Genomic DNA, 57,671 nt, shown 5'->3' with positions numbered 1-57,671 from the left:
GCTGATCAGAATTATTCACGATACCATTCGGCAAGTCAGCCGTGTTAAAGCCTGCTGCGTCATTACCGGCAATATCCTGAATGGCATCGAGATCATTTCCAGCGCTTGGGTCGGTATAGACTACATTGACGCTCTGGCCTGCGCTAATTACCGGATCAGTGATCAGGATTAGGATATTTCCATCTGCAATAGTATCGATCACATTGATCGCAGTTTGATTTGGTGCTGTACCGACTGTCACCACTAGGCTCGTTGCAGGTGGCAGGTTGTCTGCGTCCAAGGCTTCATTAAAACTGAGTTCAATATTGCCGTTTTCATTGACTTCAGCACTGAGTAGTGTAGGGGCGGTAGTGTCTGGATTTTTTACCCCTCCCACTGCATCAGAATCGAGACCGTCTAATACATTGCCTTCCGAGTCTTTGATACCTTGATCATTATTTGGCGTACTATCTTGATAATCAATAGTAACGTCTTGGCCATCCTGAATCGCTGGCTCAGTGACCAATGTAATCTTATCGCCCTCTACGATGATATTAGTGACTGGAATTTCTTCGCCATCCACGATTACAGTAAAATCCTCAGGACGTGGATTTGAACCATTTACATTCTCATTAAAGCTTAATTCAAGCTGACCATTTTCATTAACAATGATGCCGGTTAATTTAGGTGGGGTATTGTCTCGACTTCCGGAATCGGAATCACCACCAGAAGAACCTCCTGAACCTGCAGCAGCGGCAATGGCTCCAATCGCTAGAGCGCCGCCCAGCCAAGGTAGAATTCCGGCAGCCATATTTGTGCTTTCGACAGTGCCTTCTGTGAGGGGATGATAAAGGATAGTGTCCAGCATTTCGCCATTTTGATCAGTAAACTCTGCCCAATATAATTTTCCTTCATTCTCAAAAACAATTCGATTAGCATCCACCGGATAGTCGAAATAGTTTTCAATAATGATGCTTTCGCCATTTTTGAGCTGAATAACTGCAGAATTTCCTTGACGAGTAATAGTCACCACTTCATCAATATCTGCATTTACCTGAATGACTGAATTTTGTGTGAGTTTCACAATATTATTATCAATATTCTGAAGGACTTCTCCATTTTGCGCGGATAGTATTTTAATCGTAGCCATATCGACTCTCCCACCTTTTTATAATGTATTTATTTCTGGAAATTAACCAAATTTAAATAACATTAAAATTGAGAATTGAGAATCGCGAAAAAATCGCTTTTAAAGCGTTTTAAATTTTTGATAAATCATTAATTAAAAACTTAGAAATTATAATTTAATGAATTTAAAAGAATTAATTTATAATTCCTTAAGTGTAATAAGGGATTTTATGAGACTTAAAACGCAATAAAATTATTATAATGTGTTAAATATCACATAATAAACTGTGTTATAGATATGTAAGCTTGGATTCAATTTATTACACAAATCAACAAATGTTAAATTATTTTAACTAAAGGAAACATTAAGGGGTTAAGAGAAAGATCTATTTATTTTATATGGATGTTTAATTGGATTAATAAATGCTAATAAAAGCTTAAATAATTTAATTTCTTATATATTAAGGTCTTAAGTTCATGAGAAAATTTAGAAATTATTCTTTTAACAGATGCTATTTAAAATAATGGCACATTTGTGTGAACCGTGAATCTAGACTAAAAATTATGGAGCATAATTATTCGAATTTATTAATATAAGCCTTAGATTTTAATGTTAAAAAAATCTATTTTTTTAATCCCAAGAATAAATAGCAGGATTTAAATTTTTATCCCCTATACACATAATTTGCTAAAGAGCTGGCTCAGCAATTCTTGTCCTGATTTCATTTTATACGTCATATACATCCGCGATTAACGGATCAGAATTTGTTGTCGATGGAGGAGCCATTTCTATAGTTTAACTCATCGCTTTTAGCTTTGAATAATTCCTTAGATTACGTTCTTTTTAATCTCTTAAATTCTCTGACCAAGTTAAACAGAGATTCATTTCAAGTCGAAAGTCAGATTGGATACATTTTTTGCTTCCGACCAATCAACCAATCAACCAATCAACCAATCAACCAATCAAAATCTAAGTTGCAGCATGAATTCTATTTATTTCACTCCATCATAAAGCGATCAGATTGACGCTTTATTTCTACAGGTTTTGCTAAGCGATATATGACACTTAGACTGGAACTTAGCGCATAGATTATTGCCAGAGTATGAGGTTGCCTTTAAATGCTGATCTAAGTTAGCTACAGAGGTTTGAAAACACGTTATAATTTTACAGTGATTTTTTTATTGTCAGATTTATGCCATTTACGATTGCCTCACCAGTTAGTTTCGAAGAAGACATCAAGAAAAGTCGCTTTCAAGCCATTGCAGTGCCGGTGGAAAATGAACAGGCGGTCAAGGATTTTCTGGAAACCCATAAAGATCTCACCACAACGCATCAATGTTGGGCATGGAAAATTGGACATAATATCCGCTTTAATGACGATGGTGAACCCTCTGGAACTGCGGGAAGACCGATTTTGGCAACCATTGAAGGCAATGAGTTGACCAATATTCTGGTGTTGGTGAATCGCTGGTATGGTGGAATTAAACTCGGAACAGGTGGCCTGGTTCGCGCTTATGGTGGTTGTGCCGGACAATGTCTATTAATGGCTGAAAAAATTGAACTGATTGAAAAGAAAAAGGTCAGTTTTGCCTGCCAGTTTAATGAATGGTCGATCTTTCAATATGAACTCAATCAGCAGCAAATCGAATTTAAACAAGACTATACCGCGACCGGCGTACAAGTCGAAGCTTTACTGCAAATTCATCAAATAGAACCCTTGTCCTTGAAAATTCAGGATGTGACTCGCGGTCGTGAACAACTCAAAATTGTAGAAGAACCACAGAATGACTGAACAAGATCCACTGTTAAAATATCGTGAACAGCACAAGCATCGTCTGAACTATATGCCGTGGTTATATTGGTCATTAAAACCGAAAAACCGGGCTTGGGCTGAAGCATGGCAAAAAGAATATCAAGCCTATTTAATGCAAATGGAAACGGTCGAAATAGGTGAAAACTGTTTTATTTCACCGCTGGCGCATATTTTTGCCGAGCCGGGGCGGAAAATTGTGATTGGGGATAATACCTTTATTGCAGCAGATTGTACTTTGCATGGACCCTTGGAAATTGGCAATGAAGTTGCAATTAACCATCATTGCATTCTAGATGGCGGGCGTATGGGGATCAAGCTGCATGATCAGGTCCGTATCGCTGCATATTGTCATTTGTATGCCTTTGACCATGGCATGGAGTTAGAGCAGCCAATTTATCAGCAACCTGTCCGTTCGAAGGGAATCGAGATTGGTCAGGATGTCTGGTTGGGTGCACATGTGGGCGTGAAAGATGGCATAAGCATTGGATCGCATGCTGTGGTTGGAATGAATAGCATGGTCACAAAAGATGTAGAAAAAGCGGCTATCGTTGCGGGCAATCCTGCAAAATTTATCCGTTATCGCGATCAAAAAGTTCAATAAAATTAGGATGAATTGCCGAGTAAGTTTAATTACATAAAAGCATGCACAGTCTGGAATAGATATGCTAAGTTAAAAATAACAAATAGACTTAAAGCCTTTAATGGCGAAAAGCGAGGCGAAAATGAAACGTGTAATCGCTTGTATTGATTCTTCTCCGTGTGTCAATGCAGTTGCAGAAGCTGCCGCATGGGTTGCAAAGCAGACACAACGTGAATTGGTGTTATTACAGGTTTTAGATTATTACCCTGCCAGTTATCACTTAGGGGAAATAAGTGGGGTAATTGGTTTTGAAAGTAATGCAATGTTACTCAAAGAACTGGCTGAACTTGAACAAAAACAAAGTGAACTAGCGCTCAATTATAGCAATAACTTGCTCAATCATATTAGTGAAATGATTCAGCAAAAGTACGGTTTAACTGCTTCGCATCTACAAGAAAAAGGCGATTTTTTAGAGCAAAGTTTTAATGTGCTTAGAGATGACGACATTACCATTATTGGTCGAGTCGGGGAGCGTTCTGCAGAACGGAATAAACCCATCGGCAGTAATGTTGAAAACTTTATTCGCGGCGCTAACTGTACCATTATGACGGTGGGTGAAAACTTCAAGCCACCCACACGATTTATTTTTGCTTATGAATATTCGCCAACATGCGTCAATTTGATGAAGCGAATTGCACAAAGTGATTTATTAAGACTTTTACAGTGTCATGTGCTTTATGTGGGGGATCATCCAGAAATATTGAATGAACCTGCACAATATTTACGCGAAGCAGGACTCGATGTGGTCATGGAATATCGTTATGGAGATGTTTCTGAAAATATACTTGAATATCAGAGTGAACATGGGATACAACTGATTGTACTGGGCGCATTTAGCCACAGTAAAATTCACCAGTTCTTTTTGGGCAGTGTTGCAACGACTATTTTCCGAAATTCAACGGTACCGTTGTTGGTGGTCAAATAAGCACAAGCGTGGCTTGGAGCGGTTGATTAAAGATTAGTCATAGTTATCCGCATAACTTGTGGATAACTATATGGATAGTGTATGTAAATTACTAATAAATAAATAAAAAAACAGTACGATTGTTTTTTGATCTTTGTGTCAAATTATTTCACTATAGCCAATGCAAAGCCATCATGGCCTTTGCTGCCTACAGTTTGTAACGCTGTACACGACAAGATTCGAGGATGGTTCTGTAAAGCGACAAACATTTCTCGGATACCTTCAATACTCGGTTTATGATTTTCAGGATTGATGATTTCGCCTCCACGAATGACATTATCCAGCACAATAATGGTTCCCGAATGAGACAAGTCCAAGCTTAATTCTAGATATTCCGGGTAACTCTGTTTATCGGCATCAATAAAGATAAAATCAAAAGCCTCGAAATCCGCAGGCAAGGCCTTTAATACATCAGCTGCACGTCCCACTTTCAGGTCAATGGTTTGCGGCAACTTGGCATTGTCAATATTTTCCTGGCCCAACGCTGCGTGTGTATCACGACCTTCAATCGTTAAAATATAACCATCTTCAGGAAGCGCACGTGCCAGCCACATGGTGCTATAGGCAGCAAAAGTACCCAATTCTAGCACACGCTTGCATTTGTTCATCTGAATGAGCATTTGCAGCAGCATGCCCTGATTGGGAGCTACTGCAAGGTGATCTGGAAAACCTCTTTCTTCAGTATTTTTTAATGTCTGTAGAAGAATAGGGTCTTCTGGAATTAAATGTGAATCGATGTAAGCATCAATCTCTGTCCACATTTGTTGCATAGTTTCGTCACCTTTTTTACGATGCAAGCATTTTAAACCTTTCCATTCAGAGTGCAATTTATCGTTTAAATTTATTGAAAATAAGACAATAAAAAAGAGATCATCAAGATCTCTTTTTATCTGAACTAACTTCGAGTCATTGTATCTAGATTAGTAATTACACATAGAGGAATGACGTGATAAGTCAGGTCCCCAAGTACGATAGCCTTGAGTATCAATATGGATTTGACCTGAAGCATATAATCCAAGTCCCATATTCAGGCTTTGACCATGTTGTGCCCAGAATTGGCATAATTTAAATTTGGTATTTTCGATAAAAGCATAATCTTCAGGTTGAGGATATGCAGGTCCAATACGGAAATCGATTGCCGAATTAAATAAGTGACGTGATGAATTTGCCCCGCCAGCACACTGGTTAAGGGGTAAATCACGATAAACCGAAGTGACTTCGAAATCGGTAAGCACTTTGGCTGCAACCAAATATTTAAATACACGCAAGGTCGAAACTTGATTGTTCCACAATTCACGGTTTGGAATCATATATTGTGAACGAGAACATTTTTGCCAATCCCGTGCCGTACGCATGAGTTCAAAACTTGGAATAATATTGCCTACGCCATTTTGTTCAAGAAACACTTCATATTCGCGCACGCGTCGTAAATTATCGCCTATGGCAGCCCAAGCGCTATAAGCATAAGGAACTGTTTTAGGTGGGATTGGGCGTTCAATAATGATGCGTTCTTGGGGAATGAAGATCCGTTTTCCGTCGGGAGTCGTGGTGGTACGTCCTTGTTTCTGAGGAGATGTGGTACATCCAATCATGACAAGTGGGATTAAACCGAACCCGATTAATCCCTTGAGAAAATGCTTCATTATAGAAATCAAATATTTATAAATACGTGCGTTATTTTAATATAATTTTGTGGATAAAATTTGGAAAAATTGCAATCAAATGTTTTTTTAAGTATAAAAAAAGATCAGCATTTGCTGATCTTTTTTCGAAGTTTGAGGACAGGATTACTTTTCCAAGTATTGTAACTTGTCAGCTTTACCATTCCATTCTTCACGGTCAGCAGGTTGATCCCCAATCTGGGTGATGTTCGGCCATTTTTGTGAAAGTTCAGTATTGAGTTCAATAAAGACTTCTTGACCTTCTGGCAACTCATCTTCCGAGAAAATAGCATTTGCAGGACATTCAGGTTCGCAAAGTGCGCAGTCAATACATTCATCAGGATTGATGACGAGGAAATTTGGACCTTCGTAGAAACAATCCACTGGACAAACTTCTACGCAGTCTTGGTATTTACATTTAATACAATTTTCAGTGACAACAAAGGTCATGGCGACAGCTACCTAAAAAATATGGTTCTAATTACTCTTGCTGTATTCTAGGCAAAAACGCATGTAACTAACAATTGCTTTTATTGATATTTGTTATATATAGGGCTGTTAATTTTGATAAAAACTGAACATCTGCTTAAATAGGGTATCTAAATGAAAAAGACTCCTATTTAGGAGTCTTTGACTTATTTGCAATGATTTTAAATTAAGCTTCTAGGGCATCTTTCAAAGCATAGATTTGTTGCAGGGCTTCACGTGGTGAAAGACTGTCGACATCTAAAGCCCTCAACAGATTCAGCGCTGGCACATCTTTTTCCACTTCAACAACCCGTTCAGTCACTTCAATAGACGGCTCATCTGCTACACTAAATAAATCGTTTTGTACTGCTTTATTGAGTTGCTGATGTTGCTGTTTCTCCAAAATCTTTAAACGATTTTGGGCTTCTTTAATCACACTGGCAGGAATACCGGCTAATTTAGCCACTTGAAGACCATGACTTTGACTTGCAGGGCCATACTGGACTTTGTGCAACAGAATTAAATTACCGTTCAATTCCTTGGCTGTGACATGGTAGTTATCAATGCCAGGCTCTTTGCCCAGTTCAGTGAGTTCAAAATAATGAGTCGCAAATAAGCACAGGCATTTAATACGTTTACTCAGGTCAATCACACAGGCCCACGCCAAAGATAAGCCATCGTAGGTACTGGTACCACGACCGACTTCATCCATCAGCACCAAAGACTGGTTGGTGGCATGATGCAGAATTTGTGAAGTTTCGGTCATTTCTACCATAAAGGTCGATTTGCCAGTCGATAAATCATCTGCTGAACCAATACGGGTAAAGACCCGATCAATTGGACCTAGTACTGCGGATTTGGCAGGGACATAGCATCCACAATAAGCCAATAAACTAATCAGTGCGGTTTGACGCATAAAAGTGGATTTACCACCCATGTTTGGCCCCGTCACAATGGCCATACGGTGATTAAAATCTAAAGTCGTATCATTTGGGGTAAAGGCAGTTTTACTTAAGGCTTCAACCACAGGGTGGCGACCGGCGATAATTTTCACCCCAATTTCAGGGCTAAATTCTGGACGTGACCAGTTGCGTAAACGTGCCTGATGGGCAAAATTGGCCAGCATATCAATTTGTGCAATCGCGCTGCTCATCATTTGTAAATTGCCGATATCTTGGCGTAATTCATCTAGCAGCATTTCAAACAGCATTTTTTCACGCGCCAGCGCACGAGATTCACTGGATAACACTTTATCTTCAAAAGACTTGAGTTCTGGCGTGATATAGCGCTCTGCATTTTTTAAGGTCTGGCGACGAATGTAATGATCCGGTGCCTGATCTGCTTGCGCGCGGGTCAGTTCAATGTAGTAGCCACTGACACGGTTATAGCCAATTTTAAGGGTGGAAACCCCTGTATTTTCACGCTCTTGAGTTTCTAGGTCAATGAGGAACTGACCTGCATGATCACGAATTTTACGCAGTTCATCCAGTTCGCTGTCAAAACCTTCGGCAATGACATTGCCATCCCGCAGTAATACCGGTGGATGTTCAACAATGGCGGACATCAGGCGTTGGTATAATCCCTTAAAATCACCTAATTCCTGATCCAATTGCTGAATTAAGCCAGATTGCTGGGCTTGGGTAATCGGCTGGATGGCATGGCGTAATAAAGGAATTTGCGCACAGGCTTGACGCAACTGTACCAAATCACGCGGACGTGCACTGCCTAAAGCGATACGGCTCAGCACACGTTCAATATCACTGATGTCTTTCAGTACCAAGCGAATAGGTGATTCATGATAACCATTCAGCATCGCTGCCGTTGCATCTAGGCGAGCATCGAGTAATTTGGTATCACGCAGCGGCTGCATTAAGGTACGGCTGAGTAAACGCCCACCCATAGCCGTTTGACAGTCGTTGATCAGTTGAAACAGCGATGTGCCATGATCAAACAAGGGTTCAACCAATTCTAAATTACGACGCGTAACGGGATCGAGTGCAATAAAGTCACTGCTTTGTTCCAGTTGAATGGAACGGATATGCGGTAAAGCGGTTTTTTGGGTTTCTTTGGCATAGTGAATCAGTGCGGCTGCAGAGGCTTTTGCCAATGGCAAATGATCAATACCGAAACCGGATAGTGTCGATACGGCTAACTGATCACATAAGGTTTTTTGCGCATTATTGACATTGAAATCGACATTTGGACGCTTGGTAACCGGGCACTCAAGTTGCTTTTTAATTTGTTCAATAATATTGGGATCTACAATATCTTCATCCACCAGAATTTCGCTTGGCATTAAGCGAGACAGCTCAATCGCGAGCTGTTCGTGTTGGAAGTCTTGTTGTTGAACCTTAAAAATGCCTGCGCTTAAATCTAACAGTGCAATACCAATCTGATTTTGTTGAATGCAAAGCGCGACCAGATTGGAAGATTGATGACTATTCAGTAGCGCATCATCCGTCAGTGTACCAGGCGTAATAATTCGGACCACACCACGTTCCATGGGTGCTTTACCGCGAGTGCCTGCGCTCTCGCCTTCACCGAGCTGCTCACAGATGACCACGGTTTCGCCTTTCTTGACCAGACGCGCCAGATAACCTTCAGCTGCGTGATAAGGTACGCCCGCCATAGGGATCGGTTCGCCATTGGCTTTGCCGCGATGGGTTAAAGTAATCCCGAGTAATTTTGCAGCTTTATGCGCATCATCAAAAAACAGTTCATAAAAGTCACCCATACGGTAAAACATGAGTGAGTGAGGATGCTGCATCTTGACGCTCATGTACTGCTGCATCATTGGCGTTAAAGTGGAAAGATCAGCCATGATTTCCGGGTAACTCATTGAGGTAAAATCCTTAAATATTTGTATAAATCTAGATCGCTAAAAACTTGGCTGTCTCACCAATTTCAATGTTTTGCATGAAGATAAGTCAATTGATGACTAAGACATTCTGCTTATATTTTTTTGATTTTCTGGCAAGTCGTGCCTATCAAAAAACTTAACTTCATTCGAGTAGCTTATCTTATCAAATTTGCATGAGCAGAGAAAAATGCTTTGCAATAAATACGTAAAAATGAGCAAACAGTTTTTTATTTTTTATGAGAATGTTCAGGATGGGTGAATAGCGCTGTAATTTAGGATCAATATGCTAAATTTGATATATTTTAATGATGTCTAATCATAGCCAAGAATAGCCTAAGCAAATAAATTAAAACCAAATTTAATGGCAGTTCAGTCGATCATGCTGTATGCACATGACCGACTGAAATTGCTTAAGCCTTAAGGTTTATGTAAACCTAATTGGGTCAAATGCAGGCGTAAGATTCGACGCAATTCTAAAATGGCTTCAGGTGTTTCCTGAATCGAATGTCCACCTTTGATGATTTTTTCAGAAACAGCACCGTTTAAATGGGCACTTTTATAGGTAACGACATCGTCGCTAATGATATTCAGATCATCACTATCCGTGATATTGCCCATAATAGAATGGAAGGCGAGACCTTTACGCGGGTTAATATTTTTGGTGAGTTCCATAAATTTTGATTGATGGCTCAAGTCGCTTGGACCATTTTGAATCAGGCCATGATCAATCTGGGTTAATAGATCTTTAACGTCCAGATCCTGATTTTGTATGCTGTCACCGATGGCAGACAGGAATGCACCCGGTATACGAATAATTTTACGCGCTGCCTTGGTAAACCAGCGATCCGCATAATCCGTTCCTGTATGCGGAGATGCGAGAAATATCGCACGATTAAAATTGGGAATATCCTTCATGACCAAGCGCTGTGAGACGATCGGTAATTTCTGGTATTTATTTAACTGGCGGTTGTTCATCATGGCTAGGGCTTTTTTTGTCACATCTGCATCGCTCACCAAAAGCCGGGCAATAATGCCTCCCATACTGTGTCCAACCAGTACGGCATCTTTTTTGGCTGGCACTTTGGCATCTACCTTTGCAAAAGCCTGGGTGAGCAGGGCATAAATCTGGAAGCGACTTTCAATAATCGGCATATTGGTTGAATAGAATACTTGCCAGACCTGGAAATTTTCACGCAGTACTGCGTCACCCATAATGTCATTGGTCAGCCGGATCCATGCTTCTGGACTACTGGCCAAACCATGCACCAATACAATGACTTTTTTATTCGGGTTATAAGGTTCAAGCATATATAAATGCGGCATGGTGAGATGATCATCACGATCAATCAGGGTTAAATATGCTGCTTTCCCCAGATTATTCTGTGCCAGCCACAACCCATACGGGGTCGAGAAGTTAGCCGCAAGCGGATAGGTTTTTCCTGCCAGATCAACTTTCTCATACTTGTATGGATCAAAAGCCTCCAATTCAAACTCGGCCTTATTTAAAATATCCTCAATATTGGTTGCAGATTTCGGTTGGGCGGTAATGGTGGCTGCCAGATAACGCGCTTGATGGATATTCGGATTGACGCCATCTTTGTAGCTAAAATTTATCGGGTCGATAATGTATTTATTTTTACCTTCACCAATCTCGTCCTTCACTTGCGGTAAAACGACGACAAATTCTGAACCGAAACCGTCACGTCGGTTAATGGAACGCAACCCTGAAAAGTTCAGGTTATAACTTGAGAGTAGCTGCTCGATTTTCTGTTCTTTCAGTTGCGGATAATGATCAAAGTTAATGCTGTAGATGCTGTCACCGACTTTAATCCGTTTTTCGACTTGGGTGGGTTTGTGGCGTAGGCCATAAGCTGAAACCAGTTTGGCCAAGGCTAAATTGTAAAAGTCACGTATTTGAACCTGTCTGTTATCAAAAATACGGTCTTGTGGTGCGCGTTTTGTTTTAAACATGTAGGCATAACTGTATCGGATGCTCTTATCCAACATATAAAGTTGTTGGTCTAAACATTTATCATAATTGACTTGCTGGAGCTGTTTTTTTTCTTCTGACTTGGTGCTGGTTAATATACCAATTTTGCAATCACTTGAGTTTTCAAAATTTAAAGCTTTGGCCAAGTAGACTTCACTTGCTGTAGATAATAATTGTTCATCTTGAATTTGGGGAATTTGTTGTAGTTCTCGAATGCACTCTTCAGGTTGATCCGAGCAAATGTTCGCTTCACGCCCCGTCATCGAGAGCACATTTAAGCTCGCTTCACTTAATTTATTGCGCGTTAAAATACTTTCTCGTTCATTGGCGATGGTGACGTTGATGCCCTGACTTTTTACACTGACCACCTGACAGCCAGTGAGGAGATAACTACTGAATAGCGCTGCAAATAAAACTTTGTAGATCTGTTTTGGCATAATAATAGTCTGCAGTATGTATTTATTTGAATTTGATTCATCATACGATAATTCTTCTAATTATCAATCCATACACATAAAAATAGACCGTACTGGACGGCCTATTTTTACTTTAGTCTGGCTTTAAATATTAAGATGCTGGTGTTGCTGGTGTTGCTGGTGTTGCTGGTGTTGCTGGTGTTGCTGGTGTTGGCTGAGCAGGAGCAGCAATGATTTGCCATACATTCCAGCGACCTTGCTTTTCAATCTCAGCAATTAAACGGTCAGCCACTTCAGCTTCTTGCGGATATTTGATTTTATAATTCTTCAAAGTCTGAATCGCATTTTTCTTTTGTTCCATGGCAATATAGTTATTTGCCGCAGATAAATACGCTTCCTGAACACCCGCTTGCATCGCTTTATCTAAATAAGGAATCGCTTCACGTTGGCCGCCACCTTCAGATAGACCAAAACCAAACCAGAAGTTTGCTTCAGCATCTTCTTTGTTGATTTTTAAAATGCGCTGTGCATAAGTTAAAGATTTAGTGGTATAGACCGAACCCAAGTCCAAGTTACGCGCCATCACGCTGGCTTTAAATGCACGAATCAGTACATCAAAAGAGGCATTATCTCGTGATGCCAAAGTATCAAGCTGTTGCGTCAATTCTTTTAACTTGGCTTCAAAACCTTTACGTTCCTGACGTTCAGTAAAACGAGGCGGATAGTGACGTGCCTTACCTTCAACCAATTGCAAGAAGTCATCAATTTCAGTGACATCAATTTCATTTTCACCGGCAAGTACGGCAAATTTCAAATTACGTGCATTGCTGTTTACGGTTGGAATAATCAGCTTGTTCACATCTAAAGTGACTTTCTTGGATGGATCACTTTGAAGATTGACTTCCATTTTAGTCACCGGTTGTGCGGCAGCTTGTTTTAATGCAATTTCAAATGGAGGTGGAGCATCGTAGTTAAATGGATTTAACGCATAGAATGGTGGAGTTAACTCAGGTTCAGTAAAAATAATTGGAGTAGTCGGTTTTGGGTCTTCTTTAGGAGTGGTGCTACACGCAGAAAGTAAAGAAACCGCTATTAATGTACATGCCAAAGGCTTAAGGGTCATATGGATCATCCATTATTTAATTTTAAAATTGATTAGGTTTTGCTGACATTTCATAAATGGCTTGCGCTGTAGGCCAAAATTGAACAGATGAAGTATCAATAAATCCAACTTGCATGTTCGTCAGTCTAAAAAAACTCTGACGAACACACAAGTTAGCAATTGTGAAGATTCACATAAGCACTTTAGGCTTTGGATTGAGTGCTTTGCGCTTCACATTCACGGCGCACATCTTCAATAATTTTAAGTTCTTCAACGCTAAAGGGCTGTTCGTCATGCTGCTTTTTAAATGAAGGATCGAGTAAAGATAAACGCTGACATAAGGTATTCATGCGTTTTTCATTATGTTGAATTCGGTCCAGCAAAACCCGCATACCATCTAGAATAGGATCTGACTGATCTTGTGTTGCCGCATAGGGTTGGAAGCCAATGCTTTCTGCATAATCACGGCGACGTGCTTCTTCATCATCTTTGGGTTTGTCTTTGGTGATAAAGCGCGCTGGATTACCAACGGCTGTGGTATCCGGTGGAACTTCTTTGGTCACAACTGCATTGGAACCGACTTTGGAGTTTTTACCCACGGTAAAGGGTCCAAGAATTTTTGCACCGGCACCGACTACCACACCATCTTCCAGGGTAGGATGACGTTTGCCTTTATTCCAGGTTGTACCGCCCAGGGTCACGCCGTGATAAAGCGTAACATCATCACCAATTTCAGCAGTTTCTCCAATCACCACACCCATACCATGGTCGATAAAGAAACGACGACCAATTTTTGCACCCGGGTGTATTTCAATACCTGTGGCAAAACGGCTAAAAGAAGACAGCAGGCGAGCAGAGCCTTTACACTCTTTTTGCCAAAGTTCATGGGCAATACGATGCATAATCAGTGCATGAATGCCTGGATAAGTGGTTAGAACTTCTAAGGTGTTTCGAGCTGCAGGATCGCGCGCGAATACAGCCTTTATGTCTTCTCTGAGCTGTTTAAGCATTAGGTTGATCCTCTGAAGAATCTGTTATTTTGTCAGTAGATTTTTTCCATTTACCACTATTCATCGCTTGTACACGGGTGAATATTCCACGAAGTAAATGATATTCCATACGGTCTAATTGTATACGTCCAAATAGACGACGCAAGCGTAAAGGCAATAAACGTGGATTTTTTGGATCCATAAATTCAATTTCTGCCAACATTTTTTCAATATGCGGGTAGAACTGTTCCATTTGTTCATGCGTGACCAGAGGTTCATCCCACTGCATGTCAATTTCATTGGTCACATGCATCGTCGCTTCAGGATTTTCTTTCTGTTCGGTCAATGCCATGGCCGCCATGCGCATTTCATAGCAAATCACCTGAATGGCTTGGGCAACATTCAATACGCCATAATCGTTATTGACAGGAATGGTGACGTGATAATTGGCCATCGCCAATTCCTCATTGGTCAAGCCACGGTCTTCACGACCAAATACAATCGCAATTTCCTGTTGATCTTTGACGACTGCGTTGAGCGATTTTTCCGCAGCAGGGCGCGCATCCAGCAAAGGCCATGGAATGGTACGGCTACGCGCACTGGTGCCAAAAACCAGATGGCAGTCTTTAATTGCGTCTTCTAAAGTCGGTACAATTTCAATCTGTTCGATTAAATCGACTGCACCTGCAGCCAAGGCATTAATATCTGGATGCGGATAGGTTTTAGGTTCAACCAGTACCAGCTTGGATAAGCCCATGGTTTTCATCGCGCGTAAAGCACTACCGATATTTGCAGGTAATGTGGTATTGACCATGACAATACGCACATGGGAGAGATGTGCTGAAACAACAGCATTGTCAACTTGACTCATAATGTGTCCGATTTGAATTTAAATATTTAAAAATTAAGAATATTGGTTGGCTTCAGCCTGATACAGATCCATCGCATCATCCATGCTGACATTGGCAGGTGGGGGTGCAATGTATGCGGGCTTACTATGATGCGCGGCCTTGGCAGCTTTGGACTTCACTTGATATTCAATGTGAATGACATCTTTACCAAAATAATCGCGTAATTTCGCCAGCAGTTCATCCTGTGGCGCAACTTTCCAATTCAGTCCCAAATGAACTTCTGCAGAAGCGTAGGGATAATCAATTTGTAATTGCATTGGAATGTGATTGCACATATCGACATTACAATATGGAATCAGAATCTTTTGTAAATCCTGACTCAAGGTTTTGGTCAGATGTTCACTATTTAGTTTAATCTGAATACTATTGGCACGTTTCTGACGAATCTCATTTAGGCTGAACGCCTTGGTTAAACGTCCCATCGGACGATCATAACCTTCACGTTCATAAATTTCACCTTCAATCACCACCACACGGTCGGCTTGAATGACATCTTTAAATCGCTGGAAACGTTCATGATTGGCAGAGACTTCAATACGTGCGGTACCATCATCCAGCGTCACCATCATCCGGTTCGGGAAGTTGGCAACATCCACCACCAGTCCGGCAAATACCGTGGTGACTCCGCGACGTGTCGGGGTTAATTCATTAATCCGTACAGGAATAAATGATTTTAACTCGGGACGATAAACATCAATTGGATGTCCGGTTAAATACAGGCCAAGAGTGTCTTTTTCGCCTTTAAGACGGACTTCATCTGACCATGGCTTTACAGGTTTAGACGGTTTACGCTGAACTTCTTCAACTTCACCAAATAAATCCATAATCCCGGTTTCACGGTTAGATCGCGCTTGTTCCGCCGCCTGAACCGCTTCCGGCAATTGCGCCATGATGCTGGCACGATCAATGCCCAAACAATCCAAAGCACCGGAACGGATGAGCGCTTCCAAGGTTCGTTTATTGATTTTTTTCAGATCAATACGATGGCAAAAATCAAATAAATCTTTGTAAGGACCATCATGCAAACGTGAGTCAATCACCGATTGCATGGCTGCCTCACCCACGCCTTTAATTGCACCTAACCCATAGACAATGGTTTTTTCATCGCTGGCATGGAACTGGTAAAAAGACATGTTAATGGAAGGCGGAAATACTTCTAAGCCATTAATTCGGCAGTCATCAATCAAAAATACAATACTGTCGGTATTCTGCATTTCCGAAGTAAGTACCGCTGCCATAAATTCAGACGGATAGTAGGCTTTTAGCCATGCTGTTTGATATGCAACCAGGGCATAAGCAGCGGCATGTGATTTGTTGAAACCGTAGCCGGCGAACTTTTCCATATAGTCAAAGATATGGTTGGCTGTCGCTTCATCAATGTCTTTTTTTGCGGCACCTTCAATAAAGATTTGACGGTGTTTCACCATCTCTTCGACTTTCTTTTTACCCATGGCGCGACGGAGCATGTCCGCGCCGCCCAGGGTATAGCCGGCACAATACTGCGCGGCCTGCATTACCTGTTCCTGATAAACCATGATCCCGTAAGTCGGCTCGAGTACACCTTCCAATAATGGATGCAGATACTCAAAATCGCCACCATGCATACGGTGGATAAAGTCAGGAATAAGATCCATTGGACCCGGACGGTACAAGGATACGAAGGCAATAATTTCTTCAAATTTACTTGGACGTGCCTCTTTCAGCATTTTTTTCATGCCGACGGATTCAAACTGGAATACCGCAGTGGTATTTGCATCCGCGAAAATTGAATAGGCTTTGGCGTCGTCTAGCGGAATATGCGCAATATCCACGCTTTTTTCAGGCCCAATGCGTTTATTAATATTTTGAATCGCATCTTCAATCACGGTCAGGTTACGCAGACCCAAAAAGTCGAACTTGACCAAACCTGCGGATTCAACATCATCTTTATCGAATTGCGCAACACGGTTGGTACCATCCGCATCACACATCACTGCCGAATAGTCGGTAATTTTACCCGGTGCAATCACCACACCACCGGCATGTTTACCGGTATTACGGGTAATGCCTTCAAGCTTGAGTGCCATTTCCCAAATTTCAGCAGCGTCGTCATTGTCCGGGTTGGATGGATTGGTGACGATATCTTTAAGCTGCGGTTCCATATCGATGGCAGCACGAAGGTCTACACCTAATGGCTTGGTCGGGATTAACTTGGAGATCCGGTCTGCAAGTCCGTAGGATTTACCCAGTACACGTGCGACGTCCCGAATGGCACCTTTCGCGGCCATGGTTCCGAAAGTGGCAATCTGAGATACTGCATCACGACCATAATGACGTGCTACATAGTCAATTACCCGGTCACGACCTGCAATACAGAAGTCGATGTCAAAGTCGGGCATCGAAACACGTTCAGGATTCAAGAAACGTTCGAATAGCAGGTCATAACGTAGCGGATCGAGATCGGTAATTTTCAGGCTATACGCCACCAGTGAGCCGGCACCTGAACCACGTCCCGGACCGACCGGGACGCCATTGTTTTTGGACCACTGAATGAAGTCCATCACGATCAGGAAGTAGCCGGGGAATCCCATGTTCAGGATCGTACCAATTTCGTAGGCGAGACGTTCATCATAAACTTTACGAATTTCAGGCCAGTCTTCATCGCGTTTTTCAACGGGATAAAGGAAGTTTAAGCGTTCTTCCAGGCCTTCCTGAGAAATATGCTCAAAGAAGGTATCAATGGTATGGCCTTCTGGAATGGGGAAGTCGGGAAGGTCATTGAAGCCTAAACGCAAGCTGACATTACAGCGCTTGGCAATGTGATAGGTGTTTTCAATCGCTGTTGGAATGTCTGAAAACAGTTCAGTCATTTCCTCAGCAGTTTTGAAATATTGTTCAGGCGTGTAAGAACGTGGGCGACGGTTATCACCAAGCACATAGCCATCGGCAATACATACACGTGCTTCATGTGCTTCAAAGTCGCTTGCTGCAATAAAATGCACATCATTATGTGCCACGACACCGATATTATATTTCTGGGCCAGCTTAACCGCGCCTGCAATGAAACTCTCTTCATCGGGGCGGTCGGTACGGGTCAGGGCTAAATACACCCGATTGCCGAATTTTTCAATCCATTCTTCTAACAGTGCTTCAGCTTTTTGCGGGTTGGATGAGTTGAGCATTTTGCCCACATCACTGTGCATGCCTAAAAGCACGATGATGTCCTGGTTCTGTTCAAGCACCCATTCTTTTTTTACGCAAGGGATATCAAGCTGCTGACCTTCAATAAAGCCGCGCGAAACAATTTCAGTTAGACCACGCCAGCCTTTATTGGTCATGGAAAGCAGGGTGACTTTATGCTCTGCATCATTCAGGCGAATGACACTGCCCAGAATGGGTTTGATGCCTTTATCCAAACATTTTTTATAAAATTTAACTGCAGCATGTAAATTGGACAGATCTGTTAATGCCAAAGCTGGCATTGCATCATTCTCTGCAGCTTTCATAAGATCAGGTATACGTACGATCGATTCCGTAATTGAAAATTCTGTATGTATACCAAGATGAACAAAGTGCATAAATGAGTCCCTGCAAAAACTGACGGCTATTTTAGCATGCTCTGAATATAGGAATGGCTTAATATTTACCAAATTCGATGCAGATTTTTAATCACAATATTGATTGGAGTTGATGTTTTTATTGATAAAGTCATAAATCGGATTGTTTTTAACCAGGATATTTTTGCCAAATAAAAACCTTCAAAGTAAGTAATGCTGATCAGTTATGAGAGTGAATCATGAACTCCTTGGTTTTTAATTTATTCAAAACGGAGCCTGATCTTTTTAACCCAAATCTCTAGATTTCGTCAGTTCTTTTGTTTAGCCAAATGAGAAGCGAAGCTTCGCAAGAAAAGCATATTACAAAGACTTTAAATAATTTATTTAAAGTCCTTTCATCGCGAAACTCATCTATTACCACTAACTATAAAATCTATCGAAGAAACAGTAACTTGTTAATATAATACTGCCTCAAACAGTTGCGAATGACGTATCCTCGTCTCAAATAACATGATGAATTCGAAATAAATAATACCAGTCAATTTTTTAACTGACTGGCATTATTCTAACTGAGGGTTTTAAAGCCTTGACTTGATGAATATTTATCTTAATTTATCTTAATTTGGCGAGCCATTCACCTACAGTCTGAACAATTTGTACCAAGAGTAGAAGCACAATCACGGTTAAAATGACCACGCTGGTATCAAAACGTTGATAGCCATATGAGATCGCCAAATCACCAATACCACCGGCACCGACTGCACCCGCCATTGCGGTTGCGCCAATTAAACTAATAGTCGCGGTGGTTAAATTTAAAATCAGTGAACTGCGTGATTCCGGCAAAATAAACTTAAAAATAATCTGTAATGGAGTCGCACCCATGGCCTGAGCAGATTCCACGATGCCTTCATTCACTTCTAATAATGAAGTTTCAATCAGACGTCCCATGTATGGGCCAATATAGATGGTCAGTGGAACAATCGCTGCCCAAGTCCCGATTGACGTACCCACTAAAAATTTGGTTAAAGGAATAACCGCAATCAGTAGGATGATGAAAGGTAGCGAGCGTAGGGCATTCACAATCGGGTTTAAAATATGATAAACCGAACGATTCGGCAGGATGCCTTCAGGTCGGGTGACCAATAAAACAATACCTTGAATAAAGCCCCAAATGCCGCCAAACAGCATGGCAAAGAATACCATGTGAAAGGTTTCTTGTAGGGCTGTGACAAACTGGTCAATTGACAGGGAACTCTGCCAAAACGGTGCAGTAAGTTCAGTGAGCCATTGTACGATTAAGTCTCTCATACCTGATCTCCTGAATGTTCAACCTTCACGCCATTTTGTTCTAAAAATTCAATTGCCTGCTGAATAATTGCCGGATCACCCAACAACTGGATAAACATTTGTCCAATCACGGTGCCATTAATTTCAGTCATATTGGCGAACAAGATATTTAAACTGATATCAAACTTCTTAATCACTGCTTGTACCACAGTTTCTTGAGCAGATTTGCCTAAAAACTGCAGACAATAAATACTGTTATGATTCTGATTTTCGAGATTCTTTAAAATATTGACCGGTAACTGTTGCTGAAGCACCGTTTGAATAAAGTTTTTAGTGGTTGGATGCTGCGGCTGACTGAAAATTTCGAGGGTGGAACCGGTTTCAATCACTTTGCCTTGTTCCATCACCGCGACATAATCACAAACCGTTTCAATCACATCCATTTCATGAGTCACCATGACAATCGTAATATTCTGCTCTTTATTGATTTTTTTGAGCAAGGCTAAAACAGATTTGGTGGTTTGCGGATCGAGCGCAGAAGTCGCTTCATCACAGAGTAAAATCTTAGGATGATTGGCAAGCGCGCGGGCAATACCGACACGTTGTTTTTGCCCGCCAGAAAGCTCATCGGGGAAAGCATCTTTTTTATGTTTGAGGTCAATAAACTCAAGTAATTCGTTTAAACGTTTTTCACGTTCAGCCTTACTTATGCCCAAAAGCTTGAGTGGCATTTCAATATTTGCCGCCACAGTTTTGGTTTGCAACAGGTTGAAATGCTGAAAGATCATACCGATATTTGCACGTTCTTGACGTAATGAGCGTGCATCCAAAGCGGTAAAATCTTTTTGATTAATAATCACCTGACCTTCATTTGGTCGTTCTAATAAATTAATCAAACGGATTAAAGTGCTTTTACCTGCGCCACTATAACCAATAATGCCAAAAATACTGCCTTCTGGAATTTCCAAATTAATTTGGTCCAGGGCGCGTATGGTTTGGCCTTTGAGCTGATAGTGCTTTGAAATGTTTTTAAATTCAATCATATCGTCAGAAACTAAGCAGAAAATAAAAAAACAGGCAAAATGACTTTGCCTGTTTGGTTTGGATGATTATATTACTATTTTGTTTCAGTTAAATAACTAATTGGTTTATTTACATCAACCTTAGTACCCGCAAATTTTTCTTGCACATATTTGTTTACAGCTTCGGTGTGATACAAGGCACCGACTTTTTGTAGTAAAGGATCATCTTTACGAGATTCAGCAGTCGCTAAAATGTTTACATTTAACTTGGTGCTTTGGTCTACTGGCTCATAGTAGATCGAGTCTTTCAGTACGTTCAAACCACCTTCAAGCGCAAGTGTATTGCCTAAAACAATCGCATCCACTTCATCTTTAACACGAACCGCAGTCGCCATTTGAATCGGTTTAATCACAATTTTTTTAGCATTTTCAGTAATGTCGCTTGGTGTACCAGTGGCAGGGTCAAAGTCAGCTTTAAGTTTTACCAAGCCAGCAGATTGAAGAAGTAAAAGGGCACGTGCTTCATTGGCTGCATCGTTTGGAATAGCAATGGTTGCGCCGTTGGCAAATTCTTCAACTTTTTTTACTTTGCTTGAGTAAATACCCATTGGCTCAAGATAAGTCGTCGAAACAGGTGCAATCTTGTCTTTATTAGAAGCATTGAACGCCACTAAATAAGCATAAGATTGAAATGCATTGATATCGACTTCTTTGTTGGCTACAGCAGTATTCATGGCAACATAATCAGTGAAGTTTTTCACTTCAAGATTGATACCTGCTTCTTTAGTTTCCGGCAAGGTTGCAATATAACGCCAGATATCTGCATCTGAACCAGTCGATGCCATTACCACAGTTTGTTCTGTTGCTGTATCACTTTTTGCTGCATCAGTTGCAGGCGCTTCAGGTTTAGAGCAGCCAGCTAAGCCAACGGTTAAACCTAAAACAAGTCCAAGGAGCTTTTTCATGTATTCATCCCAAGTAAATTTAATTTTGACTTTAAATTTACGAATTATTTATTAGAGAGATTAAGTCAAATCGAAATCAGTATAGAACGAAGGCATGATTACAGTCATCATGTCCAAACGTTTGCCTGATAGATCTGCAGCACTATAAAATTTACAAATTATGCTGATGCAATGAGCAATCTGTTGAATAGTGATTCAAAAAACAGTTATTAAAAGTTTTTAAATCATTGTATTCATTAATGAGATTGCGTTTCTACTCAATCAAAATTTGCCTCATCATAGCAATAAATCTATATGCAATATAGTGAATAAAAAATTAACGATTATCTTATTAAGTGAATAGCGATAATAAGATATTTGAAATTTTAATCGTAAAAACAATATATTGTTTAAAATTATATTAACAATCTATAAAGTATCATTTTATATAACGCTTTATAACTTTTTCTAAAGTCTAAAGCTAAAAAATAGATATATGCAGTGAAGTTAAGTAAAGATTAATACATTCTAGCTATAGGTGGTGAAAGGGTAAGGATGTAATTTTAAGAAATCATATTTAACTAGATTCTAGTAGATAAAAGCGTTTTTTATACAAATGGATTGGCAAAAGATTCCAGAACCGAGCATAAAAAAATCGTCTTGTTTCTAAACCGGTTTTTTTGCTGTTTTTTAGAATTTTAAAATTATTTAAGCTATTGAAATTTAATGCTTAAATTAAAAAAAATTGTATAAGTACTATTATGTTAAATGAGGCTAAGTATTTCAATTTGATCTATATTTACGATTATCAAATATGTTCATAAATATTAATGTAAAGAATACAATGAGGGCATATTGCAAACTAAAAGCAATAGCAGAAATATAAGGATGTGCGAAACTGTTTAAGTAGGTAAGAGTATCGCCTTTGCGCCATTCTTTATATGGTGGGAGAGGCTCATCATTAATAATAAACCAAGTCAGGTTCATCAGGCCTAAAGTAAAACAGAAAAATACAATGCCAAGCCAGCCATTAATAGACTGCTGGTTCTTATTTAATGTTGCATAATGCTGACGTATTTGTCTTACATATGTGGCGGGTAGTGGGTGTCTTAAATAATTAATAACAATAAGCCCAATCACGAAAAAATTACATATTGCAAAATAGTCATTTAGAAACTTATGTTGGCTTGAAATCGAAGAGTCAATTGTGGCCGGGAATAAGCCCTGAAATGAGAAATCAAAACTGACTATGACTAATGCGATTGCAGTGGGAACAAAATAAAAATAATAAAATGGTGCTGTAACATCTAAATAATATAAAAAAGCTGATTTTTTTTTCATAATTTTTGGTGATTTCGTTTAAGTTTTCCTAAAATTAAAATAATACACCTTATACGAAACTTATTTTTACTTAATTAAAAAACAATTGCTTAAAGCAGGATTTTTTATGTTTGATAATTTTTTAAGTGAAATATCATTTTTATATACATTATAGGAAAGATATAAAAACCCCGCACTCAGCGGGGTTTATACTTAACCAAAATGTAGATTAAGTATTTTCACGAGCAATCGCACGGTAACCAATATCTTTACGATATTGAACGCCGTCGAACGTCACTTTTTCGCAAAGTTCTAATGCTTTCGCCTGTGCTTCACCAATCGTATTGCCAAGCGCAGTTACACAAAGAACGCGACCACCAGCAGTTACAATCTCGCCATTTTCATTGGCTTTTGTACCTGCATGGAATATTTTGGCGTCGGTCATTTCAGTATCTAAACCTGAAATCACATCGCCATTGCTTGAAGTTTCTGGGTAGCCTTTAGATGCCAGTACGATACCAACAGTCTTGCGCTCATCCCATTCAGCTTCCGCAGGTAAGTTACCTGCAATACCAGCTTCAACCAGATCAACTAAAGATGATTTTAAACGCATCATAATGGGTTGAGTTTCAGGGTCACCAAAACGGCAGTTGAATTCGATCACTTTAGGCTGACCTTGTTCGTCAATCATCAGACCTGCGTATAAGAAACCCGTGTAAACGTGACCATCTGCTTTCATACCTTCAACAGTTGGGCGCATCACTTCGTTCATAGCTTTTTCAAAAACATCTGAAGTTACAACAGGAGCAGGAGAGTAAGCCCCCATACCGCCAGTGTTCGGACCTTGGTCGCCTTCAAAAATACGTTTGTGATCTTGTGAAGTTGCCATAGGCAAAATGTTGTCGCCATCAATCATACAAATGAAAGACGCTTCTTCACCGGCAAGGAATTCTTCGATGACAACACGAGAACCGGCATCACCAAATTTGTTGCCTGCAAGCATGTCATCAATCGCATCAAATGCTTCTTGATTGGTCATGGCAACGATCACGCCTTTCCCCGCAGCAAGGCCATCTGCCTTGATCACGATTGGCGCGCCATTTTTTTCAACAAATGCTTTGGCTGCATCTACTTCTGTAAACACATCATAAAATGCAGTTGGAATGTTATGGCGTTTCAAGAAATGTTTTGCGAAAGCTTTAGAGCCTTCAAGCTGTGCTGCAAATTGAGTTGGGCCCCAAACTTTGACATCAGCTGTGCGGCAAGCATCAACCACACCATTTACAAGCGGTGCTTCCGGACCAACAAGGACTAAATCAACTGCATTTTCTTTAGCAAAAGCAATAATTGCAGCATTGTCTAAAATGTTAAGTGCAACATTTTCGCATTTGTTTTCTGTTGCTGTGCCGGCATTGCCCGGTGCAACAAAGACTTTCGCTACTTTATCGTCTTGCGCGATTTTCCATGCAAGTGCGTGTTCACGACCACCATTACCCAAAACTAAAATATTCATCGGTTCATACTCCATGAATCGAAATAACACAAAGTCCTCAACCCAAAGGGGAAGAGGACTCTATGAAAGATTTAAGAATCTATTTTATGTAGCACGTATGACTGTAAATAAGTCATGATCAATTCGCCAACTTAGTGACGGAAATGACGCATGCCAGTGAAGACCATCGCGATACCAGCTTCATCAGCCGCTGCAATGGTTTCTTCATCACGCATAGAACCACCCGGTTGGATAATGCATTTGATGCCGGCTTTTGCAGCATTATCAATACCATCACGGAATGGGAAGAATGCGTCAGATGCCATTACTGCACCTTCAACCACTAGACCCGCATGTTCAGCTTTAATTGCAGCAATACGAGCAGAGTTAACACGGCTCATTTGGCCTGCGCCTACACCAATGGTTTGACGACCTTTGGCATAAACAATTGCATTCGATTTAACGTACTTCGCAACTTTCCAGGCAAAAATCATGTCGTCGATTTCAGCTTCAGTCGGTGCAACTTTGGTCACAACTTTAAGATCGTCTTTAGTGATCATGCCCAAGTCTTGGTCTTGAACCAATAAACCGCCATTTACACGTTTGTAATCAAGTTGCGAATGACGTGCATCGATTGCTGGAAGTTCGCCACATACCAGTACGCGTACGTTTTTCTTCGCGCCAGTCACTTCAAGTACGCCATCAGCAATGCTTGGTGCAATAATCACTTCAACGAATTGACGATCCACAATGGCTTGCGCAGTTGCCACATCTAACTCACGGTTAAATGCAATGATGCCGCCGAATGCAGATTCAGGATCAGTTGCATAAGCAAGATCGTAAGCAGCTTTAATGCCATCTAAAGAAACTGCAACGCCACATGGGTTTGCATGTTTAACAATCACACAAGCAGGTTTTGCGAAAGATTTCACACATTCAAGTGCTGCATCTGTATCTGCAATGTTGTTATAAGAAAGTTCTTTACCTTGAAGCTGTTTCGCAGTTGAAACAGAAGCTTCAGTCGCAGTACTTTCTACATAGAACGCAGCAGATTGATGCGGGTTTTCACCGTAACGTAAATCTTGGGCTTTGTTCAATTGCGTGTTGAAAGTGCGGGCAAATTTGTCTGCTTGACCCTCGATTTTACCTACGCGAGCGCCAAGGTAAGAGGCGATCATGCCATCGTATTGTGCAGTATGTTCAAACGCTTTCACTGCCAAGTCAAAACGAGTTTCAAGAGATAAGGCACCATTTGCTTTCATTTCAGCAATTACAGTGTCGTAGTCAGCAGCATTTACCACAATACCGACAGACGCATGGTTTTTCGCAGCAGCACGAACCATCGTTGGACCACCGATGTCGATGTTTTCAATCGCATCAGCCAATGAACAGTTCGGTTTAGCAACCGTTGCAGCAAACGGATAAAGATTCACAACCACTAGATCGATGGCATCGATGTTGTGTTCTTGCATTACAGCTTCGTCTAGACCACGGCGAGCTAAGATACCCCCATGAATTTTTGGATGTAGTGTCTTAACACGACCATCCATCATTTCCGGGAACCCAGTGTGCTCTGAAACTTCCACTACTGCGATATTGTTGTCTTTAAGCAACTTATATGTACCACCAGTAGATAAAATTTCTACCCCAAGAGCCACGAGGTTTTTAGCAAATTCAACGATCCCTGATTTATCAGATACAGAGATTAAAGCGCGTTTAATAGTCATGATTTTCGTCAACAATATTAAAGGTCTAGATTAAAACAGCAGGCAAAATATAAGATAAAAAAAATGCCCACGGTAACCGTGAGCATTTTATCATTTATTCACTCATTAAACCGTGAGCTTTTAACTTTTTACGTAAAGTACCACGGTTGAGTCCGAGAATCTCGGCAGCGCGTGTCTGATTCCCACGCGTATATTCTAGAACTACAGATAGAAGAGGTTTCTCCATTTCTGCCAGCACCATGTCATATACCTGAGAAGGTTGCTCGCCTTGCAATTGTGCAAAATAATGGCGAACTGCGCGATCTACGTGAATACGAAGAGCGACATCAGATTGTGCAGTAAAAATAGGAGATTTGCTATTCATGCGAATTAATCCGAAAAATCAAATATCACTTGGGTAAAGGGATATATAAAAGTGGTCTAAAATTTAAATTCCGTTTTAGGTCCTAAAACGGAAGTTCTAAAACTTGTACATTTAGCTTGCCACAACTCGACGTTTTTGATCGAAAATTAAGCGTAACAATAGATTAATATTTGTTACAGACCAAAATCAAAACAAAAAAATCTACTCAATACGCATTATCAGGATAAAGCGCATATAAGCTAAACTATAATTGTTGTGAAAATAGTGAGGAGTTTGCAGCACAAAGCTTTCGTGGCGCGTATGATAGCATTGTCTAAGAAAAAGTGAGCAAGAAAACTGCACTTTTTTTACTTTTTTTTGTGTTTTTTAATAGTTTTTTTCAATATCAAGGGCGAATTATTTCTAAACTGTAGGTATCAAAGCTTTTCCGTTCTACAGGAAGGCTAAACTTGAATTTAAAAGGACTGTTTTGTGGAATTCGTTGTATTCCTGTAAGACTGTCAATCAAATATTCAGAAGACTGGAAAGAATAAGTAGAAATAATTTCTCCATTATCTTTTAAATTTACCTTGATGATCGGCAGGGCTAAACTTTTAGAATGATAGTTAATGAGCTCACCGGTGAATTGAGTTTCTTTTTTGGATATTTGTTTTATTTTAACTTTATTGGTCGATATGAGATGGTAATTTTGCTCCATAACCGAACAATTAAATGCCTGACATGCGCTATTAAATAAGGCACTAAAGACCGGGCTATTGTTTAAAATTTTCGGGTTAAACCAAAAAAACTGAAAAATAAGCAAACTCACCAGACATAAATTCACAGCTCCCCATAAAACATAACTCAAGGCACTTCTTTCTTTCTTCTCTTGTTCTGATTTTTCAGACCAGTTCAGAGCCGGGTATGTACCAATCGGGTCTGTACTGAAATAATTCAAATTGTTGAGATAGGTTTTTAAATCAATATTGGAATTTTCTACTTTACGGTCGAAAATATCTAATAAATGTTGTTCTGGTTGCTGATCTGCCATAAAGGTCTCAGCGCTCGTCTCATTGGATTGAGGTTTTTTATTGTCAAGATTTGAAGGGGGAGTTGAAGTAGTAGAAGAAGATTGCTCTTTTTCTACTACAAGATGGGTTAACGCATTAAAATTGGTCGAACATTTCGCGCAACAAACCATGCCTCGCGCAACTGTCAGTTGAGCCACGGAGACTTTATACTTGGTAAAACAGTTAGGGCAGTAGGTTTGCTTTTCGCTCATAGTCTATTCAAAATTTTAATGGATATTTTGGCGTTTTCCTGAAATTCGGCACCAATGTTCTTCGCGTTTTTCGACTTGGAGTATATCAAAAAAATCAGAATAAACACTAGAAACATCAGCAACTTGCTCTTCTAATATGCCAGCAAGTGCGAACTCGCCCTCAAATTTAACCAAAGTTGCGAATTCAGGCGCAAGTGCCATCAGCGGGCCGGCAAGAATGTTTGCGACAAAGACATCGGCCTTTTGCGCTTTAAACTCTTCGTTGAATTCATCAGGCAAACCAACAAATAAGTTCCCGAGTACGCCATTCAATTCAGCATTTTGTTGAGTCGCGAGAACTGCCTGAGGGTCAATATCTGTGGCATATACTTTTTTGGCACCCAATAACAGTGCAGCAACGCCTAAAATGCCTGAACCGCAACCATAGTCGATCACAATTTTATCTTTAACATCGGTTTGACCGAGCCATTGCAGGCAAAGGAAAGTTGATGCATGGTTACCTGTACCGAAGGCTAGACCTGGATCAAGCTTAATATTTACAGCATCTGCATCTGGTGCTTCCATCCATTCCGGAACAATCCAGAATTTTTCACCAATTTGAATCGGTTCATACGCATCCATCCAGGTGCGTTCCCATTCTTGGTCTTCAAGAAATTCATGGCGTAATGGTGCTTCAGGCATTTGTGCGGTAATAAATGTTGTTAAAGCATCAACATCAATTTCTTCGCCTTCTTCTTGTGCGTAGATGCCGGTCACAATGACTTTATTCCAAAGTGGAGTTTCACCTGGAAGTGGTTCAAGTAAGTCCTGATTTTCAGCATCATCTAAAGTTACGCTAACAGCACCTAATGAGCTGAGGAGGGTTTCAGTAAAATCGACTTGAGCTTGATCAACGGTAATATGAATTTGTAACCACTTCACGGAGATAACCTAAATTTGTGTTTTTAAAAATGCCATTGTAACGGAACTCAGGCTTAAACAACTATATATTGATAAAAACTATCCTGAAAATAAAAGGAGGTATATTAACCCTCCTTTTATTTAGATCATATGGATTAACTCACTACTGCATGTGGCTGTGGTGCAAATTTATTGAGTAGCATGCCGAATACAGCGGCAAAAACATACATGAAAATAGAATACACCGCAGCGGGTATGGCAATGGTAGAGCTTGCCATGATCGTAAGTGCAATCGTCATGGCGAGGGTGCTGTTATGAATGCCAATTTCAAAAGCGCAAGCCCGTGCTTGAGCACTATTAATGCCCAGCAAGCGCGGTACAAAATAACCAATCATTAGACTACACAGGCAGAATGAAACAGTTGCCAAGCCCACTTGCGCTAAATATTCCAAAATTTGATGACGTTCTTTCGCAACCGCACCAATAATAATCAGCACCAGAAAACTCACCGCAAAAATACGCAGCGGTTTGTTTAGTTTTGCAGTGAAGTGTGGTGCATAGTGTCGAATCAGCATGCCAATACCTACAGGAATAATGATAATGGCAAATACTTGTAATATTTTTCCGAACTGCAAGCTAATTTGTTGTCCATCATTCATAAAGTACTGAATAGAAAAATTGACTATAAAAGGCAAGGTAAAAGCGGCCATGACTGAATTGATCGCGGTCAAAGTGATATTTAGCGCAATGTCCCCTTTAAAAAGATAGCTAAATAAGTTGGCTGTGCTTCCTCCGGGTGAGGCTGCAAGTAGCATTAAGCCCACGGCAAGAAGAGGCGGAAGCGCCAAGACTTTACAAATGATAAAGGCAATGCTGACTAAAACCACCAATTGACAAAACAGGGCAATGAAAACCACTTTGGGTTGCTGTGCTACGCGGGCAAAGTCTTTGAGGGTAAGCTCCAGTCCTAAACCGATCATAATGATGGCAAGTGCTAAAGGTAATAAAATGGTGATGATTCCTGAATCCATTCGAAATCTCCTTTTCTTGGTCAGTTTTTGTTTTGATTTGGGCGAAGTTGTCTTGTACTGATTTTTTATAGATTGAATATATAGCTGATAAATCAGAGATAGGGAATAGCGAGAACTGACCGTTGATCAGTACAACTTTAATTAGCTGAATTGCTTTAATCTTGCTGAGTGGAATTATGGCAATAAAACAGGATAATTATTATCTTACTTAGACCTGATTCCTCTTACCGCCCTGCCATTTAAGATGAGCTACTGCATCTATGAATCAGATGTATATTAATCACTTAATGCTTTTGAATTTGCATCTTTAATTGGAAGCGGCTGTCTTGTCAAAATATAGCCAAATATAAAAGCAAAAATATACATAAAAATAGAATAAATGCCGGCAGGTAGGGCAATCGTGGTATTGGATAACACAGACAGTGCAATCGTCATTGCAACTGAGGTGTTGTGAATGCCTATTTCAAAAGTACATGCACGTGCCTGTTTGTCAGAGACCCCAGCCAGATGCGGAATCAGATAGCCAACCGATAAACTGATAAAACAAAAAAGTGCAGTTGCAGGCCCAATATCAGCAAAATATTCAACCATGTTAAATCTTTCTCTATACACGGCATAAAAGAAAATTAGAAATAAAAACAGCACAGAAAATAATCGCATGGGTCTATTTAGTCTTAATGCAATATTAGGTGCGATTGAACGAATAAACACGCCCAAACAAACCGGTATGAAAACAATTAAAAATACTTGGGTGATTTTTTCAGTCGGCATGCCAATTTTTGGATGATCACCTAGAAAATAATGAATCGACAGGTTGACGATAAAAGGTAGGGTGAAAGTACAAATCAGAGAGTTAATCGCGGTGAGCGTGAGATTGAGTGCGACATCACCTTTGAAGATATAGCTGATTAAATTTGCAGTTGGTCCACCCGGTGAAGCAGCAAGCAGCATCAGGCCTACAGCTAAAAGTGGAGGGAGTTTTAATAAGGTACAGATTAAAAACGCGATAAAAACCAGAACGATCAATTGGGTAAATAGGGCTAAAAAAATAACTTTAGGGTGGCGTTGTACTCGCAGAAAATCTTTAACAGTAAGTTCTAGCCCTAAACCTGTCATCATGATGGCAAGCGCGATGGGTAAAAAAAAAGTAAATAGCCCCGAATCCATGGAATATCCTTTTTATATTTTTTATCCTTAATATGTTTTGAGTTTAAACCAGTTGTTTAAATAAGCAATATAAAAACGGGTAAAAGTAATCCTTTTACCCGCTGAAAATTTGAATAAAATTAGTGTTTTATATGCATTGTTGAGATCAAGTTCCAGTTTAAGGTTGCATTTGTGGTTGAGTTTGCATTTCAGCTGGGGACTGCATTGGTGGCTGAGATTGCATTGATGGAGACTGCATCGATGGCTGTGATTGCATAGACGGAGACTGCATCGCTGGCTGGGATTGCATTGACGGAGACTGCATCGATGGCTGAGATTGCATTGAAGATTGAGAGCTAGGTCGAGGTGGCATAAAGCCTAAAGCACATTTACCCTTAACTTCAGTACCATTGATGGATGCTGTAGTTGCACTGGTATCTCCACTGCAAGCTGTGCTTAACTCTGCTTCATCTCCAGTGATGGACGCATTTTTGGAGGAAGGGAAGAATTGAGGTTCACACGTACCATTCCAGATAATACCTCGGTAAGCAAAGCTGACTTGAGCGCCTTGAGTTTTGCCTTTACAGACCTTTTGGTATCTTTGAGCATCATATACTTTTTCGACTTTATCATTTGCTGAGGCTGCAAATGGTGCTAGACATACACCACAGAGAATGGATGAGAGCAGGAAATTCTTATTCATCTTTTATACCTTTGTTCGTAATGTATCCAGCTTATAGCTTAAAAAATAGCCGCAATAAAACAATACCAATCAGGTAAACTTTTCAAACTAAATGTTTTATTTCTATAGTAACTCTGCAAAGCGTGATTACATTTCAATGTTTTTGTAAGTGAATAAAGAATCTTAGGCTGATTCTGAAAAACAGCTGATTTTATCCACTTATCTTTCCAAGTTTTGATATAATACTTCGTCATTCTTTTTTATCTCTCAAACCATTATGCATTATCCTAAAGTTTACGATGTCATTGTTATCGGTGGCGGTCACGCAGGTACCGAAGCAGCACTTGCTGCAGCGCGTATGGGTCGCCAGACTTTGCTCTTAACTCATAACATTGAGACTTTAGGGCAGATGAGCTGTAATCCTGCCATCGGTGGTATTGGTAAATCACATTTAGTCCGTGAAATTGATGCTTTAGGCGGTGCCATGGCACTTGCTGCCGATAAAGGCGGTATTCAATTCCGTATTTTAAACTCACGTAAAGGTGCGGCAGTACGTGCAACACGTGCGCAGGCTGACCGTATTCGCTATAAAGCTGCGATTCGTGAAACATTAGAAAACCAAGCAAACTTGGATATTTTTCAACAAGCCGCTGATGACCTGATTGTTGAAGGCGATACCGTTAAAGGTGTTGTGACTCAAATGGGGGTTCGCTTTGATGCGAATACTGTTGTATTGACCACTGGTACATTCCTAGGTGGTGTCATCCATGTTGGACTTGAGAAATCTAGCGGTGGTCGTGCGGGTGATCCGCCCTCAATTTCATTGGCTGCGCGTTTACGTGAATTAAACTTGCCGGTAGGTCGTTTAAAAACAGGTACGCCACCCCGTATTGATGCACGTTCAGTTGATTTCTCTGTAATGACGCCGCAACCGGGTGATTTCCCGTCTCCAACCATGTCATTCATGGGTGATGCGTCTATGCATCCGGAACAAGTGAACTGCTATATCACGCATACTAATGAACGCACCCACGAAATCATTCGTGGCGGACTCGACCGTTCACCGATGTATACAGGTAAAATTGAAGGTGTGGGTCCGCGTTATTGCCCATCGATTGAAGATAAAATTCATAAATTTGCGGATAAAAATTCTCACCAAGTATTCCTGGAGCCTGAAGGCTTAGATACGCACGAGCTTTATCCAAATGGTATTTCAACTTCTTTGCCATTTGATGTGCAGTTTGAGTTGGTTCGTTCAATCCGTGGTATGGAAAATGCACATATCTTGCGTCCGGGTTATGCCATTGAATATGACTATTTTAATCCACAAGCGTTGAAATTCTCGCTTGAAACCAAAGCCATTAATAACTTGTACTTTGCCGGTCAAATTAACGGTACCACAGGTTATGAAGAAGCCGGTGCGCAAGGCTTGCTTGCAGGTTTAAATGCTGCACGCCGTGCTTGGGATCAGGAACAATGGACACCAAAACGTGATGAAGCGTATATGGGCGTCCTTGTAGATGACTTGATTACGTTAGGTACCAAAGAACCGTACCGTATGTTTACCTCACGTGCCGAATACCGTTTGATGCTGCGTGAAGACAATGCCGATCAGCGTTTAACTGCAATCGGCCGTGAAATGGGCTTGGTTGATGATACGCGTTGGGCAGCTTACTGCGAAAAAATGGAAGCAGTTGAGAAAGAAACAGGTCGTCTACAGCATTTATGGGCTGCGCCAAACAATCCAATGGGTAAAAAATTCGTTGAGTTGACAGGTGCGGATTTAAGTAAAGAATGTAGCGCGATTGATTTACTTAAACGTCCAAATATCAGTTTTGCTCAAATTGCAGAATTAACCAATTCTGAAGTGACTCCATTTGTGGGTGAGCAAATTGAAATTGCGGTGAAATATGCCGGTTATATCAACCGTCAACATGAAGATGTTGCTCAGATGAAGCGTCTGGAAGAAACACGTATTCCAAGCGACTTCGACTATGACATCGTTTCTGGTTTGTCTCGTGAAATTACATTGAAACTAAAAGACATCCGTCCTGAAACTTTGGCACAAGCTAGCCGTATTCCGGGTGTGACACCTGCGGCAGTTCAATTGGTGATGATTACGATTCGTAAGAATGCAGCACAAGCTAAAAAATCAGCGTAATTAGGCAATAAAAAACCCGCATCATGCGGGTTTTTTATTGCCTAATTCTTATGAATCAATTTTGAGTATGGCTTCATCATAAATAACTACCGTAAATATAAGTATTTGAAAATACACAATATCAATTAAAATTAAGATTTAAAAAGTCTGTTTATCTAATCTTTTAAGTCTAATTTAATTGGCTTTTTGCCTTTTTAAGCCATGAAATCCGACTATTGTCGTGGTATTTCAATCAATCGATTGGGCAGAGAATAGTGAGATGAATCGTCCTTGTAAAAACGATTTGTATACTATTGATGGAGATCAATCATGGCACAAACACACACAGGGAAACTACAAAAAATCTTAACGATATTTTTGTGTTTTTGGGTCGCATTTTTTGAAGGCTTCGACCTTCAAGCACCGGGTATAGCCGCGAAAGGAATTGCCGCGACATTCGGTTTGGATCAGGTTCAGATGGGGTATGTCTTCAGTTTGGGCGTATTTGGAATGCTGTTTGGGGCATTCTTTGGGGGGCGTATTGCTGACTATTTGGGACAGAAGAAAGTCCTGATGTTATCTATTGGTATTTTTGGCGTATTTTTTAGTTTGAGTGCAATCGCACCAAGTTTGGAAATCCTTTATATTGCGCGCTTCTTTACCGGACTTGGGTTGGGAGCAGCAATGCCGACCATGATTTCAGTGGTAGGTGATGAAGCGACGGAAGCCAATCGTGGCAAGTTAAATAGCCTGATGTATTGCGGTTTGCCCGTTGGTGCAATTTTTGTTGCCGGTCTTGCAATTTTATTGCCTGAGATTCAATGGCAAACCTTGTTCCTGATTGGTGGCTTAACGCCGTTAGCCCTTATTCCATGTATGGCGTTTATTCTTAAAGATAAGCCTAAAGCTGTGGCTGTAGCGCAAATGTCGACAGAAGTTGTACCGGGCATGGCACAAGTACTGTTTAAAAACCAGCAATATAAAAATACCTTGCCACTTTGGGTGGGTTTCTTCTTTACCCTGATGATCAATTATATTTTGATTAGCTGGTTACCAAACTTGTTGATGGAACAAGGTCTGCTAAAACAACAAGCATTCATGGTGATGTTGGTATTCCAGGTGGGTGCGGTGATTGGGACTTTAGCTTTGGGGTATTTGCTTGACCGCTTAAAACTTTGGCAGATGGCTGTAATTATCTATAGTGGCTTATTTGTTGCCTTGAGTCTGTTATTCACGACAACTTATATTCCAATGTTAGTTTTAGCGGGCGTGATGGGCGGGATCTTCTCCACAGGTGGTCAATCAATTCTTTACGGTATTTCGCCAATCTTCTATTCGGGTACAGGTAAAGTGACTGGTGTGGGCAGTGCAATTTCTTTGGGGCGTTTGGGTGCCATGACTGGACCATTACTTACCGGAAAAATCTTGGCCTTAGGATTAGGGACAACCGGTATTTTAATGGCGAGTTTGCCTGCTGTCGTCATTTCGGCAGTGGCTGTGACTGCACTATCGCGGTATAAATCTGCGCATAAGTAAAATCCTGATCTTAAAAAATAGAATCTTTAAAAATACATTAAAAAAAGGGAATCTACAGATTCCCTTTTTTATGGCAAATCTTGATTGGAAAAAATAAAGTTCTCTTAATAATTTGCTAAAATGGGCGTATAGCAAACTGACTTATTTTTATATGGCCTATCAACTTATTCCATTATCCATTCAGGCAACGGACAATATTCAGTGTCCACATTGTCAACAAGACGTCATTAATTGGGCTGAAGAGCAGTATGTGCAGCCCTGTGAACATACCTTATTTATTGCCATGGATATTGGTTTTGAATATATGACCGATGAATTTGAACAAACCATGCCGCGTTCAGTGGATGATTTGCATGCAAATGATGATCAGGTGAATATGTTCACAGAATTGACTCAATCTACTTATCCTAATTATTTGATTTTTAAGTCCGACTTGGGCATACAAGGATATTCTCGTTATGTAGGTTTTACTGCATAAATAGAATGAAATAAAAAAGCTCCTTTAGGAGCTTTTTTTGAGATGGGTAGAAAATTTTAGTTTTCGATTACTTCTTCTTCAACATCATCATCTGCCGTGTCCATACCCAGTTCTTTAAGCTTGCGAGTCAGGGTATTACGGCCCCAACCGAGCAATTCAGCGGCATGACGTTTACGACCACGGGTTTGCTGTAAAGCAGCAGTAATTAAAGTGCGCTCAAACATGGGTGTAGCAATGTCGAGAATCTTCATTTCGCCATTTTTAAGCTTTTGGATTGCCCATTGAGCCAATAATTCATCCCAATGATGCAGCGAAACACGGTCAAAAGTACCAAGAGGTTGCACTTCATCACCTGAGCGTTGAATTGGAATCTGTTTCAATTCAGACGGTAAATCCTCGGGATAAACCTCACGACCTGTGATCATCACTGTTAACCAGCGACAGGTATTTTCTAACTGACGGACATTACCTTGCCAAGGCAGTTGTTGCATGTACTCTTGGGTTTCTGGACGCAGGATTTTAGGATTTACCCCTAATTCTTTACCTGCGCGTGCCAAGAAATGCTGCGCCAACATTGGAATATCTTCACTACGATGGGCCAGTTTTGGAATGTGAATACGGATCACGTTTAAGCGGTGATATAAGTCTTCACGGAAGCGGCCATCATGCACCAGTTTTTCCAAGTCTTGGTGGGTTGCTGCCACAATACGCACATCCACTTTAACCGGGATGTGACCCCCCACACGATAGAACTCGCCATCTGCCAAAACACGCAGTAAACGTGTTTGCGTTTCAAACGGCATATCCCCAATTTCATCTAAAAACAGGGTGCCGCCATTGGCCTGTTCAAAACGGCCTTGGCGTTGCGAGTTGGCACCGGTAAAAGCACCTTTCTCGTGACCGAAAAGTTCAGTTTCAATCAGGTCTTTTGGAATGGCTGCCATATTTAAGGCAATAAAAGGCTTGCTGCTACGTGGTGAATGGCGATGCAGGGCATGCGCAACCAGTTCTTTACCCGTGCCAGATTCACCATTAATCAGTACAGTGATATGCGACTGTGACAAACGGCCAATCGCGCGGAAAACTTCCTGCATGGCAGGTGATTCACCAATGATTTCGGTTGTTTGAATAGGGGGTGCTGTTTTTGCAGATTCTTGTTGTTGTAACTTGGCAATATGCAAAATTGCACGATTCACCAATGCCAATGCTTCATCAATATCAAACGGTTTTGGCAGGTATTCAAAAGCACCGGTTTGATAGCTGGATACCGCAGATTCCAAGTCCGAATGTGCTGTCATAATAATGACAGGTAGGTCTGGATGACTGGTTTTGACTTTGCCCAAGAAAGTGAGGCCATCGATTCCCGGCATGCGGATATCGGTCAAAATCACATCAGGTGCGTCTATACTGAGTTGATCAAGCGCAGATTGTGCTTCTTCAAAACTGGTAACGTCAAAACCTTCTTCTTTAAAGGTTTTTTCCAAGACCCAGCGCATGGCGCGATCATCATCAATGACCCATATTTTATTTCGCGACATGGTTAAACTCCCAAGGTAAATATAAGCTAAAGACGGTTTTTCCTGGAACTGACTGGCATTCAATCATTCCACTATGTTGATGCATAATATTCTGTGCAATGCTCAAACCGAGCCCTGTGCCCTTAGCACGTCCTGTGACTAGGGGGTAAAACACCGATTCTAAAATTTCTTCCGGTACGCCCGGGCCATTGTCTTCAATATCAATACGAACAGCAGAGCGCTTTAAAACACCATTAATGGTGACCAGACGCTGAATGCGTGTTCGCAAGATAAGTTCGGACTGATGGTCAACGAAGAATTCTTTATTTTCCATCATGGCTTGTACTGCATTTACACTAATGTTCAGCATGACCTGAATCAGTTGATCACGGTCTGCCATGACATCGGGTAAAGACAAATCATAGTCACGGGTGATTTTGATTTTCTTTTTGGTTTGATTGGTAATGAGTGAACGCACACGTTCGAGTGGTTCATGTACATTGACTAATTCATAACTTGGCAACTGACGAGACCCGAGCATGGTGTCGGCCAGATTACGCAAGCGATCGACTTCACTAATAATAATATCGGTGAATTCTGAATATTGAGGATCATTTAAACTGCGTGCCAGCAACTGGGTTGCACCACGAATACCGCCTAAAGGATTTTTAATTTCGTGTGCCACACCACGAATCAATTGCCGCGCAACCTGATGTTGCTGAATCAGGTTTTCTTCTTTAGAGATTTTTAGCATCCGGTCAATCGGATTTAATTCTATGAGCAGAAGCGGGTGATACGGTTTTTGAGCATTTATTTGTGAAACCGTATAATCCACATGCATATCTTTAAAGTTGACACTAATGGTTGCTTCACGGCGGGTATAAGGCTGGCCTGTGGCGATGGTATTTAATAGCGCTTCTTCGGTATTAAACTCATCATCCGGCATATGCAGCAAATTTAAGACAGGTTGACCTGAAGCGCGCAGCAAACTGATGTCAAACAAAGATTCACAAGAAGAATTTAAATAAAAAATATTCAGCTGGCTATCGACCAGTAAAATGGCGGTGGTTAAGTTATCCACTAAAAGGCGATAGTCGATCCCGGTGGGTTGATCCATTAGCGAAAGCATCCTGTATTAAAATAGCGCAATGGCATCTGCACTTCTTGTCATTTCTCCCTGTTATGGGACATTCAACGAGTTAAACGTTGTCGAAATAAAGCAAAATGCACGCCAACTTTGAGCATATATATGAATAAAAATTCTGACGCCATAAAAGTGTGCTTTTTATTGTTTGAATACAGAATTTATCTAGCATAGTAAAGGAAATAAAAATATTAGTGAACCAAAATGGTGCATGCAAAATATTTAGTAAAAAATTGGACGTATTTTGGTGCGTTATGCAAAGAGTCGGCTTTCTACCTATTTTTATGATTGGAAAAGACATACAATACGCGCATTATAGTGGAGTGCAGATTCATGAAATCCCCCAAAGTCGGTTTTGTTTCTTTAGGTTGTCCTAAGGCATTGGTAGATTCCGAACGAATTTTAACTCAGTTGAAGACTGAAGGTTATGATGTAGCATCAGATTATGATGGTGCTGATTTGGTTGTTGTTAATACTTGTGGTTTTATTGAATCTGCAGTACAAGAATCGTTAGATGCCATTGGTGAAGCTATGAGCTCAAATGGTCGTGTCATTGTGACCGGCTGTCTGGGTAAAGATGAAGACAAAATTCGTAAAATGCACCCAAATGTCCTGAAAGTGACCGGTGCCGCGGCATATCAAGAAGTGATGGAGGCCGTACACGAGTACGTACCTGAACCACCAAAACATAATCCATTTATTGACCTTGTTCCTGAACAAGGGATTCGTTTGACCCCTAAACATTATGCTTATTTGAAAATATCGGAAGGCTGCAACCATCGTTGTACCTTCTGTATTATTCCAAGCATGCGTGGTGATCTGGTTTCTCGTCCTGTTGGTTCGGTTTTAAGTGAAGCACAAGCATTGAAAAATGCCGGTGTAAAAGAAGTTCTGGTGATTTCTCAAGATACCTCTGCTTATGGTTTAGACACCAAGTACAAACTTGATTTTTGGAACGGTCAGCCGGTTAAAACCAAATTCTTCGACATGTGTGAAGCTCTAGGCCAACTCGGTATTTGGGTGCGTTTGCATTACGTTTATCCATATCCGCATGTAGATGCTGTAATCGACTTGATGGCACAAGGTAAAATCCTGCCATATCTAGATATTCCTTTTCAACATGCCAGTCCGCGCATCTTAAAATTGATGAAGCGACCAGCGCATAGTGAAAACACACTTGAACGCCTCAAGCTTTGGCGTGAAAAATGTCCTGAACTGGTCATCCGTTCAACATTCGTTGTTGGTTTCCCTGGCGAAACTGAAGAAGATTTCCAGATTTTGCTTGAGTGGCTCAAAGAAGCACAGCTTGATCGCGTAGGTTGCTTTACCTATTCACCTGTAGAAGGTGCGACAGCAAATGATTTACCGGATCATGTGCCTGAAGAAATCAAGCAAGACCGTTACGAACGCTTCATGCAAGTGCAGCAAGAAATTTCAGCAGCCAAACTGCAAAAACGTATCGGTCAAACCATGACTGTGCTTGTAGATGATCTGGAAGATGAATTCCCGGTTGCTGTAGCACGTTCTTATGCGGATGCACCTGAAATTGACGGTAATGTCTTTGTTGAAGATATTGATAAAAACCAGATCAAAGCAGGCGATTTGCTTGAAGTCGAAATTACCGATGCAGATGAATATGATTTATATGCGAAGTTAATTCGAGTTAAGTCTGCTTGATCTGTCATAAAAGTATACGAATAAAATTTTAGATATTGGAAGATTCGGAGATTTCCTGATGTTGGATTCAAAAAAGCCTCGTTATGAACGCATTTTGCTTAAACTTTCTGGTGAGGCTCTTGCTGGAAATAAAGACATGGGGATCGATGCGACTGTACTCGATCAAATGTCTTTAGCGATTGCTCACTTGGTGGGTTTAGGCGTACAAGTCGGTATCGTGGTTGGTGGTGGTAACTTGTACCGCGGCAGTCAATTGCAAAAAGATGGTTTGGTTGGCCGTGTAACCGGTGACCAGATGGGTATGCTTGCAACTGTTATGAATGGTTTGGCATTACGCGATGCTTTGGTGCGTCGCAATATTAAAACCCGTTTAATGTCTGCTTTACCGATTGGTGCGGTGGTTGAAGCCTATTCAAGCCGTGATGCAATCCGTCATTTAACGCAAGGCGAAGTATGTGTATTCGTTGCGGGTACAGGTAATCCATTCTTTACCACAGATACAGCAGCTTGCTTGCGTGGTATTGAAATTGAAGCCAACCTGATCTTGAAAGCCACTAAAGTAGACGGCGTATATAATAAAGATCCAAGCAAATATGACGATGCAGTGAAATATGAAACACTTACATTTGACCAAGTGTTAGATGAAAAGTTAGGCATCATGGATTTAACTGCGATCTGCTTGTGCCGTGATCACAATGTGCCATTACAAGTATTCGATATGAATAAGTCGGGTTCATTGTTATCCGTCGTGATGGGTGAAAAAGAAGGGACTCACGTTACCAATTAATGACGTGAGCCTGAAAGCTCTTTATACTACACGCTATTTATTAATTACATCTCTTAGAATTAAGTAAGGAAGATCATATGATTAACGATCTTAAAAAAGACAGCGAAGACCGCATGAACAAGACTTTAGAGTCTTTAGAACATGGTTTCGCTAAAGTTCGTACTGGCCGCGCGCATCCATCAATCTTGAATGGTGTGATGGTTCCTTACTATGGCTCTGATGTGCCTTTAAACCAAGTGGCAAACGTGGGTCTTGAAGACTCTCGTACCCTTGTCGTACAGCCATTTGAACGTACAATGGTTTCAGCAATTGATAAAGCGATTCGTGAAGCAGGTTTGGGTTTAAACCCGATTACTGCAGATGCTATTCGCGTGCCGATGCCTGCACTGACTGAAGAAACACGTCGTGACATGCAGAAAGTTGCACGTACTGAAGCTGAAAATGCCAAAGTTGCGATCCGTAACATTCGTCGTGATGTATTGGGCGACATCAAGGCATTGTTGAAAGAAAAAGAAATTTCTGAAGATGACGACCGTCGTGCATCTGATGATATCCAGAAAATCACCGACAAATTTGTTGCTGAAGTGGACAAACGCCTTGCTGCGAAAGAAGCTGAATTGATGAAGGTCTAAGATTTAATGACCGTTTCAGAAGACAGTTTACCTCTTCCAAAACATGTTGCCATCATTATGGATGGCAACAATCGTTTTGCAAAAAAAATGCAAATGCAAAAGGGTGCCGGACACCGTGAAGGGAAAAATGTCCTGAATCCGATTGTTGAGCACTGTAGAAAAAAACAAATTCAAGCGTTAACCGTTTTTGCATTTTCTAGCGAAAACTGGAACCGTCCCCAATTTGAGGTGGATTTACTCATGGCATTGTTGGAAGAAACAATCCAGGAGCAACTGCCTCGAATGGAAAAATTCAATATTGCCTTACGTTTTATTGGTGATCGTTCTCGTTTGTCTGCGCATTTACGTGAGTTAATGTTGCATGCTGAACAAAGGACTGCTAAGTTCGACAGCATGACTTTGACCATCGCGGTCAGTTACGGTGGCATGTGGGATATGGCGCAGGCTGCAAAACAAATTGCAGCGGATGTTCTGGCAAAAAAAGTTACAGTTGAAGATGTAAATGTTGAGTTGTTTGGGCAACATGTCAGTATGGCGGATTTACCCGCGGTAGATTTACTGATTCGCACGGGTGGTGATTATCGTTTGTCGAATTTTTTACTTTGGCAAGCCGCTTATGCTGAGTTGTATTTTACCCAAACCTTATGGCCTGAATTTACCGTGGAAGAATTCGATGATGCGTTAGCCGTCTTTGCTGGACGTGAACGTCGTTTTGGTAAAACTTCAGAGCAAATCCAACAAGAGAAAATCGAGAATTAATAAATGTTAGAGCGGATTATAACCGCATTGGTATTGGTGGCAGTCGTACTCAGTTGTATGTTTGCTACACAGTCTCAGTATCCAATGTTTGTGCTGATGATTGTTGCCGCAGGGGTCGCAGGGTATGAGTGGTTTAAACTTATGCCAAGAAAAAATAAAAATCTGGTGAAACCATTTGCTTGGGGTTATGGATTAGCGACAGCAGCATTGGCAACTTTGGCATTATATTTTAATGATATCGCTCTATTGCTTTGGGCAGCGTCCATTTTTACTTGGATTTTAAGTATCTTTTGGGTTAAATCATATCCAGGTTATGATGGATGGTATAATCAAAGCCTAAATGTGATCGGATTTATTTTAATTTCTGCTGCGGTTACCGCAATTTTCTCGGTTTGGAATAGTTCACCATGGTGGCTCATGTACCTGTTTTTACTGGTATGGGGTGCAGACAGTGGGGCTTATTTTGTCGGGCGTAAATTGGGCAAGAGAAAACTTGCACCCGATGTCAGTCCCAATAAATCGGTTGAAGGTTTATATGGCGGTATCGTTACTGCAATGATTATTGTGGTCGCGGTTGAAGTGGTTTATTTAGATTTAACTTTAGCTCAGCATATTCTGTTCTTAATTTTATCTATAGTCACAGTATTCAGTTCTGTATTGGGTGATTTGTTCGAGTCCATGATCAAACGTCGTGCAGGAATTAAAGATTCAGGTCGTATCCTGCCAGGACATGGCGGGGTGCTTGACCGTATTGATTCATTGCTTGCTGCCGCTCCGATTTTTGCTGCAGGCATGTATGTTTTAAAACTTATTGGTGTAGATTTATAGATGTCACAATCTGTTTGTATATTAGGTGTAACGGGTTCGATTGGTCAAAGTACCTTAAAAATTCTGCAACAACATCCTGAAAAATATTCTGTATTCGCAGTCACGGCACATAGTCGAATTGTGGAACTTGTTGAAATATGCAAACAGTATCGACCAAAAATCGCGGTAGTGCCGTCAAATAAAGTTGATGAACTAAAACAACATTTTCAAAATCAAAATATTAACGATATTGAAATTCTGAGCGACGAAGCCGGTTTGATCGCGGTTGCTGAACATGCTGATGTCGATGTGGTCATGGCGGCCATTGTCGGTGCGGCAGGTTTATTGCCAACATTGGCGGCGGTTAAAGCCGGTAAACGTGTCCTGCTTGCCAACAAAGAAGCACTGGTGATGTCTGGTGACCTGATGATGCAGGCTGCGCGTGATTATCATGCAGAACTGCTTCCAGTGGATTCTGAACATAATGCAATCTTTCAATGCTTGCCTCAGAATTATTTCCAAACTGAACGAAATGGCCAGCCCAAACAGGGGGTGTCGCGTATTTTGCTTACTGCCTCTGGCGGTCCATTTTTAAACCATAGCTTTGAACAATTACAAAATGTGACGCCTGCACAAGCATGCAAGCATCCGAATTGGTCTATGGGACAAAAAATCTCTGTAGATTCTGCGACCTTAATGAATAAAGGCTTGGAGCTGATTGAAGCGTGTCATCTCTTTGCAATTTCAGAACAGTTTGTAACAGTGGTGGTACATCCACAGAGTATTATTCATTCTATGGTTCAATACGTGGATGGTTCGACTTTGGCACAAATGGGTAATCCAGATATGTGTACCCCAATTGCACATGCGCTGGCATGGCCGGAGCGGATTCAAACGCATGTTCCTGCACTTGATCTGTTTATGAATCAGCAGTTAGATTTTCAAGAACCAGATACAACACGTTTCCCCGCATTAAAACTGGCTCGACAGGCGATGCAAAGTGGTGGTTTGGCACCTGCAATTTTAAATGCCGCAAATGAGATTGCTGTTGCAGCATTCTTAAAAAATAGCATTGGCTTTACTGAAATTCCTCAAGTGGTCGAACAAACTTTGAACCAGGTTGAAAGTGGAACTGCAGAATCGATCGATCTTATCTTGCAAGCTGACCGAGCGGCTCGTTCTGTGGCACAGCAAATTGTCATCAGTAAAGGAAACTAAATTATGAGTGCCTTGTTTATTGTTGTGGCAGCCATTCTTTTACTTGGACCGCTCATCGCGATTCATGAGTTTGGACATTATATTGTTGCGCGTAAACTTGGTGTGAAAGTTTTAGTTTATTCGATTGGTTTTGGACCGACATTACTCAAATGGACGTCTAAGAAGTCTGGCGTTCAATATCAACTTTCTGCATTGCCCTTAGGTGGTTATGTGAAAATGCTGGATGAACGCGAAGGTAGCGTTGCCGAAGAAGATTTACCTAAAGCATTCAATCGCCAGCATCCTTGGAAGCGAATTGCGATTGTTGCTGCAGGTCCATTGATTAATTTAGCTTTTGCTGTGGTGTTATTCTGGATTTTATTTATCCCATCACAAGAACAACTGAATACTCGTGTTGGTAAAGTGTTACCAAATACACCTGCTGCAACTGTTCAAATGCAAGTAGGCGACAAAATTACCAATGTGGATGGTACTGCAACGCCAACCTGGGAAAAGTTGAATTTTGCTTTGGTCGACCGTGTTGGTGAAACAGGTTCAATCGAAATTCAGGCAGATCGTGCAGGACAGGTTAAAACCTTTCAGTTACCCATTCAAGATTTCTTAAAAAATCAAAATCAGTCTGCATTAGATAGTTTAGGCTTTATGCCGTATCGCCCACACATTCCTGCCGTTGCCGCTAAACTCAGTGAAGATGGTGCAGCAATTCGCCAAGGGATGGAAGAAGGTGATAAAATTATTGCGATTGATGGCATAAAAATGAATGACTGGTTTGATGTTGTTCAAGTTGTGCAGGCTTCACCAGAAAAATTGTTAAAAATAGATATCTTGCGTCAAAATCAGTTGCTACATTTGGAAGTGATGCCACAAGCTAAACGTGACAGCATGGGTAATGTTTCAGGTGTGCTCGGTGTACAGAATATCCCCGGGAAAATAAATATTCCTGCAGATTATAAACAAGTGATTCAATATAGTCCGACTGAAGCATTTGTAATGGCGGTTGATAAAACGGGTCAAATTTCAGGTATGATTTTGAACTCGATCGTCAAAATGTTTCGTGGTTTAATTGGCCTGGATAATTTATCCGGCCCAATCACCATTGCCAAAGTGGCAGGACAAAGTGCGGAAATGGGTTGGCAGACCTTTATCTCTTTCATGGCTTTAATGAGTGTAAGTTTAGGTATTTTAAATTTATTACCGATTCCTATGCTGGATGGTGGACATTTAGTTTACTATTTTATTGAGCTGATTCGTGGTAAACCTGTTTCTGAACAAATACAATTGGTTGGTTTAAAAATTGGTATGGTACTGCTCGGTAGCATGATGCTCCTTGCATTATTCAATGACTTCATGCGTTTATAACAACGTAGATACGAAATAAATTAACATCGGAAAAGACTGGCATGCAGCACACACATTTATTTATGCCTTTGGCGCTTATTAGTGCAATGGCAGCAGTACAACAAGTATATGCAGCAGATGAATTCATTGTCCGCGATATTAAAATTGACGGGCTTGTTCGTTTAACGCCAACAAATGTCTATGGGATGTTGCCTGTCAATGCTGGCGATCGTATCGATGATACGACTATTGCAAATTCGATTCGTGCTTTGTATGCCACTGGCCTGTTTGATGATATCAAAGCATCAAGAGAAGCGGACACGCTTATTTTTACCGTGGTTGAACGTCCACTGATTTCTAAGGTGGAGTTTAAAGGGAATAAACTGATCCCTAAAGAAGCCCTTGAAGATGGTCTGAAAAAAATGGGCATTGCAGAAGGCGAGGTTTTGAAAAAATCTGCACTGCAAACCATTGAAACCGAACTTGAACAACAATATATGCAGCAAGGCCGTTATGACGCTGATGTCAGTGTTAAAACAGTGGCTAGGCCCAACAACCGTGTCGATCTGACCATTGAGTTTGTGGAAGGTAAAGCAGCTAAAGTTGTTGATATCAATATTATTGGCAATACTGTTTTTAAAGAAAGTGAAATCAAGCAAGCTTTTGCGGTTAAAGAAAGTAGCTGGAGTTCGATTGTTACCCGTAACGATCGTTATGCACGAGAAAAAATGGCGGCCAGTCTGGAAGCTTTACGTGCATTGTATTTAAACAAAGGTTATATCAACTTTAATATTACGAACTCAAGTTTGAACTTGAGTGAGGATAAAAAGAATATCTTTGTTGAAGTCTCTGTCGAAGAAGGTGAACAGTTTAAATTTGGTGAAACCAAGTTTCTGGGTGATGCGCTTTATAAAACAGAAGAATTGAAAGCACTGCAAATTTATAAAGATGGCGAGACTTATTCTCAAGAAAAAGTAAATGCAGTGAAACAACTTTTACTTCGTAAATATGGTAATGCAGGTTATTACTATGCCGAAGTAAACATGGTCCCTGAAATTAATGAAGAAACCAAACTGGTTAACTTGAATTATTATATTAATCCAGGTCAACAAGTAACGGTGCGTCGTATTAACTTCACTGGTAATACCAAAACTGCGGATGAAGTATTGCGTCGTGAAATGCGTCAAATGGAAGGGGCATTAGCCAGCAATGAAAAAATTGACTTGTCTAAAGTCCGTTTAGAGCGTACTGGTTTCTTTAAAACTGTAGATATTAAACCCGCTCGTATTCCGAATGTGCCGGATCAGGTAGACTTGAATGTCAATGTTGAAGAACAGCATTCGGGTACAAGTACGCTGGCTGTCGGTTTCTCGCAAAGTGGTGGTGTAACTTTCCAGGCAGGATTAAGTCAAACCAACTTCTTGGGTACAGGTAACAGTGTTTCGATTGATTTATCCCGTTCAGAAACGCAAGATTATTATAATTTAAGTGTGACTGACCCATACTTCACCATTGATGGTGTGCGTCGCGGTTATAACATGTACTACCGTAAAACCAAGCTAGATGATGACTATAACGTTAACAACTATGTGACGGACAGTTTTGGTGGTGGTATTACATTTGGTTATCCAATTGATGAAAACCAAAGTGTAAGTGCTGGGTTGAATATCGACCAAACTGAAGTGACTACTGGTCCTTATGTATCGACCTATGTTCGAGATTACTTGTTAGCCAATGGCGGTAAGGCTACAGGCCGAGCTGAAGGGGTGTGTACCGGTACCCAGACAATTGTTTACAATGATCCTGCAGATCCAACAAAAGGTGTAAAAGAAGTTGTTTGTGATGTTCCATTAGTAGATTTTGATAATGAGTTTAAAGGTGAATTTTTAACTTATAACCTGAATTTAGGATGGTCATATAACACCTTAAACCGTCCAGTATTCCCAACTAATGGTATGTCACATCGTGTGAATGGTGAAATTGCACTTCCTGGTAGTGATGTTGAATACCAAAAATTGACCTATGATGCACAAGCATTCTTACCATTGCCGTATGACTTTGTACTACGTGGTTATGGTAAGTTAGGATACGGTAATGACCTGCCATTCTATAAAAACTTCTATGCTGGTGGTTTCGGTTCGGTACGGGGTTATGATAATAGTACATTAGGCCCGAAATATCCGGGTGTAACGTATAATGAGTCGAAAACGAAAGACCTTGATCCAGAAGAAGTCGGTGGTAATGCATTAGTACAATTTGGTGCAGAATTGGCCTTGCCGTTACCATTTAAAGGGGATTGGACGCGTCAAGTACGACCAGTAGTTTTTGCTGAAGGTGCACAAGTATTTGATACCCAATGTAAGGTTCCTGGCGGAAACTTATATTTAAATGGAACTGCAACTGATCCAGGTATCAGTGCTAAACAATATTGTGAAGACAATTTTGGTTTTGACGCTGAAAACTTCCGTTATAGCGTTGGCGTTGGCTTTACCTGGATTACCATGATTGGTCCACTTTCACTCAGCTATGCATACCCATTAAATGATAAACAGGGTGATGAAACTAAAAATATCCAATTTGAAATTGGCCGTACTTTCTAAGGTTGCCTAAGAATAATTCAGGTTGTGTTAATACATTATGTGTGTATTGACACAACCAAACTTAAAGAGAAAATGATGCAAAAGATGATGATGGCGATGGGTATCGCTTTGGCAAGCATGACGTCTTTGACACAGGCTGCCGGTTATGGGGTAATTGATTTAGAACGTCTTGTAGAAAATAGTAGCTATTTAAAACAGCAAAACACAGCTGTACAGCAAAAAATTCAGCCGCAAACCACTAAAATTGAGCAGTTGTCTAAAGAGCTTGAAGCATTACAGCAACGTGCACAGTCCAACACCAAATTTACCGATGCGGAAAAGCAAAAGCTTTCGGCACAATATCAAGCAAAGTTTCAAGAATTGAATCAATTGCAACAATCTGTTCAGAGCAGCGTCCAAAGCTCGATTCAACAAGTTCGCAGTGTTTTTGATGCGCGTGTAAAGCAAGCTGCTGAACAATTGCGTAAAGAAAATAACTTGGATGTTGTTTTAAATAAAAATTCAGCACTTGCCTATGACCCTAAATATGATTTAACTGATAAAATGATTCAAAAGGTCAATATTATTAAGTAATCAATGAATCCTAGACAATTTCGCTTAGAAGATCTTGCTCGCCTTGTACAAGGCCAGTATGTCGGTCAATCTGATTTAACCTTAGAAGGATTGGCAAGCTTAGATGTCGCTCAAGCCAAACATATTGCATTTGTAAATGCGGAAAAATATTTAGATCATGCACGTGCCTCAAAAGCAGGTGCGTTAATTGTTACTCCAGCTTTAAAATCACAGTTAGATACGCATAATAATTTTATTGTGGTTGATAATCCTTATCTTGCTTTCGCAATTTTGACGCATGTGTTCGAGAAAAAGCATACCCAGCAGGGTATCGAAAGCACAGCTCAAATTCATCCTTCTGCCATTATTTCCGACAGTGCTTATGTTGGGCATTACGTGGTCATTGGTGAAAACTGCGTAGTGGGTGATGAAACCGTCATTCAGTCTCAAGTTAAAATCGATGATGACGTAGAAATTGGCAAACAATGCTTTATTGATTCGCACGTCACTTTAACCGGTGAAACTAAAGTAGGCGATCGAGTCCGTATTCATGCCAATACTGTGATTGGTGGGGAGGGTTTTGGCTTCGCACCTTATCAAGGCAAATGGAACCGTATTGCACAATTAGGCTCAGTTAAAATTGGGAATGATGTACGAATCGGATCAAATTGCAGTATTGATCGTGGTGCATTAGACGACACAATTTTAGAAGATGGTGTGATTATTGATAACCTTGTGCAAATTGCGCATAACGTCAAGATTGGTGCCAATACAGCACTTGCAGCAAAATGCGGGATTGCAGGTAGTACCACCATTGGCAAAAACTGTATATTTGCAGGTGCAGTAGGGGTAGTGGGACACATTAATATTACGGATAATGTCACAATAACCGGCATGTCAATGGTCACAAAAAATATTTCTGAGGCAGGGAGCTATTCTTCTGGTACGCCAATCCTGGAAAGTTTGCACTGGAAACGCGCTGCTGTACGCTTTAAACAATTAGCAGATGTGCCATTGACCCAATTGGTGAAACGGCTTGATCATATACAGGCTCAAATAGAGTCCCTTGAATCAACTTTTAAGCGTAAATAGAATATGATGACTGAGTCGAATACTCCTGCATTTACGAAGCCTGAATTGCCAATGCACATTCAACAAATTCGTGAATATTTACCTCACCGCTATCCATTTTTATTGGTCGATCGAGTCGTTGATGTGACCGAAAATGGTATCGTTGCTTATAAAAATGTTTCGATCAATGAAGAGTTTTTACAGGGACATTTCCCAGGTTATCCAATTATGCCTGGGGTACTGATTGTTGAGGCATTAGCTCAAGTCTCTGGTATACTTGGTTTTATCATGAATAATGAGAAGCCAAGTGAAGGTTCTTTGTTTCTTTTTGCGGGTGCAGAAAAAGTCCGCTTTAAAAAACAAGTTGTTCCTGGTGACCAGCTCGTTTTAAAATCTGAGCTGGTTATGCACAAACGTGGAATTTACAAATATAATTGTATAGCCACTGTTGATGGCGTTGTAGCAACTACCGCGGAAATTATGGTTTCGCATCAGAAAATAGAGCAGGCATGAGTAATAACGATTTAATTCACCCAACCGCCATTATTGACTCATCTGCAGTTATTGCTTCAGATGTACAAATTGGTCCTTATTGTATTATTGGGCCACAGGTCAGCATTGGTGAAGGCACCAAACTACATTCACATGTAGTTGTTGGTGGCTATACTCGCATTGGGAAAAACAACGAAATATTCCAGTTTGCGAGTGTGGGTGAAGTATGTCAGGATTTAAAATATGCTGGCGAAGAAACCTGGCTTGAAATTGGCGATCATAACTCGATTCGTGAACATTGCAGTTTGCATCGTGGTACGACCCAAGATCAGGGCATCACTAAAATTGGCAGCCATAATTTATTGATGGTGAATACCCATATTGCACATGATTGTGTAGTGGGCGATCATAATATTTTTGCCAATAATGCTGGTGTTGCTGGACATGTTCATGTCGGTGACTATGTGGTGGTGGGTGGAAACTCAGGGATTCATCAATTCTGCAAAATTGATTCTTTCAGCATGATTGGTGGTGCTTCTTTAATTCTAAAAGATGTGCCTGCTTATGTGATGGTTTCAGGTAATCCGGCACATGCTTTCGCAATGAATGTCGAAGGCATGCGTCGTAAAGGCTGGTCTAAGGATGTTATCCAGGGATTACGCCAGGCATTTAAATTGATTTACAAAGCTGGTTTAACCACTGAACAGGCGATTCAACAGATTCGTGCGGAAATTCTTCCGGAAGTTCCAGAAGTTCAGTTGCTGATTGATTCTCTAGAACAATCCAAACGTGGTATTGTTCGTTAATTGAATATGCTGCTGCATAAAAAAGACACCTTCTATGGTGTCTTTTTTTTGTGTTTTTATTTCTTGAAATAGCCCGCTTCTTCAGACTTTGGATAGTCTTTGATGAGTTTGCTTTTAAGCTGATTGGCGAGCGTTGTATTGTGGTCTACATCTTTGGCGATACTGTGAAGCTGGTAGAGCGCTCGAGCTGCTTTAGCTGAATTTGGATATTGACTGATCACAATATTATAATTCTTTTTCGCTTCAGTGTAGTTGGTGGGTTCAATGGCTAAATTGAATTCTGCCAACCAGAAATAAGCATTACTGATATAAACACTGTTGGGATTGTTTTTGATAAAGTTTTTCATCGGTGCAATGGCTTTCTTTGCACCACCTTGTTTGTAGGCATCTAAAGCAACGGTATAAGCGGCTTTATCCAGATCCGCTGAAGATGCGGATTGACTATTTGTTGCAGTCGCTTGAGTCGTGACAGCTGCTGGCTGAGTATTGACTGCCTTGGCCGCTACTACTGGAGTTGGGGTATTTACGGTGCTGGGAGAAGTATCCTGTTGGTTATCCTCCTCTGGCGCTGCGCTTTCCGGATCCACTTTTTGCTGTAACAGTTCTAGGCGCTGATCTAGGTCAGTATAACGATTGGTGAGTTCATGCTTAAGTTTTTCGATTTCATTGTCTTGTTCTTCAATTTTGCCACGCAGCGCACGGACATCATTTTCTAACTGCTGATTTTTCTGCATGATTTGCCAATTCAGATTGGTCGGTACATTGGCAGTGGCGGCACCTGAATCGATTGCGACATTGTTTGCACTGGGTTCGATGCTGGTTTGAGTTAAACCACGAGATTCAATTGGAATGTTGGCATAAAGTGAAGCTGAGCTAAGTAAGGCGAGTACACATAAAGTATGCTGTTTGAGCATCATAAAAACATCCATTTCGTATTCTTAGGCATATTCAAAATTTGCGACATTTAGAATGTACCTGTTTAAAAGATCTGATCACATTAAAAACGTCCATGCCATGAAATGCAATATGCATTTACAAACTTGTGGTAGGTTTAAAGTAATTGATAGTCTTGATAAAAAATACACAAAAATGCTGTTTTTAATCAATATTGTTTTTTTAATAATCAAATAAAAGCGATGTAGTTCGAAAATTGATTCGAAGGCTTGCAAGTTAAATAAAAATCTCTATACTCTGATCTTGCAATGGTAGCCCCGCTGGTGGCTTCGCAATTGTACTCTGTGAACCCCGCCAGGACCGGAAGGTAGCAACGGTAACAGAACTATGATGTGCCGAAGTTTTGCTAGTGGGGTTGCCACCAGTTTCTAAAATAATAATTCTTATCTTGTCCTTTTCTTAAAACTCATCTTCTTTTCTTGTAATTGCCTTAATAATCGCATCCATTTCAAAACCCCGATACATCAAGAAGCGAATTTGCTTGGCTTTTAGTTTTGGCTCTTTTTCTACTTGGGTGCCATATTTTTTTACTTTCAGTTGATACGCTTGTTCATTCCAATCGGTTTCTTTTAATTCTTCCTGAATTAAGCTCGCATCAATTTTTTTTGATTTTAACGCCAGCTTAATCCGGTTCGGGCCTTTGCCTTTACGTTTTTGACTAGACAGTAGGATTTCTGCGACACGTTGGTCACTTTGATAGTTTTCTTTTGCCAGCTCATCAACCAGCCTTAAAACCTCATCACGATCCATGGCGTAGAGCGCAAGTTTCTCAATCAGGTCGGCTTTTGAGTATTCCCGGCGTGTCAGTACTGCAAATGCATAAGAGCGTAAACGGGAGCCTGTAAGACCTTTTGGCTTGGGCTGTGGATCATCTTCAAAGTGTAAGGCATTTGATTCTATGGGAGCGGAGAATGATTCTGGTGGCGATTCTGGCGATGAATCATCAAATTGTTGTTTGATTGCTGCATAGTCAAGCATTTTGGGAAATTTGGGATTACTCATATTGTGTATCAATCACATCAAATAAAAAACGCCCCGTAGGGCGTTTTACAGTTTAACTCGAAAAATGCGACTTTAACATCATGCTATTTAAGCATCGAGTAAGTCTGGTTCTTCTTCGTCTTTTTCTTCAATTGGCTTGGTGATCGGTGTTAACAGCTTTTCGCGAATCAGGCGGTCAAGTTCCTGTGCAATTTGAGGGTTTTCCTCTAAATGGCGGATAACATTGTTTTTACCCTGACCAATTTTATTGCCTTGATATGAATACCACGCACCCGCTTTTTGTACCAGTTCCTGTGCAACTGCAAGATCAACCAATTCACCCAGCTGATTCACGCCTTTGCCATACAAAATCTGGAATAACGCTTCCTTGAACGGCGGTGCCATTTTGTTCTTCACAACTTTAACACGTGTTTCAGAACCAACAATTTCATCGCCTTCTTTCACTTGACCAATACGACGGATATCCAGACGTACAGAAGCGTAGAATTTAAGTGCATTACCACCAGTTGTGGTTTCAGGGCTACCGAACATTACACCAATCTTCATACGAATTTGGTTAATGAAGATGACCATGCAGTTAGAGCGTTTTGCATTACCGGTAATTTTACGCAATGCCTGACTCATCAAGCGTGCCTGTAAGCCCATGTGTGAATCACCCATTTCGCCTTCAATTTCTGCGCGAGGGGTCAATGCAGCCACGGAATCGACAACAATCATGTCAACTGCGCCAGAGCGAACCAGCATGTCGGCAATTTCAAGTGCCTGTTCACCATTGTCTGGCTGAGAAACCAACAGGTTGTCGAGGTCTACACCCAGCTTGCGTGCATATTGAGGGTCAAGCGCATGTTCGGCATCGATGAAGGCACAAGTACCGCCGGCTTTTTGACATTGTGCAATCGCTTGCAAGGTCATCGTGGTTTTACCCGAAGATTCAGGCCCGTAGATTTCCACGATCCGACCTTTTGGCAAGCCACCAATACCGAGCGCGATGTCCAGGGTTAAAGAACCTGTAGACACCGCTTCAACAGCCAGTACGGTGTTATCACCAAGACGCATTACTGTATTTTTACCAAACTGTTTTTCAATTTGGCTTAGGGCAGCATTCAGCGCCTTACTTTTATTATCATCCATCTCACAACCTCAAAACGATGTCACAAAAATATTAACTTAAGTGGATGAGTTACTTTAAAACGTGTTCCACTCGAGTATAGTGACAGATTCATTCTTTATGTTCTATATCAATTCGGTCGAGTACGACAGAATATGACGCTTAAATTAATCATCGCTGTATGACCAGTCCTGGTCAAACTGTTGATCATTATCTTGTTTAAATTTACTGATTTGTCGGCGATCTTTTTTACTTGGCCGATGTTCAGGTCGGGCTAGATTATGCAACTTTCTTTGTGTTGTAAGCAACTCTCGTCGTGCAACACTGACTTCTGTTTCTTCATACAGTTGTTGTGCAATGGGTGCTGCACCACGGTTTGCTGACAACGCTTTTATCACAATGGTTTTGCGATCAAAACCTTGCTGGATGGTCAGTTCTATTCCAACACGAACTTCTTTGGAAACTTTGACGCGTTCACCGTTATGGTGGACTTTTCCGCCTTCAATGGCAGCTTTAGATATGGAACGTGTTTTAAAAAAACGTGCCGCCCACAGCCATTTATCAACACGCATGCTTTCAACAGTATTTTGTTGAGAAGGATTAGGCATATTTTTTCAGATCCTCAGCTTGTTCTAACATGACCATTAAATCGGTCAAGTCTTGTAAAATAGGATAAGGACTTTCAGTCCGTATCTTTCCTTTAGATGAGGGCTGGGCAATGGTAATTAAATTGCAAATGCCAAATTTTTTTGCACTGTTGAGTACTTTTTCTGTGTCATCTATAAAATAGGCTTGATCGGTTTGGAATGGGTGCAGAGATTGTAGCTTCTCCCAGAATTCGATCGACTCTTTGGCATAACCGATAGTTTCACTGCTGATAATCACATCAAAATAATCAGCCAGTTGAGTTTGTTGCAGTTTAAACTTTAAGCCTTCGCAGTCTGCATTGGTGGCAATCCAGCATGGGTAGCCATTGCTTTTTAAATAATTAAGTAGCTCTAAGCAGCCTGCACGCAGCGCAACTTTATGTTTAAATTCATGTTGCAGTGCCAATGTATCGACACCAACTTTTGCGCTCCAGAACCGGGTTGAGTACCAATTTAGGGTATGATTATGTTGCTGATAGAACTGAAATAGCGATTCAGTGCTTTGTTCGAGCGTGCAGTCATGCGTGGCCGCATAGCGAATCGGAAGTTGATGATTCCAGATGAAATCATCATAAGCAAGGTCAAGGAGCGTGCCATCCATGTCAAAGATGATGGTCGGTTTTTCTGAGTAATTCGGCATATACAGGTAATCTATGTTTAAAATAACAACAGCACCACAAGATGCTTTGATTTTACAGCTTGTACCCATTGTGACACAGGCATGTGAAATTTTGCGAGTGGAATATCAGGCCTATTGTGCAGGTGGAGCTTTTGATGTCGAGCAGAAAACTGACAATTCTCCTGTGACCCAAGCCGATTATCGAGTCAATGATTTTATCAGCACATCATTACAAAAAAGTTTTCCACAGATCGCCTTATTGTCAGAAGAAGGTGATCATACCGAACGGAAGCAATGGCAAAAATTCTGGTTGCTGGACCCTTTAGATGGAACCAAAGAGTTTCTGCATAAACGGCCTGAATTTACCATTAACCTAAGTCTGGTTGAAGGCGCACATACCACTTTTGCAATATTGGCCATTCCGGCCGAGCAGACGCTCTATATTTGTCCGAAGCAGGGCGTCCCTTTGAAATTTGAGACCCGCACCGGGCAATGGCTAGAATATGTAGCAGATGAACCTTGTGCAGCAATTCAAGTGGGTTTAAGTCAAAGCAGTCAAGGCAGGTCTAAATATGCTGAATACCTGGACATCTTAAAACAGCAGGTTGAAGTTGTAGAGTTTAAAGCGGGCAGTGCCTACAAGTTTTGCATGATGCTTGAAGGCAAAGTCGATATTTATCCACGTTTCCATCCGACCAGTGAATGGGATACCAGCGCAGGTCAATGTCTGATTGAACGTATTGGCGGTGGCTTGGTAGATTTGCAAGGGCGACCTTTTTTATACAATCAGCGAGATAATTTGTTGAACGGCGGCTTTATTGCGTTTAAGAATATCGAAATGAAAAAATTAGCATTCCAGGCTCTAGGACTTATGGCGAACATGCATTGAGCTGATGTTCTAACATGCTATAGTGTGCCGAACCATGTTTAATTTTTGGCTGGATCATGGCGTTAGACCTACTCCCTGCAAGCATGCTCAAGGCAATTGATTTATTGCCCGATGCAAAAACACCTGTGACTTTATTTACTCGCCACTCTATTCGAGAAGTTGTGGCTGGGCAGGGTTTGGCTGGCTACGATTTACAGTTAACCTCACAAGGCCGTGACTTGGCACAGGCGTGGGGCACCTATTTAATTGAAAATACAGACCGGAGTATTCAGCACTGTATTTCAAGCCCAATTCAACGCTGTGTCGATACGGCAGCTTTAATGATTCAGGGTGCAGATTCCAGTACGCTTGCCCAAAATACCCATTGTATTGAAATCGTCGAGCAAGGCTTGCTGGTTGAGCCGGGAAGTTTTGTGCTGGATATCAAGCAGGCAGGTCCATATTTTAGAAAACAGGGTGCTTTAGGCTTTATCAATAGTTTTGTCAATAATGCCTTGCCGGGAATGAAACATCCAATTACGGGCGTGGTAGATGTGTTAGAGCTGATTTATAACACCCATCCGCAAGATCATTTTGGTTTAAGTCTGGCCGTAAGCCACGATACGATTTTAGCGGCAATCATTGCGGTGATTTCTGGGCGTCATAGCATCACTCGAGAAGATTGGCCAAAAATGATGGAAGGGCTGTTTGTCTGGTTTGAGGGGGATAAGTTTCTAGAGTCGAAACTCAAATGGATTTGGCGCGGACAAGTCAATGAACTTTCGATTCGAGAATTTCAAAAATTAGAAAAACAAAACAGTCGATTCTAACAATCAAAATTTAACTCACCTCAAAAGTCTATTTATATAGTTTTATATTTTAATAGTTCTACATTTAAAAATGACCCATCTATTTTTTCATAATTTTAAATATCTGAGCGGTATGAACAGGGGCTAAATTGTATTGGATATATTGAGTGACCTTTCTAAACTTAAAGTTATAAGCAGCTATATTTCATATAAATAAATATTTTCCCTGTTTCTTTTTATAAAAAATGAATATATACCCAATGAAAAAGATTATTCAGTATTTTTTATTGTGATCCTTAAAATAATAAATTGTTAATCCAGATATTCAGATTTGTTATTGATGCTTTATTGCTTAGCTAAAACTATTTTAATACTTAGATTCTCATATGAAGTGCAACAGAGATTAAAATACTGGAAGGGAGCAAGATGAGCTAGCATTCTGCATCCGACCGACCAAAGTCAAAGTTGCATCATGA

48 protein-coding genes, 1 other RNA gene and 1 pseudogene (1 of these 50 running past the window's edge) are annotated in these 57,671 nt (G+C 40.8%); 21 read left to right on the top strand and 29 right to left on the bottom strand.

What is annotated here, in order from left to right; genetic code table 11:
• Positions 1–1,129, bottom strand: the beginning of a protein-coding gene (locus ACU0NF_RS09165) for a SwmB domain-containing protein (RefSeq protein ID WP_445660910.1). It extends 3,542 nt beyond the left edge of the window; the window shows 1,129 of its 4,671 coding nt (coding positions 1–1,129); it begins with the start codon at positions 1,127–1,129; the stop codon falls past the left edge of the window.
• A gap of 1,171 nt (positions 1,130–2,300) precedes the next feature.
• On the opposite strand from ACU0NF_RS09165, the gene ACU0NF_RS09160 reads away from it, so the two are divergent.
• The 3 genes from ACU0NF_RS09160 (at position 2,301) to ACU0NF_RS09150 (ending at position 4,486) form a co-directional block, all read left to right on the top strand.
• Positions 2,301–2,900, top strand: coding sequence for an IMPACT family protein (locus tag ACU0NF_RS09160; RefSeq protein WP_445660909.1), 600 nt, complete (start codon positions 2,301–2,303; stop codon positions 2,898–2,900).
• Positions 2,893–3,522, top strand: coding sequence for a DapH/DapD/GlmU-related protein (locus tag ACU0NF_RS09155; RefSeq protein WP_445660908.1), 630 nt, complete (start codon positions 2,893–2,895; stop codon positions 3,520–3,522). The genes ACU0NF_RS09160 and ACU0NF_RS09155 overlap by 8 nt, the downstream gene beginning before the upstream one ends.
• A 121-nt stretch (positions 3,523–3,643) precedes the next feature.
• A complete protein-coding gene (locus ACU0NF_RS09150; protein WP_131318783.1) occupies positions 3,644–4,486 on the top strand; it encodes a universal stress protein in 843 nt (280 codons plus the stop codon).
• 143 nt (positions 4,487–4,629) lie between these two features.
• On the opposite strand, the gene ACU0NF_RS09145 is transcribed toward ACU0NF_RS09150, so the two are convergent.
• The 21 genes and pseudogenes from ACU0NF_RS09145 to ACU0NF_RS09045 all read right to left on the bottom strand — a co-directional run.
• Positions 4,630–5,295, bottom strand: a complete 666-nt coding sequence (locus ACU0NF_RS09145; RefSeq protein ID WP_171538323.1) for an O-methyltransferase — start codon at positions 5,293–5,295, stop codon at positions 4,630–4,632.
• Between the two features lie 150 nt (positions 5,296–5,445).
• On the bottom strand, positions 5,446–6,168 hold the full coding sequence (locus ACU0NF_RS09140) for a D-Ala-D-Ala carboxypeptidase family metallohydrolase (protein WP_131266534.1): 723 nt from the start codon (positions 6,166–6,168) through the stop codon (positions 5,446–5,448).
• Between the two features lie 144 nt (positions 6,169–6,312).
• Entirely contained in the window at positions 6,313–6,636 is a 324-nt protein-coding gene (fdxA, locus tag ACU0NF_RS09135) for a ferredoxin FdxA (RefSeq protein WP_004651686.1), read from the bottom strand.
• Between the two features lie 205 nt (positions 6,637–6,841).
• Positions 6,842–9,493, bottom strand: coding sequence for a DNA mismatch repair protein MutS (mutS, locus tag ACU0NF_RS09130; RefSeq protein WP_445660907.1), 2,652 nt, complete (start codon positions 9,491–9,493; stop codon positions 6,842–6,844).
• 438 nt (positions 9,494–9,931) lie between these two features.
• Positions 9,932–11,941, bottom strand: a complete 2,010-nt coding sequence (locus tag ACU0NF_RS09125; RefSeq protein WP_445660906.1) for an esterase/lipase family protein — start codon at positions 11,939–11,941, stop codon at positions 9,932–9,934.
• Between the two features lie 130 nt (positions 11,942–12,071).
• Positions 12,072–13,043 carry an ABUW_2363 family tetratricopeptide repeat lipoprotein gene (locus ACU0NF_RS09120; RefSeq protein ID WP_445660905.1) on the bottom strand — a complete coding sequence of 324 codons (972 nt, stop codon included), beginning with the start codon at positions 13,041–13,043 and terminating at the stop codon, positions 12,072–12,074.
• A gap of 182 nt (positions 13,044–13,225) precedes the next feature.
• Complete coding sequence (gene cysE, locus ACU0NF_RS09115; protein WP_131266525.1) at positions 13,226–14,032, bottom strand: serine O-acetyltransferase; 807 nt, start codon at positions 14,030–14,032, stop codon at positions 13,226–13,228.
• Positions 14,025–14,882, bottom strand: a complete 858-nt coding sequence (locus ACU0NF_RS09110; RefSeq protein WP_445660904.1) for an RNA methyltransferase — start codon at positions 14,880–14,882, stop codon at positions 14,025–14,027. The genes cysE and ACU0NF_RS09110 overlap by 8 nt, the downstream gene beginning before the upstream one ends.
• Positions 14,883–14,915: 33 nt before the next feature.
• The gene (gene dnaE / locus ACU0NF_RS09105) at positions 14,916–18,479 is read right to left on the bottom strand and encodes a DNA polymerase III subunit alpha (RefSeq protein ID WP_445660903.1); all 3,564 of its coding nucleotides are present in this window, start codon (positions 18,477–18,479) and stop codon (positions 14,916–14,918) included.
• 591 nt (positions 18,480–19,070) lie between these two features.
• Positions 19,071–19,766 (bottom strand): methionine ABC transporter permease, encoded by a 696-nt coding sequence (locus tag ACU0NF_RS09100; protein ID WP_445660902.1) that lies wholly within the window; start codon positions 19,764–19,766, stop codon positions 19,071–19,073.
• On the bottom strand, positions 19,763–20,788 hold the full coding sequence (locus tag ACU0NF_RS09095) for a methionine ABC transporter ATP-binding protein (protein WP_445660901.1): 1,026 nt from the start codon (positions 20,786–20,788) through the stop codon (positions 19,763–19,765). Before ACU0NF_RS09095 ends, ACU0NF_RS09100 begins: the two co-directional genes overlap by 4 nt.
• 74 nt (positions 20,789–20,862) lie before the next feature.
• Positions 20,863–21,732, bottom strand: a complete 870-nt coding sequence (locus tag ACU0NF_RS09090; RefSeq protein ID WP_445660900.1) for a MetQ/NlpA family ABC transporter substrate-binding protein — start codon at positions 21,730–21,732, stop codon at positions 20,863–20,865.
• A 762-nt stretch (positions 21,733–22,494) separates the two neighbouring features.
• Positions 22,495–23,052 (bottom strand): hypothetical protein, encoded by a 558-nt coding sequence (locus tag ACU0NF_RS09085; protein WP_445660899.1) that lies wholly within the window; start codon positions 23,050–23,052, stop codon positions 22,495–22,497.
• A 208-nt stretch (positions 23,053–23,260) separates the two neighbouring features.
• On the bottom strand, positions 23,261–24,544 hold the full coding sequence (gene purD, locus ACU0NF_RS09080) for a phosphoribosylamine--glycine ligase (RefSeq protein WP_445660898.1): 1,284 nt from the start codon (positions 24,542–24,544) through the stop codon (positions 23,261–23,263).
• Between the two features lie 131 nt (positions 24,545–24,675).
• Positions 24,676–26,250 carry a bifunctional phosphoribosylaminoimidazolecarboxamide formyltransferase/IMP cyclohydrolase gene (gene purH, locus ACU0NF_RS09075; RefSeq protein WP_445660897.1) on the bottom strand — a complete coding sequence of 525 codons (1,575 nt, stop codon included), beginning with the start codon at positions 26,248–26,250 and terminating at the stop codon, positions 24,676–24,678.
• Between the two features lie 94 nt (positions 26,251–26,344).
• A complete protein-coding gene (gene fis / locus ACU0NF_RS09070) occupies positions 26,345–26,614 on the bottom strand; it encodes a DNA-binding transcriptional regulator Fis (protein ID WP_001086304.1) in 270 nt (89 codons plus the stop codon).
• 385 nt (positions 26,615–26,999) lie between these two features.
• A complete protein-coding gene (locus ACU0NF_RS09065) occupies positions 27,000–27,875 on the bottom strand; it encodes a DUF3426 domain-containing protein (protein WP_445660896.1) in 876 nt (291 codons plus the stop codon).
• Between the two features lie 15 nt (positions 27,876–27,890).
• Positions 27,891–28,796, bottom strand: coding sequence for a 50S ribosomal protein L11 methyltransferase (prmA, locus tag ACU0NF_RS09060; RefSeq protein ID WP_131385158.1), 906 nt, complete (start codon positions 28,794–28,796; stop codon positions 27,891–27,893).
• Positions 28,797–28,930: 134 nt separating this feature from the next.
• Complete coding sequence (locus tag ACU0NF_RS09055; protein WP_131385156.1) at positions 28,931–29,806, bottom strand: bile acid:sodium symporter family protein; 876 nt, start codon at positions 29,804–29,806, stop codon at positions 28,931–28,933.
• Positions 29,807–30,082: 276 nt separating this feature from the next.
• The gene (locus ACU0NF_RS09050; RefSeq protein ID WP_171538272.1) at positions 30,083–30,973 is read right to left on the bottom strand and encodes a bile acid:sodium symporter family protein; all 891 of its coding nucleotides are present in this window, start codon (positions 30,971–30,973) and stop codon (positions 30,083–30,085) included.
• Positions 30,974–31,310: 337 nt separating this feature from the next.
• Positions 31,311–31,655: pseudogene (locus tag ACU0NF_RS09045) on the bottom strand (hypothetical protein); the annotation flags it as partial.
• Between the two features lie 256 nt (positions 31,656–31,911).
• On the opposite strand from ACU0NF_RS09045, the gene mnmG reads away from it, so the two are divergent.
• The 3 genes from mnmG (at position 31,912) to ACU0NF_RS09030 (ending at position 35,788) form a co-directional block, all read left to right on the top strand.
• On the top strand, positions 31,912–33,795 hold the full coding sequence (gene mnmG, locus ACU0NF_RS09040) for a tRNA uridine-5-carboxymethylaminomethyl(34) synthesis enzyme MnmG (RefSeq protein ID WP_445660895.1): 1,884 nt from the start codon (positions 31,912–31,914) through the stop codon (positions 33,793–33,795).
• A gap of 309 nt (positions 33,796–34,104) precedes the next feature.
• Complete coding sequence (mhpT, locus tag ACU0NF_RS09035) at positions 34,105–35,310, top strand: 3-(3-hydroxy-phenyl)propionate transporter MhpT (RefSeq protein WP_445660894.1); 1,206 nt, start codon at positions 34,105–34,107, stop codon at positions 35,308–35,310.
• A gap of 151 nt (positions 35,311–35,461) precedes the next feature.
• Positions 35,462–35,788 (top strand): hypothetical protein, encoded by a 327-nt coding sequence (locus ACU0NF_RS09030; protein ID WP_445660893.1) that lies wholly within the window; start codon positions 35,462–35,464, stop codon positions 35,786–35,788.
• A gap of 56 nt (positions 35,789–35,844) precedes the next feature.
• On the opposite strand, the gene glnG is transcribed toward ACU0NF_RS09030, so the two are convergent.
• Both glnG and glnL read right to left on the bottom strand, forming a co-directional pair.
• On the bottom strand, positions 35,845–37,326 hold the full coding sequence (gene glnG, locus ACU0NF_RS09025) for a nitrogen regulation protein NR(I) (RefSeq protein WP_445660892.1): 1,482 nt from the start codon (positions 37,324–37,326) through the stop codon (positions 35,845–35,847).
• Positions 37,313–38,422, bottom strand: coding sequence for a nitrogen regulation protein NR(II) (gene glnL / locus ACU0NF_RS09020; RefSeq protein ID WP_445660891.1), 1,110 nt, complete (start codon positions 38,420–38,422; stop codon positions 37,313–37,315). Before glnL ends, glnG begins: the two co-directional genes overlap by 14 nt.
• A 360-nt stretch (positions 38,423–38,782) precedes the next feature.
• On the opposite strand from glnL, the gene rimO reads away from it, so the two are divergent.
• The 12 genes from rimO to lpxA all read left to right on the top strand — a co-directional run bounded on the left by rimO (position 38,783) and on the right by lpxA (position 51,188).
• Positions 38,783–40,126 carry a 30S ribosomal protein S12 methylthiotransferase RimO gene (rimO, locus tag ACU0NF_RS09015; RefSeq protein ID WP_445660890.1) on the top strand — a complete coding sequence of 448 codons (1,344 nt, stop codon included), beginning with the start codon at positions 38,783–38,785 and terminating at the stop codon, positions 40,124–40,126.
• 58 nt (positions 40,127–40,184) lie between these two features.
• Positions 40,185–40,913 carry a UMP kinase gene (gene pyrH / locus ACU0NF_RS09010; RefSeq protein ID WP_131385139.1) on the top strand — a complete coding sequence of 243 codons (729 nt, stop codon included), beginning with the start codon at positions 40,185–40,187 and terminating at the stop codon, positions 40,911–40,913.
• A gap of 77 nt (positions 40,914–40,990) precedes the next feature.
• Complete coding sequence (gene frr / locus ACU0NF_RS09005) at positions 40,991–41,545, top strand: ribosome recycling factor (RefSeq protein WP_067724542.1); 555 nt, start codon at positions 40,991–40,993, stop codon at positions 41,543–41,545.
• Positions 41,546–41,551: 6 nt separating this feature from the next.
• Complete coding sequence (gene uppS / locus ACU0NF_RS09000) at positions 41,552–42,304, top strand: polyprenyl diphosphate synthase (protein WP_445660889.1); 753 nt, start codon at positions 41,552–41,554, stop codon at positions 42,302–42,304.
• A gap of 3 nt (positions 42,305–42,307) precedes the next feature.
• On the top strand, positions 42,308–43,132 hold the full coding sequence (locus tag ACU0NF_RS08995; RefSeq protein WP_445660888.1) for a phosphatidate cytidylyltransferase: 825 nt from the start codon (positions 42,308–42,310) through the stop codon (positions 43,130–43,132).
• Entirely contained in the window at positions 43,133–44,329 is a 1,197-nt protein-coding gene (ispC, locus tag ACU0NF_RS08990; RefSeq protein ID WP_445660887.1) for a 1-deoxy-D-xylulose-5-phosphate reductoisomerase, read from the top strand. It abuts the gene before it with no gap.
• 3 nt (positions 44,330–44,332) lie between these two features.
• Positions 44,333–45,688 carry an RIP metalloprotease RseP gene (gene rseP, locus ACU0NF_RS08985; RefSeq protein ID WP_445660886.1) on the top strand — a complete coding sequence of 452 codons (1,356 nt, stop codon included), beginning with the start codon at positions 44,333–44,335 and terminating at the stop codon, positions 45,686–45,688.
• Positions 45,689–45,729: 41 nt separating this feature from the next.
• Positions 45,730–48,267, top strand: a complete 2,538-nt coding sequence (gene bamA, locus ACU0NF_RS08980) for an outer membrane protein assembly factor BamA (RefSeq protein WP_445660885.1) — start codon at positions 45,730–45,732, stop codon at positions 48,265–48,267.
• Between the two features lie 75 nt (positions 48,268–48,342).
• The gene (locus ACU0NF_RS08975) at positions 48,343–48,840 is read left to right on the top strand and encodes an OmpH family outer membrane protein (protein WP_445660884.1); all 498 of its coding nucleotides are present in this window, start codon (positions 48,343–48,345) and stop codon (positions 48,838–48,840) included.
• Between the two features lie 3 nt (positions 48,841–48,843).
• Entirely contained in the window at positions 48,844–49,911 is a 1,068-nt protein-coding gene (lpxD, locus tag ACU0NF_RS08970; protein WP_445660883.1) for a UDP-3-O-(3-hydroxymyristoyl)glucosamine N-acyltransferase, read from the top strand.
• Between the two features lie 6 nt (positions 49,912–49,917).
• A complete protein-coding gene (gene fabZ / locus ACU0NF_RS08965) occupies positions 49,918–50,403 on the top strand; it encodes a 3-hydroxyacyl-ACP dehydratase FabZ (RefSeq protein WP_171458399.1) in 486 nt (161 codons plus the stop codon).
• Positions 50,400–51,188: an acyl-ACP--UDP-N-acetylglucosamine O-acyltransferase gene (lpxA, locus tag ACU0NF_RS08960; protein WP_131385127.1), complete on the top strand. Its 789-nt coding sequence runs from the start codon at positions 50,400–50,402 to the stop codon at positions 51,186–51,188. The genes fabZ and lpxA overlap by 4 nt, the downstream gene beginning before the upstream one ends.
• 56 nt (positions 51,189–51,244) lie before the next feature.
• Here lpxA and ACU0NF_RS08955 read toward each other — a convergent pair whose 3' ends face one another.
• Positions 51,245–52,105: a YbgF trimerization domain-containing protein gene (locus ACU0NF_RS08955; protein ID WP_445660882.1), complete on the bottom strand. Its 861-nt coding sequence runs from the start codon at positions 52,103–52,105 to the stop codon at positions 51,245–51,247.
• Between the two features lie 295 nt (positions 52,106–52,400).
• Here ACU0NF_RS08955 and ffs point away from each other — a divergent pair.
• An RNA gene (ffs, locus tag ACU0NF_RS08950) (signal recognition particle sRNA small type) lies at positions 52,401–52,497 on the top strand.
• Between the two features lie 44 nt (positions 52,498–52,541).
• Here ffs and ACU0NF_RS08945 read toward each other — a convergent pair.
• The 4 genes from ACU0NF_RS08945 to ACU0NF_RS08930 all read right to left on the bottom strand — a co-directional run bounded on the left by ACU0NF_RS08945 (position 52,542) and on the right by ACU0NF_RS08930 (position 55,539).
• Positions 52,542–53,144: a regulatory protein RecX gene (locus tag ACU0NF_RS08945; protein WP_445660881.1), complete on the bottom strand. Its 603-nt coding sequence runs from the start codon at positions 53,142–53,144 to the stop codon at positions 52,542–52,544.
• Positions 53,145–53,231: 87 nt separating this feature from the next.
• Positions 53,232–54,275, bottom strand: a complete 1,044-nt coding sequence (gene recA / locus ACU0NF_RS08940; RefSeq protein WP_131214572.1) for a recombinase RecA — start codon at positions 54,273–54,275, stop codon at positions 53,232–53,234.
• A 144-nt stretch (positions 54,276–54,419) separates the two neighbouring features.
• The gene (locus ACU0NF_RS08935) at positions 54,420–54,860 is read right to left on the bottom strand and encodes an RNA-binding S4 domain-containing protein (RefSeq protein ID WP_445660880.1); all 441 of its coding nucleotides are present in this window, start codon (positions 54,858–54,860) and stop codon (positions 54,420–54,422) included.
• Positions 54,853–55,539, bottom strand: a complete 687-nt coding sequence (locus tag ACU0NF_RS08930; protein WP_445660879.1) for an HAD-IA family hydrolase — start codon at positions 55,537–55,539, stop codon at positions 54,853–54,855. Before ACU0NF_RS08930 ends, ACU0NF_RS08935 begins: the two co-directional genes overlap by 8 nt.
• Before the next feature lie 13 nt (positions 55,540–55,552).
• Between ACU0NF_RS08930 and ACU0NF_RS08925 the strand changes: the two genes are divergently transcribed.
• Together ACU0NF_RS08925 and ACU0NF_RS08920 are read left to right on the top strand one after the other, a co-directional pair.
• A complete protein-coding gene (locus ACU0NF_RS08925; protein WP_445660878.1) occupies positions 55,553–56,407 on the top strand; it encodes a 3'(2'),5'-bisphosphate nucleotidase CysQ family protein in 855 nt (284 codons plus the stop codon).
• 56 nt (positions 56,408–56,463) lie between these two features.
• On the top strand, positions 56,464–57,216 hold the full coding sequence (locus ACU0NF_RS08920) for a histidine phosphatase family protein (protein WP_445660877.1): 753 nt from the start codon (positions 56,464–56,466) through the stop codon (positions 57,214–57,216).
• The last annotated feature ends 455 nt before the right edge of the window (positions 57,217–57,671 follow it).

It is taken from the genome of Acinetobacter sp. F16 (assembly GCF_052712855.1).
This window is presented reverse-complemented; position numbering and strand designations above follow the sequence as displayed.

Excerpts from the sequence above, each read along its gene's own strand:
- ACU0NF_RS09160 (WP_445660909.1), top strand. The coding sequence starts at position 2,301 with ATGCCATTTACGATTGCCTCACCAGTTAGTTTCGAAGAAGACATCAAG.
- ACU0NF_RS09155 (WP_445660908.1), top strand. The coding sequence starts at position 2,893 with ATGACTGAACAAGATCCACTGTTAAAATATCGTGAACAGCACAAGCAT.
- ACU0NF_RS09150 (WP_131318783.1), top strand. The coding sequence starts at position 3,644 with ATGAAACGTGTAATCGCTTGTATTGATTCTTCTCCGTGTGTCAATGCA.
- ACU0NF_RS09145 (WP_171538323.1), bottom strand. The coding sequence starts at position 5,295 with ATGCAACAAATGTGGACAGAGATTGATGCTTACATCGATTCACATTTA.
- ACU0NF_RS09140 (WP_131266534.1), bottom strand. The coding sequence starts at position 6,168 with ATGAAGCATTTTCTCAAGGGATTAATCGGGTTCGGTTTAATCCCACTT.
- fdxA (WP_004651686.1), bottom strand. The coding sequence starts at position 6,636 with ATGACCTTTGTTGTCACTGAAAATTGTATTAAATGTAAATACCAAGAC.
- mutS (WP_445660907.1), bottom strand. The coding sequence starts at position 9,493 with ATGAGTTACCCGGAAATCATGGCTGATCTTTCCACTTTAACGCCAATG.
- ACU0NF_RS09125 (WP_445660906.1), bottom strand. The coding sequence starts at position 11,941 with ATGCCAAAACAGATCTACAAAGTTTTATTTGCAGCGCTATTCAGTAGT.
- ACU0NF_RS09120 (WP_445660905.1), bottom strand. The coding sequence starts at position 13,043 with ATGACCCTTAAGCCTTTGGCATGTACATTAATAGCGGTTTCTTTACTT.
- cysE (WP_131266525.1), bottom strand. The coding sequence starts at position 14,032 with ATGCTTAAACAGCTCAGAGAAGACATAAAGGCTGTATTCGCGCGCGAT.
- ACU0NF_RS09110 (WP_445660904.1), bottom strand. The coding sequence starts at position 14,882 with ATGAGTCAAGTTGACAATGCTGTTGTTTCAGCACATCTCTCCCATGTG.
- dnaE (WP_445660903.1), bottom strand. The coding sequence starts at position 18,479 with ATGCACTTTGTTCATCTTGGTATACATACAGAATTTTCAATTACGGAA.
- ACU0NF_RS09100 (WP_445660902.1), bottom strand. The coding sequence starts at position 19,766 with ATGAGAGACTTAATCGTACAATGGCTCACTGAACTTACTGCACCGTTT.
- ACU0NF_RS09095 (WP_445660901.1), bottom strand. The coding sequence starts at position 20,788 with ATGATTGAATTTAAAAACATTTCAAAGCACTATCAGCTCAAAGGCCAA.
- ACU0NF_RS09090 (WP_445660900.1), bottom strand. The coding sequence starts at position 21,732 with ATGAAAAAGCTCCTTGGACTTGTTTTAGGTTTAACCGTTGGCTTAGCT.
- ACU0NF_RS09085 (WP_445660899.1), bottom strand. The coding sequence starts at position 23,052 with ATGAAAAAAAAATCAGCTTTTTTATATTATTTAGATGTTACAGCACCA.
- purD (WP_445660898.1), bottom strand. The coding sequence starts at position 24,544 with ATGAATATTTTAGTTTTGGGTAATGGTGGTCGTGAACACGCACTTGCA.
- purH (WP_445660897.1), bottom strand. The coding sequence starts at position 26,250 with ATGACTATTAAACGCGCTTTAATCTCTGTATCTGATAAATCAGGGATC.
- fis (WP_001086304.1), bottom strand. The coding sequence starts at position 26,614 with ATGAATAGCAAATCTCCTATTTTTACTGCACAATCTGATGTCGCTCTT.
- ACU0NF_RS09065 (WP_445660896.1), bottom strand. The coding sequence starts at position 27,875 with ATGAGCGAAAAGCAAACCTACTGCCCTAACTGTTTTACCAAGTATAAA.
- ACU0NF_RS09055 (WP_131385156.1), bottom strand. The coding sequence starts at position 29,806 with ATGGATTCAGGAATCATCACCATTTTATTACCTTTAGCACTTGCCATC.
- ACU0NF_RS09050 (WP_171538272.1), bottom strand. The coding sequence starts at position 30,973 with ATGGATTCGGGGCTATTTACTTTTTTTTTACCCATCGCGCTTGCCATC.
- mnmG (WP_445660895.1), top strand. The coding sequence starts at position 31,912 with ATGCATTATCCTAAAGTTTACGATGTCATTGTTATCGGTGGCGGTCAC.
- mhpT (WP_445660894.1), top strand. The coding sequence starts at position 34,105 with ATGGCACAAACACACACAGGGAAACTACAAAAAATCTTAACGATATTT.
- ACU0NF_RS09030 (WP_445660893.1), top strand. The coding sequence starts at position 35,462 with ATGGCCTATCAACTTATTCCATTATCCATTCAGGCAACGGACAATATT.
- glnG (WP_445660892.1), bottom strand. The coding sequence starts at position 37,326 with ATGTCGCGAAATAAAATATGGGTCATTGATGATGATCGCGCCATGCGC.
- glnL (WP_445660891.1), bottom strand. The coding sequence starts at position 38,422 with ATGGATCAACCCACCGGGATCGACTATCGCCTTTTAGTGGATAACTTA.
- rimO (WP_445660890.1), top strand. The coding sequence starts at position 38,783 with ATGAAATCCCCCAAAGTCGGTTTTGTTTCTTTAGGTTGTCCTAAGGCA.
- pyrH (WP_131385139.1), top strand. The coding sequence starts at position 40,185 with ATGTTGGATTCAAAAAAGCCTCGTTATGAACGCATTTTGCTTAAACTT.
- frr (WP_067724542.1), top strand. The coding sequence starts at position 40,991 with ATGATTAACGATCTTAAAAAAGACAGCGAAGACCGCATGAACAAGACT.
- uppS (WP_445660889.1), top strand. The coding sequence starts at position 41,552 with ATGACCGTTTCAGAAGACAGTTTACCTCTTCCAAAACATGTTGCCATC.
- ACU0NF_RS08995 (WP_445660888.1), top strand. The coding sequence starts at position 42,308 with ATGTTAGAGCGGATTATAACCGCATTGGTATTGGTGGCAGTCGTACTC.
- ispC (WP_445660887.1), top strand. The coding sequence starts at position 43,133 with ATGTCACAATCTGTTTGTATATTAGGTGTAACGGGTTCGATTGGTCAA.
- rseP (WP_445660886.1), top strand. The coding sequence starts at position 44,333 with ATGAGTGCCTTGTTTATTGTTGTGGCAGCCATTCTTTTACTTGGACCG.
- bamA (WP_445660885.1), top strand. The coding sequence starts at position 45,730 with ATGCAGCACACACATTTATTTATGCCTTTGGCGCTTATTAGTGCAATG.
- ACU0NF_RS08975 (WP_445660884.1), top strand. The coding sequence starts at position 48,343 with ATGCAAAAGATGATGATGGCGATGGGTATCGCTTTGGCAAGCATGACG.
- lpxD (WP_445660883.1), top strand. The coding sequence starts at position 48,844 with ATGAATCCTAGACAATTTCGCTTAGAAGATCTTGCTCGCCTTGTACAA.
- fabZ (WP_171458399.1), top strand. The coding sequence starts at position 49,918 with ATGACTGAGTCGAATACTCCTGCATTTACGAAGCCTGAATTGCCAATG.
- lpxA (WP_131385127.1), top strand. The coding sequence starts at position 50,400 with ATGAGTAATAACGATTTAATTCACCCAACCGCCATTATTGACTCATCT.
- ACU0NF_RS08955 (WP_445660882.1), bottom strand. The coding sequence starts at position 52,105 with ATGATGCTCAAACAGCATACTTTATGTGTACTCGCCTTACTTAGCTCA.
- ACU0NF_RS08945 (WP_445660881.1), bottom strand. The coding sequence starts at position 53,144 with ATGAGTAATCCCAAATTTCCCAAAATGCTTGACTATGCAGCAATCAAA.
- recA (WP_131214572.1), bottom strand. The coding sequence starts at position 54,275 with ATGGATGATAATAAAAGTAAGGCGCTGAATGCTGCCCTAAGCCAAATT.
- ACU0NF_RS08935 (WP_445660880.1), bottom strand. The coding sequence starts at position 54,860 with ATGCCTAATCCTTCTCAACAAAATACTGTTGAAAGCATGCGTGTTGAT.
- ACU0NF_RS08930 (WP_445660879.1), bottom strand. The coding sequence starts at position 55,539 with ATGCCGAATTACTCAGAAAAACCGACCATCATCTTTGACATGGATGGC.
- ACU0NF_RS08925 (WP_445660878.1), top strand. The coding sequence starts at position 55,553 with ATGTTTAAAATAACAACAGCACCACAAGATGCTTTGATTTTACAGCTT.
- ACU0NF_RS08920 (WP_445660877.1), top strand. The coding sequence starts at position 56,464 with ATGGCGTTAGACCTACTCCCTGCAAGCATGCTCAAGGCAATTGATTTA.